The sequence below is a fragment of the Rhizobium phaseoli genome (assembly GCF_010668805.1).
Classification (GTDB): Bacteria; Pseudomonadota; Alphaproteobacteria; order Rhizobiales; family Rhizobiaceae; genus Rhizobium; species Rhizobium phaseoli_A.
In genome coordinates this window covers 229,194-285,818 of sequence record NZ_WUFT01000003.1, presented here as the reverse complement: position 1 = coordinate 285,818, position 56,625 = coordinate 229,194, and the positions used below count along the sequence as shown (strand labels likewise).

Here is a 56,625-nt window from a genome sequence, read left to right as displayed (position 1 = left end):
TCGTAGACGGCGCCGGCATGCTCGGCATCTTCGTTCTGCGCCGCACCGGTCGAAGCCGGAATGAGCTGCTGCGCCGTCGGGATCTGACTGATCACCGACTTGAACTCGGAATAGAACAGCGTGCAAACGTCGAATTCGCCGGCCTCGTACATCTCGGTGATGCGCTTGCCGAGCTGATCCGCATTCTCGAACCCGATGCGCTTGACGTCGCGCAATTCCTTGCGCTCGATGATCAACGAAGCATATTCACGGCGAAGGATGTCGTATCCCTTCTTGCCGACGGTGAAGATCTTCACCGTCTTGCCCTCGGCAAGCAGCTTGCGCACATGGTCACGCGCAAAGCGCGCGATCTGCGAGTTGAAGCCGCCGCAAAGACCGCGTTCGGCCGTGCAGACAACCAGCAGATGAACCTGGTCCTTGCCGGTGCCGGTCATCAGCATCGGCGCGCCATCCGCATCGGTGACGGCCTTGGCGATGTTCGCCAGAACCGCACCCATGCGCTGCGAATAGGGCCGGGCGGCCTCGGCCGCCTCCTGCGCACGCCGAAGCTTCGCCGCGGCGACCATTTTCATCGCCTTGGTGATCTTCTGCGTCGCCTTGACGGAGGCGATCCGGTTTTTCAGATCCTTAAGTGAAGGCATCCGTGATCCGTCCTAACTTAGGGCCTGATTACGCGAAAGACTTTGCGAAGGTATCGAGAGCAGCGGTGAGCTTGCCCCTGGTATCGTCGCTGATTGCCTTTTCCGTGCGGATCGCGTCGAGGATGGCGGAGCCTTCCGAACGCAGATAGGAGAGGAAGCCCTGCTCGAACTTACCGACCGATGCGACCGGCAGCTTGTCGAGATAGCCATTGACGCCGGCAAAAATCACCGCGACCTGTTCTTCCGTCTTCAGCGGCGAGAACTGCGGCTGCTTCAGGAGTTCGGTCAGGCGTGCACCGCGGTTCAACAGGCGCTGCGTCGAAGCGTCGAGGTCCGAACCGAACTGGGCAAAGGCAGCCATTTCGCGATACTGGGCGAGTTCACCCTTGATCGAGCCGGCAACCTGCTTCATCGCCTTGATCTGGGCTGCGGAACCAACGCGGGAAACCGACAGACCGACGTTCACCGCCGGGCGGATACCCTGGTAGAACAGGTCTGTTTCAAGGAAGATCTGGCCGTCGGTGATCGAGATCACGTTGGTCGGAATGAAGGCCGACACGTCGTTGCCCTGCGTTTCGATGACCGGAAGAGCGGTCAGCGAACCGGCGCCCTGGTCGTCGTTCATCTTCGCAGCGCGCTCGAGCAGGCGCGAATGCAGGTAGAAAACGTCGCCCGGATAGGCTTCGCGGCCCGGCGGGCGGCGCAGCAGCAGCGACATCTGGCGGTAGGAAACGGCCTGCTTGGACAGGTCATCGTAACCGATCAGCGCATGCATGCCGTTGTCGCGGAAATATTCGCCCATGGCGCAGCCGGCAAACGGAGCCAGATACTGCATCGGAGCCGGATCGGAAGCGGTCGCCGCGACGATGATCGAATACTTCAGCGCGCCGCGCTCTTCGAGCACCTTGACGAACTGAGCGACGGTCGAGCGCTTCTGGCCGATGGCAACGTAGACGCAGTAAAGCTTCTCGCCTTCCGGGCCGTTCTCGTGAATGGCCTTCTGGTTGAGGAAGGCGTCGAGAAGGATCGCGGTCTTGCCGGTCTGACGGTCGCCGATAACCAGCTCGCGCTGGCCGCGGCCGACCGGGATCAGCGCATCGATGGCCTTGAGGCCGGTCGACATCGGCTCATGAACCGACTTGCGCGGAATGATGCCGGGAGCCTTGATGTCGACGCGCGAGCGGCGCGTCGCATTGATCGGGCCCTTGCCGTCGATCGGGTTGCCGAGCGCGTCGACGACGCGGCCGAGCAATTCCGGACCGACCGGAACGTCGACGATGGCGCCAGTCCGCTTGACGGTGTCGCCTTCTTTGATGTCACGGTCGGAGCCGAAGATGACGACGCCGACATTGTCGGATTCGAGGTTCAAAGCCATGCCGCGGATGCCGCCGGGGAACTCGACCATTTCACCTGCCTGGACATTGTCCAGACCGTAGACGCGGGCGATACCGTCACCGACGGAGAGAACCTGGCCGACTTCCGAGACTTCTGCCTCTTTGCCGAAATTTTTGATCTGGTCTTTGAGAATTGCGGAAATTTCCGCGGCGCGGATATCCATCAGCCAACCTCTTTCAATGCGAGCTTAAGAGTGGAGAGTTTGGTACGAAGAGACGTATCAATCTGGCGGGACCCGACCTTGACGATCAGACCACCAAGAATTGACGGATCAACCGTGACGGCAATCGTCACGTCTTTGCCGGTAACGCTCTTGAGTGCCACCTTCAATTCAGTTTCCTGCGCTTGCGAAAGCGCATGTGCCGAGGTGACCTCGGCGGAGATTTCACCGCGATGGTTCGCGGCGATGATGCGGAAGGCTCTGATCATGCCCGGCAGGGCAAACAGGCGGCGGTTGCGCGCCACGACCTTCAGGAAATTGGCGAAGAAACCGCTGATTCCGGCCTTCTCGCTGATGGCGGCAATCGCCTTCAGCTGGTCTTCGGCAGAGAAAACCGGGCTTGCGACGAAACGCTTCAGGTCGGCGCTCTCATCCAGCATCGCCTGGAAACGGTCAAGATCGGCGGTGACGCCGTCGACGGCGCCCTGCTCAAGCGCCAGATCGAAAAGCGATGAGGCATAGCGTTCGGCAACACCAGATGTAAGCTGGGACGTGTCTGCCACTGGCACAAATTTCCCTGATTTCAACCCAAAATCCGGCTCTCGGCGGGCGCCGAACCTATGATCTTGAATTCGTTTTGATTTCCCCCAGAAATCACAAGAGAAGCCTCTTGCTTCTTCCGAAATTCGGGGTCCGTCTAACATAGGATGTTCGGACTCGCAACACGCGTAATGCCCGAATACGCCTTTCACATGAATTTCTGTCCGCAAAATCGCGCAACGGCCTGAGAGCTGGCCAGGAAAGCCGGCCGCCGGCCGCGAGATTCACGTCTGGGTGAAGCCGAAAACATAGAGCAGCGGCAGCGCGGCCAAGACAATCTGCACAACCAGGAGTAAATAGTTGACGAGATTACTCCCCTTATCGGACAGGATGGAGATGATACGGGCAAAGGCCGCCATCGCAAAGGAGGCGCCGAGCGCCATGTAAACCCAGTCCTGGGCGAGCATGATCGCCGACAGGCCGAAGCCGAGATAGAAACCGCCCATCGAGCGTCCCTCGCCATATCCTTCCGGCCGCCCCTCCTGCGCCTGCAGGCCGAGAAGACGGAAAGTTGGGCCTGGCGCAAACATCATGATGAAGCCGGCGAGCGCCGTGAAAGCGGCGGAGCAGAACGCCAGCTGCTCGCCGAGTTCGGTCGGAAAATAGAATTCCATGCGTCGCCCCAAATCACCCGGAAGAATCAGTGTTTTATGACATGGGCCGGAAAAGGAGGAAATGGCGGCGTTATGATTTATAGGAAACTCTGCGGATCGATGTCGAGCTGCACCTGTACCGATCCGCGCTCCTTCGGCGATTGCGACAGCATCGCCCGCAAAAAACCCTGCATGTCCGAGTTGCGCCGGCCGTGCACCAGCAGGCGAAAGCGGTGGCGGCCGCGCACCAGCGCCAGCGGCGCTTCGGCGGGGCCAAGCACCGAAATGCCTGAAACCTGCGGCGCTGCGTTGCGCATGCCGCGCGCATGGTTTTCGGCATCGTGGCGGGTCTCGGCCGAAACGATGATCGAGGCAAGCCTGCCGAAGGGCGGCAATATCGCGCGTTCGCGTTCGGTGATCTCGCGCTCATAGAAGGCGTCGGAATCACCTGAGACGATCGCCTGCATGACGGGGTGTTGCGGCTGATAAGTCTGCAGCAGCCCATGGCTCTTGAGGCCGGTGCGCCCGGCCCGGCCGGTCACCTGCGACAAAAGCTGAAAGGTGCGCTCGGCGGCGCGCGGGTCGCCATTGGCCAGGCCGAGATCGGCATCGATAATGCCGACCAGCGTCATCAGCGGAAAATTATGGCCCTTGGCGACGAGCTGGGTGCCGATGACGATATCGGCCTCCCCCTTGGCGATCGCCTCCAGCTCCAGCCGCAGCCGCTTTACCCCGCCCATGATATCCGAGGAGAGAACGATCGTTCGTGCCTGCGGGAAATGCCGTTCCACCTCCTCGGCAATGCGCTCGACGCCTGGCCCGCAGGCGACGAGATGGTCGAGCGTGCCGCATTCCGGGCACGCCTCCGGTGTGCGTTCGGCATGGCCGCATTGATGGCATTGCAGCTGCTTGCGGAAGCGATGCTCGACCAGCCAGCTCGAACATTGCGGGCATTGGAAGCGATGGCCGCAGACCCGGCAGAGCGTCAGCGGCGCATAACCGCGCCGATTGAGAAAGAGCAGCGCCTGCTCGCGTTTCTCCACCGTCTTGCCGATCGCCCGGATCAGCACCGGCGACAGGAAGCCGCCGCGTTCCGGCGCGTGCCGGCGCATGTCGACCAGATGCAGGTCCGGCAGCGCCGCATCGCCGAAACGCGTCGGCAGGTGAACGGTGCTGTAACGTCCGCTCTGCCCGTTGACCTGGCTTTCGACCGACGGCGTCGCCGACACCAGAATGACCGGAAAATCGCCGATGCGGCCGCGCACCACGGCCATATCACGGGCATTATAGAAGACGCGGTCCTCCTGTTTGTAGGCAGGATCGTGCTCCTCGTCGACGATGATCAGGCCGAGATCCTCGAACGGCAGGAACAGCGCCGAGCGGGCGCCGGCGACGACGCGGACCTCGCCGGTCACCGCCTGGCGCCAGACCTTTTCGCGCATGCGAGGTGCGAGATCGGAATGCCATTCGGCCGGTTTCGCCCCGAAGCGATCCTGAAAACGCTCCATGAAACTTGCCGTCAACGCGATCTCCGGCAGCAGGATCAGCACCTGTTTGCCGCGTTTCAGCGTCTCGGCAATCGCCTCGAAATAGACCTCGGTCTTGCCGGAGCCGGTCACCCCGTCGATCAGCGACACCGAGAACTCGCCCTTGCGGACGTCGGAAACGATCTCTTCGGCCGCCGCCTTCTGCGGCCCTTCGAGGCGTGCGGCGGCAAAATCCGGGTCCGGCATCGCCACCACCGGCGGCGGCGGCAGGAATATCGTCTCAAAAATGCCAAGCCTGATCAGCCCGTCGACGACGCTGGTCGACACACCCGCCGCATGCGCAAGGCCGCTGCGGGTCCAGGACAAGCAGTCGGAGGCCGTATCGAGCACCCGGGCGCGCGCGGGCGTCATCCGCTCCGGTTCGCCGCCGACGAGTTTCAGCCCCTCCACCATCGGCTCCGGCTCGAAGGCATTTGGCGCCCTGAGCGCCATGCGGGCGACGAGGCCAGGCGGCGAGAGCGTATAGGTAGCGACCCAATCGACGAATTCCCGCATCTCCCGGGAAAGCGGCGGGCAGTCGAAGACATGGCTGATCGGCCGGAGCTTCTTCGGATCGACCCCATCCTCGCCGCCGTCCCAGACGACGCCGATGACTTTCCGCGGCCCGAGCGGCACCTGCACGACCGAGCCGGGCTCGACCGCCATGCCATCCGGCACCGAATAGGAATAGGGTTTTGGCGCCGGCATCGGCACCAGCACGGGAACCGTTCGGTTCGCGGGCGGTGCCTCGAAAAGCGCGCCAAAAAGATCGGACGAATCTGTGCTCATCGGGCGGACCATGCCCGCAAATCGATGCAATTGGAACCGTAAAGACGGGACGCACATCGGGCGCGGAATCCGGCGCAGGAAGATTCCGCGAGATCGCCCATCCCATACGAACAGGTTGCCGGGCGAGCGATTGGCCGCATACATTGCCGAAAGATTTTTGTTCGAAATGCCGAAGCGCTGTTCTTCGGCCGCTGAATTGGAGAGCACCAATGGCCAGACTGACCGAAGATGCCAAGGGCGTCTACGTGATCGCCGTAACCCCGTTCACCGATGACGGCGCGCTCGATCTCGCCAGTATCGACAGCATGGTCGATTTCTACGAGGGCGCCGGCGTCACCGGCCTGACGCTGCTTGGGCAACTCGGCGAGGCCCCGAAGCTGACCGCCGAGGAATCGCGGACCGTCGTCGAGCGTGTGCTGAAGCGCCTCGACGGACGTCTGCCGGTGGTCGTCGGCGTGTCGGCGCCGGGGCTTGCGCCGATGCGCGAACTTGCCGAAACCGTCATGGGCGAGGGTACTGCCGGCGTCATGGTCGCGCCGCCCTGGACCGTCAAGACCGACGACCAGGCTTTCGCCTTCTACCAATCAGTCGGCGAAGCCTTGGGCGAGACACCCTTCGTGCTGCAGGATTATCCGCTCACCACCAATGTGACGATTGCGCCCAAGGTTATCGAGCGCATCGTCAACGAGGTGCAAAATTGCGTCATGCTCAAACATGAGGATTGGCCGGGCCTTGCAAAAATCACCGCGCTTCGCACTGCCAGCGACAAGGGCACCATGCGGCGCATCTCCATCCTTTGCGGCAATGGCGGGCTTTTCCTGCCCGAAGAGATGGGCCGGGGCGCCGATGGCGCCATGACCGGCTTTTGTTATCCTGAGATGATGGTCGGCGTCGTCGCGGCCCATGCAGCCGGAAATCCCGATCGCGCCCACGCGATCTTCGACGCCTATCTGCCGCTTGCCCGCTACGAACAGCAGCAGGGCATCGGGCTTGCCTCCCGCAAATACGTTCTTGCCAAGCGCGGCGTCATCAAATCCGCCACCCTGCGCAAGCCGGGCGCCAAGCTTTCGGCGCTCGATATTGCCGATGTCGAGCGGCTGCTGGCGCGTCAGGCCATTCGTCTCAAAGAGATCGGGGCCTGAAGCTTAAAACGTGGAGAGCGAGCCTGAAACAGCCCGACCAGAGGGAATGCGGGCAATTTCGAGACAAAGTGTATCGCCGTCCGGCGCGTGAGGTCGAAACCCGAGAGCCTCCCAGAATTTGGCTGCGCCGGGATTGCCCGGATGAACGGTGACGACACTGCAGAAATCCCGCGTATGATTGAGCAGCGCCAGAGCCAGCAGCCGGCCGATGCCGTGCCGGCGCATCTCGGGACTGACGTAGAAGCGCCGCATCCGCAATGCTTGGGATAGGGCGGGTTCGACGGTCACACCCCCGATGCCGGCGAGCGCCTCCCCGACATAGGCGCCGAGCAGAATTTCGCCATGACGCTCGAACCTGAGGTCGCCGGCCGACCATTCGTCGATAAGGCGGGTGATATGGAAATGGCCCTCCCGCCGGGCCTCGCTTTCGAGGTCGGCGATCTCCCGCGGCAATCGATCGCGGATCACGCGGATGTCGGCCAACATGGCAAAACCTATTTAGACCGCAGGAACGGCAAGCTCGCGTGGCATCGCCGCAGCTGGAAGGCTGACCGGCACGAAAGTCGCGTCGCCATTGGCTGCCATGTCGTGCACCGTATGTTTCTCCAGCGCCTTGGTCACGTCGTTGAGGTCGCCGTCCAGATGTTCGGCCGGAATGAGGTTTCCGATGACGAAATCGAAGCGGTCGCCGCGTTTGTTCAACAATTCGTGGAACACCGTCATGTCGCGGAGCTCGGTCGACCACTTCGCCAGCCAGTAGAACAGGCCGGAATTGCGCGCCGTCATATGGACGGGAAGGATCGGCAGATTGTATTTGCGCGCCAGCCCGACCGCCGACGTCTTCCATGGGCGTTCGTTCAGCCGGCCGTTCGCCCAATAAGCGATGCGGCCTGAGGGAAAGAGCACGGTCGCCTTGCCTTCCCTGACCGCATGGTTGGTCAATTGCAGCGTCTCGCGCGCCTTGAGCTTGCTCTTGTGTTCCTCCCGCCATTCAACGGGGATGATCATCTCGGCAAACCGCGGATTGACACGGATCGCATCGCGATTGGCGAAGAACATCATATCCGGCCGGCGCGTCTTCAGAAGATCGAATACGGCGACACCATCGGCGATTCCTGTGGGATGGTTGCTGACCAGAATGAAGCCGCCGGTATCGGGAATGCGTTCGCCGTTGGTGATGCCGATATCGAGTTTCAGCACGTCGCTCAGATATTCGAACGACTGGAAACCCGGCATCTTGGCGACGGCATTGGCGAATTCGATCGCCTTGTTGTAGCGCAGCAACGTATAGAGAAACGGCCGCATGACCGGCCAGAGCGGATTTTTCACGATCCTCTGGCCGCGTTCGGCGATCAGCGTATCGACGATATGACCGGGCTTTCCCTGTGAAACGAGAGCGATCGCTTCCGCGAGCTGTCCGAAAGCCGTCATGGAATCGCGCCGTGCCATGAAAGATCCTGTCTATGGGTATAAAGCTATCGCAGTAGAATATGATCTAGGGATGACAAAGGTTTGGCCGGCATTAGCAATTCCATAACCGTTCCTGCTCCAAATTGGCGGACTTGAAGGCAAATTCAAGGCCAGCGATGTGAATGAACTGCTTGTTATCGCCGATCCACGCCTGATGGCGGAACGGGCCGCGTGGCTTGAAAATCTCGCCGGCGAGCGCCGTCTTTCCGAGCACACGCTCGATGCCTATGAGCGCGACACCCGCCAGTTCCTGACCTTCCTGACCGGCCACCTCGCCGGCCCAGCGACGCTTGGCGATATCAGGGAATTGCGCCCTGCCGATTTCCGCGCCTTTCTCGCAGCCAGGCGCAAGCAGGGCTCCGGCGCCCGCTCGCTCGGCCGCAATCTCGCCGGCCTTCGTTCGCTGCTGCGCCACCTGGAAAAGAAAGGCCTGGTCAATGCCGCCGGCGCCGGCGCGATACGCTCGCCGAAACAGCCGAAATCGTTGCCCAAGCCGCTATCGGACACGCAGGCGATCACCGTCGTCAGCAACGAAGCCCAGCTCCATGACGAACCCTGGATCGCCGCCCGCGATGCGGCCGTCATGACGCTGCTCTACGGCTGCGGCCTGCGCATCTCCGAAGCGCTGGGTCTCGTTCCCTCAGACCTGCAAAAGGGCGCCACGGCGCTGCGCATCACCGGCAAGGGCAACAAGACGCGGCTGGTGCCACTGCTGTCGGTGGTTTTCGACTCCGTCGAGAAATACCGCACGCTCTGCCCCTATCACCTCGAACCCGGCGAGCCGCTTTTTCGCGGCGCCCGCGGCGGCAAGCTGCAGCCGGCGATCATCCAGCGCGCCATGCAGAAGCTGCGCAGTGCCTTCGGCCTGCCGGAGACCGCGACACCCCATGCGTTGCGCCACTCCTTCGCCACCCACCTGCTTGCCGGCGGCGGCGACCTGCGCACCATCCAGGAACTGCTTGGCCACGCCAGCCTTTCGACAACGCAGGTCTATACCGGCGTCGATGCGTCGCGGCTGCTCGAGGTGTATGATCGGGCGCACCCGCGCGCTTTGACCCTTTTCTGGTCAGATTGAACATTCTGCCGGAGCAAGAAAGACCCTAAGCTTTCGTTAACGCATTCTCTTAAAGGAATATGCGCAAGCCGGGCGTAGAGCATGAAGCCACTAGGCATGTGACCGGAACAATCATCATGACGACATCGATCGGCCGCCGGACTTTTCTCGCAGCACCCGGCAATCTGCTGCTCTGGCTGATTGCGGCCTTTCACATGCTGCTTCTTGCAGCCCTGTTTGTGGCCTTCCTGGCCGCAAGGTCGGCTGCCGCCGAGGACAGCACCTGCACGGGCCGCAACCTGATGGTCGAGCTGCAGCAGAACGACCCGGCCCGCTATGCCGAGGCACTGAAGGAAGCCGATGCAACGCCGAACGGCAAGGGCATCTTCTGGAAGATCGAAAAGCCCGGACTTGCACCCTCATGGCTGCTCGGCAGCATGCACGTCACCGACCCGCGTGTGCTGGCCCTGCCGCCACGCGCCCAGGCAGCCCACGACGCGGCCAATACGATCATCATCGAATCCGACGAAATCCTCGACGAGCGCAAGGCGACCGCCGCCCTGCTCGCAAAGCCGGAGTTGACGATGTTCACCGACGGCACGACGATCGACAAGCTGCTCTCCCCCGAAGACTACAAGCGCCTCGAGGCCGGCTTGAAGCAGCGCGGCATTCCGCTCAGTGCGGTTTCCCGCATGCGGCCCTGGATGATTTCCAGCGCGGTCGCCCTGCCGGCCTGCGAGATCGCCCGCAAGTCCAAAGGCGTACAATTTCTCGACCAGAAGATCGCCACCGACGCCGTTGCTCAGGGAAAGCAGGTCAAGGGGCTGGAAACCCTTGGTGAACAGATCCAGGCCATGGCCGACCTGCCGATCGAATTCCATCTGAAATCGCTGATCGAGACGCTGGAGCTCGGCGACAAAATGAGCGATGTCGTCGAGACGATGACCGACCTCTATCTCTCCGGCGATATCGGCCTGACCATGCCGATGCTGAAGACCGTGACGCCGCAGACGGAAGGCGAAGATAACGACTACGCCGCCTTCGAACAGCGCGTCATCCTCGACCGCAACAAGGTGATGGCCGAGCGCGCCGCCCCCATTCTCGACAGTGGCAACGTCTTCATGGCGGTCGGCGCCCTGCACCTGCCCGGCAAGGCCGGCGTCATCGAACTGCTGCGCCAGCAGGGTTTTACGGTGACGGCGGTGAACTGAACCGACCAGGCGCTCAGCCGAGCGTCATCCGCCGCAGCACATTGGTTTTCCAATAGAACTGATGGACGAGCGCGCCGGCGACATGCGCCGCGATCAGCGCCCAGAGAATGATCTTCAGGATATCCGCGTGGAACGACCCAGCGGGATTGATGCCGAAATAGTAAGCGGCGATGCCCGTAAGCGGCATGGCGAAGATCAGAATGTACAGACCGGCATGGGCAAGCTTCGCCGCAAGACGGAAGATCGCCGGCTCCTCCGCCACCTCGGCCGGCACGCCTTTGGTAAAACGCAGCCCGAGCCGGACGACCGCAAGCAACAGGATGGCGATGCCGACATAGGCATGGATATTCGCCGACGCAACCTGCTCCGGCGTCGGCACTTCGCCTCTACGCATCAGCCGATGCCAGACATTCATGCCGTCGGGAAACAGCAGATTGAAGAAGATCAGCAGCGCGATCGCCCAATGCAGGAAACGTTGGTTGAGACTGTAAGCCATGGTGGACGGCTGCTGCATTTTCTCGACCTTCGTCAAATGTGTATCTCTGCGATTTACAACACTAGACTAAGGGTAATCCATGGCTAAGTTCCCAAGTGGTTTGTTTTGCGCCACTCTTCGTACTCTCCGCGGGCGTCGTCATGCAGCGGATAGTAGCGCTGCAACGACCCGCCTTCCATAAGCTTCACTCGCGAGAACTCCTCCCAATCGTGATGCTTTTGCGATTCTTCGATGACCTTGGCGGCCATCGCGACTGGAAGCATCACCACCCCATCATCGTCGGCGACGATAATGTCCCCGGGGATGACCGTGACACCGCCGCAGGCAATCGGAACGTTGACGGCGTTGGGATAGATGCCGGTCTGCACATGATAGTTGGGCGTCCAGCCGCGCAGCCATAGAGGGAGATCCAGCTTTTCGACATTGGGCCGATCGCGCATGCACCCATCGATCACGATGCCGGCGCCGCCTTTGCCTTTGAAATAGGTCGACATCATATCGCCGAAGACGCCCGAGCTCATGTCGCCGCGCGCGTCGACTACGACCACATCGCCCTCCTGCACCTGATAAAGCACATGGCGGTGCAACTGCGTCTCCGGATCTGCATATTCTCCCTCGGTGAAAAGGTCCGGCCGCTGCGGCATGAATTGCAGCGTCAGGGCCGGCCCGACGATCGACTTCCCGCGATTCTGCGGCACGGGACCGACCATATGCGGATTGCGGAAGCCCATGTGGCCAAGCGTGCCGGCAACCGTCGCGGCGCCGATTTCCTTCAGGGCGTCGATCAGCTCTTTGGGCGGTCGCGGAATGTCATGCTTATCAGTCATTTTAGGCTCCGGTGGATGAAACTACCAGTTTGTGACAGAACCGTCGCGGCGCTTCAGATGCGGCGCTTCCCAGAAGCGAAAGCTCTCCGCCTTGACCGCTTCTTCGTTGACCTCAACGCCGAGCCCCGGCAGACCGCTGACGGGATAGTCGGTGCCGTCGAGCCGCGGCTGTACGGGGAAGAAGTCGGAATTATCGAAGCCGAGCTTTGCTTCGGGCGCCCTTGTCTCGAGCCAGGCGAAATTCGGTACCGCGGCGGCGAGATGGATGGTCGCGGCCGTGCAGACCGGGCCGAGCGGATTGTGCGGCATCAGGTCCACATAATGCGCTTCGCTCCAGCCCGCGACCTTCATCGCTTCGGTGAGACCGCCAACATTGCAGACATCGAGCCGGTTGAACTGATGGATGCCACGCTCGATGTAGGGCAGGAACTGCCACTTGCTGGCAAATTCCTCGCCGATGGCGAAGGGGATGTCGGTCATCGTGCGCAGGGATTCGTAGGCCTCGGGTGTCTCGTCTCGTATCGGCTCCTCGAGGAAATCAAGCACGCCACGGCCAAGCTTGTTACAGAAGCTTGCCGCCTCTGCCACCGACAGCCGATGATGATAATCGATGCCGAGGACGACGTCGTCGCCCAGCACCTCGCGCGCCTTGTTCAGCATAGCTGCGGTAGCGCCGATCGACTCCCGCGGCTCAAAAACGTCCTTGCTGCTTTGCCCGATGGGGAAGAAGCGGATCGCCTGCCACCCTTGTGCGCGTAGTTCGCGGGCTCGTTCGATTGCAACATCGCCCTCGGCCTCGTCACCGGTCGAGGCAAAGGTCGGAATGCGGTCGCGCTGCTTGCCGCCCAAAAATTCGTAAGCCGGCACCCCCAGCGCTTTGCCCTTGATGTCGTGAAGAGCAATGTCGATGGCTGAAATCGCAGCCTGCAAAACGCGTCCGCCTTCGAAGTATTGGCTGCGATAGACTTCTTGCCAGATCCGACCAATCTGCATCGGGTCGCGGCCGATGAGAAACTCGCGATAGTGCTCGATGGCGCCAGCCACGGCCTGCTCGCGACCGCTCAAACCGCTCTCGCCCCAGCCGAAGATGCCGTTGTCGGTCTCGACCTTGACCAGCATCTGGTTGCGCGTTCCGACCCATACTGGATAGGGTTTGATCGCCGTGATTTTAAGCTTCGTCGTCATCAACGCCCTCGTTTCACCCGCATCCGCTTGGTCTCAGTTGGCCTTCAGGGCCATTTCGGTTTCGCCGTCGAACAAATGCATCCGCTCCTGATCGAACTCGAGCCAAATCTGTTCGTCGGGCGCGACGGCAATGGTCGGCGGCACGCTGACATTGACGATGGCGCCGGACAGCAACGCCTGTACGAAGGTGACGTCTCCGGTCGGTTCCACGGTGTAGGCCTTTGCCGGGATGCTTCCAGGCAGCGCACTCTTGTGCAGCTTGATCGTGGAGTGACGTGCGCCGAGCACGACTTTCCTGGTTGTTGCCCTCTCGACCCTTCGGGCGTTGTTCGGCGAGAGCTCGAGGTGCCAGCCCTCCGCGCTGGTCAACACGGTGTTGCCGCCTGCCGTTGATGTCTCCAGCGGAACAAGGCTCATCGCCGGGCTGCCGACGAAGCTGGCGACGAACATGTTCACCGGATGAGCAAAGACCTGCGCCGGTGAATCGTATTGTTGCAGGTAGCCGCCATTCATCACCGCCATCCTGTCGGCCATGGTGACCGCTTCGAGCTGGTCGTGCGTCACGTAGATGATCGTCGCTTTGAGGTCCTGGTGGAAACGCTTGATCTCCGACCGCATCTGCACGCGCAGCTTTGCATCGAGGTTGGAGAGTGGCTCATCCATCAAAAATACCGCTGGATCGCGAACGAGGGCACGGCCGAGCGCCACGCGCTGCTGTTGCCCGCCCGAAAGTTCGCGTGGCTTGCGCTCGAGCAACTGCGTCATGTCGAGTACGCGTGCTGCTTCCCTGACCTTCTTGTCGATCTCGTCCCTTGGCAGTTTGCGCATCTGCAGCGGGAACGCCAGATTTTTGTAGACCGATTTCTGCGGATAGAGCGCGTAGTTCTGGAACACCATTGCGATGTCCCGGTCTTTGGGGTCCAGGTCGTTGACTCCCCGGTCGCCGATGACGATGTCGCCGGATGTGATGGGGATGAGCCCCGCTACGAGATTGAGCGTGGTGGTTTTGCCGCAGCCTGACGGGCCGACGAGCGCGACGAATTCGCCGTCGTTGACCGTCAGCGAAACATTGTTGACAGCTTTGAAGCTGCCGTAGGTCTTGACCAGATCTTGAAGGACCACGTGGGCCACCGGCAACTCCCCTAGAGCATGATGCCGAAAAGTGTCAGCGGTTTTCTCATGACATCATGCTCTAACTCTTTAATTTAGAACAGGATTCAGATTTTAGGCCACCGGCCTAAAATCATCCTGTTCTAGTGCTTGACTGCGCCTTCCGTAAGCGCCCGTACGAAGTATCGTTGCAGGACGAGGAACAGGACCACGACGGGCACGCTCATCATGAAGCTGGCCGCCATCAGGCCCGGAAAGTCCGTTGTATTTTCCGAGAAGAAACGCTGGATGCCGACCGGCAGCGTCAACTGATCGTTCTTGGAGAGGAAAGTGTAGGCGTAGATGTACTCGTTCCACGCGCCAATGAAGGAATAGATCGCCGTGGCGATGATCCCTGGCGCCGAGAGCGGCATCACGATCAGAAGAAACGCCTGGAACCGCGTTGCTCCGTCGATGCGCGCCGCCTGCTCGAGTTGCACCGGAATATTGTCGTAGAAGCCCTTGAGGAGCCAGATTGCCAGCGGCAGGCCGAATGTGAGGTAGGTGAGGACGAGCGACCCATGCGTGTTCACCAGCCCGATCGCGCGCATCAGGATGAAGAGCGGCACGAGAAAGATCACTGCCGGAAACATGTTGCGGAGCAAGACGGCGAAGAACAGAAAGTTCCGCCCCGGGAAGGTGAAGCGTGAAAACGCGTAGGCCGCAGGAACTGCCACGATCACAGAAAGGATGGTCGTGACGGTGGAGACGAAAAGGCTGTTCCAGAAGAAGCGCAGGAAGTCCTGGCCGACGCTGTTTTGCGGATCGAGCAGCTTCTGGTAGCTGGCGAGGGTAGGATGGTCCGGCCACCATTGCGGCGGGAACTGCATGGCCGCGAAGCCTGATTTGATCGAGGTGATCAGCATCCAGACCATCGGTAATGCCGTGTAAAGCAGCATGAACACAAGGAAGATGCGGCCGCCCCACCGCCATCCATCGATACGCATGCGGCGACGCGCCTGGCCTCGATGAACCGTCTCGGCAATCGTGCTCATTCGCTCCCGTCCTTCCGCTCGTTGCCGCTCAGCGCACGGACGTAGAAGTAGCCGAGCGACATCAGGATCAGGAACAGCAGCACCGAATAGGCCGATGCCACCCCCCAGCGCTGGCGGCCGAAGGCGAGTTCATAAATGTGGGTGATCCAGATATGCGATGCGTTCGACGGCCCGCCGCCGGTCATGATCCAGGGAATGATGAAAGAATTGAAGTTGGCCACTGCCAGCAGAAGGATCGTCACCGTCGAGACGTTTCTCAAGTGCGGAAAGGTGACGTGCCAGAACCGCTGCCATGCATTGGCTCCGTCGACTTTTGCGGCGCGCAGCAACTGGTCGGGAACCGTCTGCAGGCCAGCCATCATCATGATCATGGCAAAGGGAAACTCTCGCCAGATATTGACGACGATCAGCGAGGGCAGCACCGTGCTGACGCTGTCGATGAAATTCGGCGGCCGGTCGGCCCATCCGAGACCGACCAGCACCGCGCCAATGATCCCGAAGTCCGAATGATAGATCCACTTCCAGATATAGGACGCGGCGACCGCGCTGATGACCCAGGGAATGATCAGGACGGCGCGCAGGATGCCACGGCCGACAAAATCACGATGGAGCGCCAGGGCGCAGGCAAACCCCAGGACAAATGAGATGAACGTGGATCCCAGTGTCCAGATAAGCGTGTTCGAGGTGACCTTCCAGAACACCGGACTGGTGAGGATGGCGATGTAGTTGTCGAAGCCGATGAAAATCTTGTCCCGCAGCTGCAGGCCAGGCGGTGTGTTGAAGAACGACAGCTCGATCGTGTAGTAGATAGGGTAGGCGATGACGATGAGCATTACGGCGATCGCAGGAAGCACATAGGCGTAGTCGGCCCGATGCTCCCAAATCTTTCGCAGCACGCCCGACCTATCGGGTTTCGGTCTTCGGAGAGCCTCGGCCTTGCCAGTCAAGATCGTCACTATGCCGCGCCCTTGTTCTTCGGAACAGATCGGCTGCAGTCGGCAGCCGGTCAGATCGTCTGGCTTCGACTAGAGTCCGCCGTCCATCAGGTCTTTGACCTTCTTGGCTGCGTCGTCGGCTGCTTGGTCGACGGTCATGGCCCCGGTCAGGGCATTCTGCAGCATGTCCGGGACGATGATGTTCATGATCTCGGGGGACTGTGGCAGCGCCGGGAACGGAATGCCGTATGGCAGCATCGAGGTCGTGACATCGAGGAACTTGATACTATCAAGACGTTCCTTCATCCATTTGGTCTTGAAGCCGTTGAGGTTTCCCGGGTTCGAGCCGGCATAGGCCATCTTCAGCGACCATTCCGGGCTCGTCCACATGCAGATGATCGCCTTTGCAGCCGGCTCGTCCACCTTGCCGCCCTCGACATATTCGGGCTTCAGGATGTGAATGTTGGAGCCGCCGAACACGACGGCACGCTTGCCGTCGGGGCCAGTCGGAATCAGGCCGTAGCGCATATTGTCGATGACGGTCTGCGCCTTGTCCTTGTCGGTATCCGTCGCCTTTTTCTGCAGGTCGAGCATGACGTTGTAGTCGGACGGGTGCGAGATCATCATGCCGAGCTGGCCGGCGAGGAAGAGGGGCTGGTTGTCGGCCTGCTGGTTGGTGAGCGCCGAAACCGGAACCGACTTGTCGCGAACATACATATCGTAGGAGGCCTGCAGTGCCGCCTTGCTCTGCGAACTGTTGAGCTCGACCTCCTTATAGGTCGGGTTGGCGGTCGCTTCGTCGAAGACGCCGCCGCCATAGGCCCACAGCTGCGGCATGAAGCGATATGGCGTATTGCCGGCATTCTTGCGAGCCACGAGACCGTAACCGGCAATGCCGAGCTTGTCGTGAATCTGCTTGGAATCCTTGACGACGTCGTCCCAGGTTGCCGGAGCCTTGTCCGGATCGAGGCCTGCACGCTTGAAGATGTCGGCGTTCCAGATGAACGCCATCGTCTCGTTGTTGGTGGGAATGCCGTAGGTCACCCCCTCCCAGGTTACAGCCTTCATTGCGCCGGGCCAGAAATCGTCGGTCGAATACCCTACATCCTCGGGCTTGAGCGGCTGCAAATAGCCCTTTGAGGCGAACTCGGTGCCACCAAGGATCTGCAGGCGAACCGCCATGGGCGCTGCATTGCCAAGGAGCGCGGTCCGGAACTTATCCAGCAGGTCGTTATAGGTGAGGGCTTGCTCCTCAAGCTGGATGTTTGGATAGGTTTTGCGGAACGTCTCGAAGAACTCTTTATAATACTGGCGCAGGAGATCGGGGTCGCCCTCGAACACGCCCTGATACCAGAAAGTCAGTCGCCCCTTATAGTCGAGCGGGGTGACCTTGCCGCAATCGGCCGCCGTGTCGAAATCCTGCGTGCCGGCAATGGAGCGCACATATTCCGGCGACCACTTGCTCAAGTCGACCGACGCTCCCAGCGCCGACGTGGACATCAACGATACCATCAAAGCAGTAGAAACAGCGCCGCGCAGGACGGCACCACCGAGTGAAATCCTCGACATAGGTATCCTCCAGGTTCTCCCATGCCGCTCTGCGTCGAGGCGAGCGGTCTTTGCTCATTGGCTGCGGGACGTTTTCAGCCAATGTATCTCTTTGGACAGATCATACGTTTTCAGATCGAAGATTGCCTGTCAACTGAAGAAATCGTACATTGTTTAGATAGATCTCGCGTGATATCGAAGCAATATATGTATTGAACGGGAACAGCTTTGGCCGAAACAACTGATTTTAGAGCGCAACCACCCGAAGGGATCGACGCGATCGGGGCCTCCAGCGAGGGCGCCTCGCTTTATCAGCTGATCAGGGACGACATCATCGAAGGGCGGCTCGCTGCCAACGAACGGCTTGTGGTCACCGATCTCGCCCGACGCCACGGCACTTCGACCAACCCGGTGCGCGAGGCTCTGCAACTGTTGCGCGGGGAGGGCTTTGTCACCCTCGTTCCCAACCGCGGAGCGCGCGTCCGGCCCATAGATCAGGATTTTGTTCGGGACATCTACGAGATAGGAGTGTTGATCGAGCCGGCACTGACGCGATGGTTCGTGAATATGGCCACCGTCGAGGATATTGCTGAACTCGAACGCATCCAGGGCTTGATCGAAGAGAACAACTTCGCCGATACGTTCAGGCACAGCGAGCTGGACACCGCCTTTCATACCGTCATGTACCAAAGGCACTACAACCGCCATGCCGCCGAGCTTTGGTGGAAGCATCGCGAAGTGCTTCGAGCCGTGAGCCGGCGTTTCAACTTCACGCTCGCTCGGCGTGCCGCGATCCTGAGCGAGCATCGCGAGCTCATCGCGCATGTAAAAGCGGGAAATGCGAACGAGGCAGGCGAACTCATCGCACGCCATGTCGAAGGCTCCGGCCGGCACATCCTCGAGCACATGCGTGCGCGAAACGCCGCTCGGGCAGGGTAGAGGCCTCGAATTTATCCCGACCACTTCAGATAAAGGCAGTTGAGATGAAAATCACCAGCGTTCGGCCGTGGCTGATCAAGTCCGATGCTTCTTATTGGGGAGAGTATTTGTTCGTCGAAGTGACGACCGACGAGGGAGTGAGCGGCTGGGGAGAGATCACCACCACGACAAGGCTCGCCAATCGCGCCCTCTGCACGATCCTGCGGCAGATCGGTGCCGCTGTGACAGGCGAGGACCCGGCGCGCATCGAGTATCTGTGGCACAAGATATTCCGCAGCTTCACCTATATGGGCAGTCGCGGCGCCGCAGTCGAATGCGTGAGCGCCATTGACATAGCCCTCTGGGACATCCGGGGCAAAGTCCTGGATAAGCCGATTTACGAGCTGTTGGGCGGACCGGTACGCGATGAAATTGCGCTATACACTCATCCCAACCAGGCCAAGTTTACCAGCAAGGAGGCTGTGGTCCGCGAAATTCGAGACATCGTCGAATCCGGCCACATGGCGCTCAAGTTCGATCCTTTCCCCCACCAAGGCCGCACCGCCGATGGACAGTCTCGCGAACAGCGGGACGGCTACCTCGATGGCAGCATGACTCGCAAAGATGAGCGCGAAGCCGCCGAACTGACGGCCCTCATCCGCGAAACGGCAGGCCCTGATGTCGACATCCTCATCGATGCGCATGGCCGGTTCGACGTTCCCACCGCCATCCGCCTTTGCCGGAGCCTCGAGGAAGCTGGTCAGATCGACTGGTTCGAAGAGCCTTGTCCGCCGGAGAGCCTCAACGCTCTCAGACAGGTTCGTGAGAAGGTCAGCGCCGCTATTTCGTGGGGCGAGCGCGGTCACACGAAGTGGGATTTCGTGCCGGTGCTCGAAAATAGGCTCGCTGACTACATCATGCCTGATGTCACCTGGACCGGCGGCATTACCGAACTCAAAAAGATTTCCGCCCTATGCGAAGCCTACTACATCCCGGTCTCGCCGCATGACGCCGCAGGTCCGATCAACGTAGTTGCGGGCGCGCAGGTGATGATGACCGTTCCTAACTTCTACAAACTCGAAACGTCCGAGTGGAACCTGGGCAAATACGATCACCTCATCGACAGACCGCTCGATGTTTCGAACGGCAGCCTCAAGCTTACGTCCAAGCCTGGTCTCGGCGTCGAAATGAACCGCGACTACCTTCAAAACCACGAGATAGAGCTGGACTAGCAACGCTCTCCGCCGCCCCAGCTTGCACGGCGGCGAGCCCGCCCGACCAAAACGAGGATAAATCATGCCAGAGGCAGATGGAGCCGACGAGGCGCTCAATCGGGTGAACACGCATTCCAAGCCATCCGACCTTCGCATCACCGACATGCGGGTCGCCGAAATCGTCGGGGCGCCGTTCACCTCAGTGCTGCTTAAGATTTACACCAATCAGGGCATCGTCGGGCTTGGCGAGGTGCGCGACAGCGCCAGCGCCACCTACGCGCTGATGCTGAAGAGCCGGTTGCTGGGCGAGAACCCTTGCAACATCGACCGACTGTTTCGCCGGATCAAGCAGTTCGGCGGGCACGGCCGGCAAGGCGGCGGCGTCTCGGCGATTGAAATCGCGTTGTGGGATCTTGCCGGCAAGGCCTATGGCGTCCCCATCTACCAGATGCTCGGCGGCCGTTTTCGGGAGAAAGTGCGCGTCTACTGCGATACCGACGCCACCGTGCCGAGCGGCACCGAGACCGGCAAGCGCCTCAAGCAGCGCATGGATCTCGGCTTCACCTTTCTCAAGATGGATCTGGGACTGATGCAGATCGCAGATGTGCCCGGCGCGGTCGTCTTTCCTGCCGGCTCATTGGAAGGATACCGCGATTCTCCCAATCGCGGGCCGCTGAAAACCATAGAGGAGCGGCGTGTCCGCAACGCTGCCTACGATTTGCATAACGTCCAGCACCCGTTTACCGGCCTTCACTTTTCCGACAAGGGTCTCGACCTGCTTGAGCAGTACATCGCCGAGGTTCGTGAGGTCATCGGCATGGATGTGCCGCTCGCCATCGACCATATCGGCCATATCTCGATGCAGAATGGCATCCGCCTTGCCAGGCGAATTGAAAAATACGTGCCAGCCTGGCTCGAGGATGTGATCCCATGGCAGTATACCGAGCAATACCGACAACTGCAGGATGCCACCACGGTACCGATCTGCACCGGCGAGGATATCTACCTCAAGGAAGGCTTCGAGCCTCTGCTCGCCAGCGGCGGCGTCTCCGTTATCCACCCGGACCTGCTCACCAGTGGGGGCATCCTCGAGACCAAGAAGATCGGCGATATGGCACAGGACCGGGGTGTCGCCATGGCCATCCATATGGCGGAAAGTCCGATCGCAGCAATGGCCGCGGCACATGTCGCGACCGCGACCGAAAATTTCATGGCGCTCGAATACCATTCCGCCGATGTCGACTGGTGGGACGATATCGTCACTGGCCTTCCGAAGCCCCTGGTACAAAACGGCTTCATCACTGTTCCGGACAAGCCGGGCCTGGGCATTGACGACGTCGTCGACGAGGTGATCTCGCAGCATCTGCAGCCGGGTGTCACCGGCATTTGGCGTCCTACCAGCCACTGGGACGATGAGTACTCCTGGGATCGCACCTGGAGCTGAGGCGAAAGGAACGAAGATGAAGATCACCGATCTCCGCTGCGCCGTTATCGGCAAACACCCGATTGTCCGCATTGTGACGGACGATGGCCTCTATGGCTTGGGCGAAGTCGAATTCACCAAGTCCTATCTCAAGCCCTTTGTGCTGCATTTCCGCGACGCGCTGATCGGCGAGGACCCGACCGACGTCGAGCGAGTCATGCTGAAGATCCGCCAACGCGGCTCCTTCAAGCCGTATGGCGCGGCGGTGAGCGCGATTGAGCATGCGCTGTGGGATATTGCCGGCAAGGCCGCGGGTGTGCCCGCCTATAAACTGCTCGGCGGCAAGGTGCGGGACAAAGTGCGGGTCTATAACGGCTCTGTTCGCCGGAAACGCACGGGCGACCGGCCGGAGGATTATGCCGCTGACGTCAAGTGGATGATGGAGCAGCCGCAGAACTTCTTCATGGTCAAGCAAGGAATCTCGTTCCACTCCAACATGAAGGACACCATCGAGGACTTCCATTACGGCGTGACGCAGAACAAGGCCGGCTATCACGGCGCCATGGATCAGGGTGTGATCAGCGAGCGCGGTTTCAATCACATGCTCGACTGCGTGATCGCCATGAAGGAGGTGCTGGGCGACAAAGTCAGCCTGGCGCTGGACTGCGGGCCCGGCTGGATGTTGCCCGACGCGATCAAATTCGCCCGCGCGGTCGAGAAGTACAATTTGATGTGGCTCGAGGACATGCTGACTGGCGACTACGTGCCGTGGGTCAATCCGCAGGCGTATCGGGAACTGACAACCTCCACCTCGACGCCAATCCACACTGGTGAGCAGATCTACCTGCGGCACAATTTCAAGGAACTGATCGAGACGCAGGCGGTACGCGTCATCGGCCCCGATCCAGCCGATATTGGCGGCATTGCCGAGCTCAAATGGGTCGCCGAGCACGCCTACATGCACTCGATCCTGATGGCGCCGCACGGCACCGCTAACGGCCTGCTGGGCCTCGGCGCGTTGATCAATGTCTGCGCCACGTTACCGGCAAATTACGTCGCGTTCGAATATCCGACCGCTTCTGACCCCTGGTGGGAGGATCTTGTCATCGGCTTGCCGCCGCAAATCGTGAAGGACAGCATGGTGGACCTCCTGGAAGCGCCGGGGCTGGGCCTCGACATCGACGCTGAAGCGGCCAGGAAATATCTCAGGGAAGAGGATGCGGGCTTTTTCGACTGAACCCTCCCCCTGCCGTGGCCATCTTGTCGGGCGCCAGGTAATAGGGGTTGCCGAAATAAGTGGTATCGACCTGTAAACAGCGAATGGCAGTTCAATGCCGCCTTTGCGCGCCGCGTCGAAAGGCGCTGAAGGTTTAGTCTAAAACAGCCGCCCGCCTTCCCGGCAAGCGGCTGTATGCTTCGGTACGAATATGCAAGACTACATATGGATCGGCTTGAAGAAGGTCGCGAGTGCGGCTTCCTTCACCGCTTCCGACATGGTCGGATGCGCATGGCAGGTACGGCCGAGATCTTCCGATGAGCCGCCGAACTCCATCAGCACGGCGATCTCGTGGATCATCTCGCCGGCGCCGAAGCCGACGATATGGCCGCCGAGCACCCGGTCGGTTTCCTTGTCGGCAAGGATCTTGACGAAGCCGTCTGTCGCCAGCATTGCGCGTGCGCGGCCATTGGCCGTGAACGGGAACTTGCCGACCTTGAAGGCGATACCAGCGGCTTTCAGCTCTTCCTCGGTCTTGCCGACCGAGGCGATCTCCGGCTGCGTATAAACGACGCTTGGAATGACGTCATAATTGACGTGGCCATGCTGGCCGGCGAGAATTTCGGCGAGCGCCACGCCCTCGTCTTCCGCCTTGTGCGCCAGCATCGGACCCTTGACCACATCGCCGATCGCATAAATGCCGGCGACATTGGTCTTGAAGTGGCCGTCGATCTCGACGCGGCCGCGATTGTCGAGCGCAACTCCGGCCTCTTCCAGGCCGAGACCCGCCGTATAGGGCTTGCGGCCGGTGGCGATCAGCACGACGTCGGCGTCGAGCGTCACCTTTTCACCGCCTTTGGCCGGCTCGAACGTGACCTTGGCGCCCTTGTCGCCCTTTTCGACCCCGGTCACCTTGGCGCCGAGATGGAAATCGATGCCCTGCTTGGCGAGCATGCGCTGGAACTGCTTGGAGACTTCGCCGTCCATGCCGCCGAGGATGGTGTCGAGATATTCGACAACGGTGACCTTGGCGCCAAGCCGCGACCAGACCGAGCCGAGCTCGAGCCCGATGACGCCGCCGCCGACGACGATCAGCGTTTCCGGCACCTTTTCCAGCGCGATGCCGCCAGTGGACGAGATGATGGTCTTCTCATCGATCTCGACCTGCACGCCGGGAATGCCGGCGACGTCGGAGCCGGTGGCGATGACGATGTTCTTGCCTTCGATCTCCTTCACCGTGCCGTCTTCGGCTACGACGGCGACCTTGCCGGCCGAGACGATCTTGCCGCTGCCCTGGAACGCATCGATCTTGTTCTTCTTGAAGAGGAAGGCGACGCCGTCGACATTCGACTTCACCGTGGCGTCCTTGTGAGCCATCATATTGCCGAGATTGAGCGTCGGCGCCGCAATGTCGATCCCGAGAGCGCTCATGCCGTGGCCGGCCTGATGGAACATTTCGGAGGCATGCAGCAGCGCCTTCGACGGAATGCAGCCGACGTTCAGGCAGGTGCCGCCATAGGTCGCGCGCTTTTCGACGACGGCGACCTTGAGGCCGAGCTGGGCTGCTTTGACGGCGCAGACATAGCCGCCCGGGCCGGTGCCGATAATGATCACATCGTAGGACATTGCTTCTTTCCCTTTGGATTTTTCGTTTAGTCGGCCGCGCGCGACAGCGCGAGGCGGAAGCCGAAGCCGACGAGCGCCGCTCCGGTGATGCGGTTGAACCATTTGCCGCTGGCAATGAAGCGGTCACGGATCGCCTTGACCGTGAAGAAATAGGAGACGCCGGCAAACCAGGCGATCAGCGCCGTTGCCATGCCGATGCCGTAGGAGAACTGGATCAGCGCCGGCGTGTCGTGATGCACGAGCGTCGAAAACAGTGACAGGAAGAACAGCACCGGCTTCGGATTCAGCGCATTGGTGATGAAACCCATGCCGAGGCACTTGAACATCGAGACCGGCTTGCGATCCTCGGCCGTCACCTCGATGTCCTGCACCTTGAAGCCGGGGTCGCGAAACGACTTGATGCCGAGATAGACGAGATAGGCGACGCCAGCCCATTTGATGACCGCAAACAGCGTCAGCGATTTCGAGACGATCAGGCCGAGCCCGAGGATCGTGTAGCTGATATGAAAGAGCAGCGAGAAGCCCATGCCGAGCCCGGTCATGATGGCGGCGCGCCGCCCATGCACGATGCTCTGGCGCAAAATGACGGCGAAATCGGCCCCCGGCACGACGATGAAGATCGAGAAGACGGCCATCAGGCCGAGGAATTCGAGAATGTAAGGCATGCTGTTTTCGCCCTGTCTTTTAGCGGCCGCCGCTCACATTGAGGATCGCGCCGGTTATATAGGAAGCCGAAGGGGAAAGGAGATAGAGGATCGCATCAGCCACCTCCTCGGGCGTGCCGCTGCGCTGCATCGGGATCGATGGCGCCATTTCGCGGGCCCGGTCCGGTAGCCCGCCGGATGCATGGAGATCGGTTTCGATGACGCCGGGCCTGATAGCGTTCACGCGGATGCCCTCGGTAGCGACCTCGCGCGCCAGCCCGACGGTGAATGTGTCGATCGCCGCCTTCGAGGCGGCATAATCGACATACTGCGTCGGCGAACCGAGGATCGCCGCCATCGACGAGACGTTGACGATCGCGCCGCCCCGCCCACCATAGCGGCTCGACATGCGGCGCACGGCCTCTGCGGCGCAGAGCATGGAGCCGGTCACATTGATGCGCATCATGCGTTCGATCCGCTCCGCCGCCATCTCGTCGACGCGCTGCGGATAGTCGACGACGCCGGCATTGTTGACGAGCCCGTCGAGCCGGCCGAAATGCCGATCGACCGCTGCAAACATCGCGACGATATCCGCAGTCTTGCCGACATCACCCGCAATCGCCACGGCCTCGCCGCCGCCTTCGGCAATCGCCGCAACGACGGCATCCGCAGCTTTGCGGTTGGAAGCGTAGTTCACCGCGACACGCCAGCCCTGGCGCGCGGCGAGCCGCGAGACGGCGGCGCCGATGCCCCGGCTTCCGCCGGTCACGAGAACAACCGGTGCATCACTCATATCGCGCACTCCTTGAATGTCAGCACGTCCCAGGGCGCCACGGTAGCCTTGCCCTCGCCCCAGGCGCTGGATTGGCGGATGGCGGGACCAAGTCCGGGAAACACGAGCCTTTCGGCCGCCGCAGCCCCTTCCGGCTGCAGATTGTCCATCTCGCCCTTGGCATCCATGCCATAGACGGCTCCTTGCCAGACCGTGCAAGCATCGAGATCGGCGCCGGTCGCGTCACCCTCGGGGCAATTGAACATCAGGATGCCGATGGCGCGCACCGGATCTTCCGACGGCATGACATAACCTTCCATCACCACCGGCGTCTTGAGGGCGCTGACCTTGAACTGGTTGCTCGCCGCAGCCGACTGTGAATTCAGCGGGGCAAAGCGCAACTCGTATGCCCCGTCGCGATCGACGTAAATGGCCTGTTCCTGCTTGCAGGCAGCGCTGAGCGTCGATACCGGAACGGCGCAAAACGCAGCGGCTGCGATTGCAGCCACGCCTTTCCGTTTCGCCGTGATCCCGATCTTCCCGCTCATTGCAGCTTCGGCTCCTTCCGCCCGTCGGCATTCTCGACAACGCTGAAATCGGTCAGCAGCACCAGCGCCCGGCCATCCTTATCCAGCCCCCAAAAGACAGGATAGACACCGTCGCCCCAGCCGCTCCAGAATACCGCGACATTCCCCTTCTCGCCGGCAACCGGCCGGTGCAGCGCGTAACTGCCCTTGTTGACGTCGAGGTCGGATGCCAGCACGTCGTCGTAATAATTGATGTCGGCGTCAGGCTTTTGCGCCTGCACCTGCGCTTCACGTTCTCCGATCAGACCAAGCGTCTCGGCATCCATGTAGCAGCCGAGGCCGGCATCGACTGGGTAACCGAAGATCTCGCCGTCCTTCAGCGTCGCTACATCCTGCCCGGGCAGGACGGCAAGCTCCCAATGATCCGGCTTGCCCTCGGCAAACCGCAGGCCGGCGGCGGCAATGCGCCCAAAGGCCTGGTAGAGCGTCACCGGATATTCGCCCGGCGCAACCGTTCTTGCCAGCGCCGGACGATCGGGCTGAGCGAGCGGATCGGCCGCAACGATGCGCCCCGAGGTCAGCTCGACATTGCCCATATGGATCACGCCGATCGACCGGCCGGAGAGTTCGGCGTCGCTGAGCGTCACCAGCTCGAAATTGCTGCTTGCCTTGCTGATATCCCAGCCGGCCGCCGCTGCCGAGACCGGAACATGCGCGGCGGCAGCGCAGAGAAGAAGGCGCGCCGCTCGCATGATCCGGTTTCGCATCGAAAGCGCTCCTTTAGAGATCGAGAACCAGACGTTCCGGATCTTCCAGGCTTTCCTTGACGCGCACGAGGAAGGTGACTGCTTCCTTACCGTCGACGATGCGATGATCGTAGGACAGCGCCAGATACATCATCGGACGGATAACCACCTGGCCCCCGATCGCCACCGGCCGCTCCTGGATCTTGTGCATGCCGAGAATGCCGGACTGCGGCGCATTCAGGATCGGCGAGGACATCAGCGAGCCGTAGACGCCGCCATTGGTGATGGTGAAGGTGCCGCCCTGCATGTCGGCCATGGAGAGCGAGCCATCACGGGCTGCCTTGGCCAGACGGCCGAGTTCTTTTTCGATTTCGGCGATCGACATCTGGTCGGCGTCACGGATGACGGGAACGACGAGGCCCTTGTCGGTGCCGACGGCCATGCCGACATGGCAGTAGTTCTTGTAGATGAGGTCGGTGCCGTCGATCTCGGCGTTGACCGCCGGCAGTTCCTTCAGCGCATGCGTCACCGCCTTGGTGAAGAAGCCCATGAAGCCGAGCTTGACGCCGTGCTTCTTCTCGAAAATGTCCTTGTACTTGTTGCGCAGGTCCATGACCGCCTTCATGTCCACCTCATTATAGGTGGTGAGCATCGCGGCGGTGTTCTGCGCGTCCTTCAGGCGCTTGGCGATCGTCTGGCGCAGGCGCGTCATCTTCACGCGCTCTTCGCGCGAGGCATCCTCGACCGTCGACGGGCCGCGCGGGGCGGCAGGCGTTGCAGCCGGTGCTGCCGCCGGAGCCGAAATGCCCTTGGCGACGGCAGCGATGACATCGCCCTTCAGCACCTGGCCGCGCTTGCCGCTGCCATCGACCTGGTCGGCCGAAAGGTTGTTTTCAGCAAGCATCTTCGAAGCCGCCGGCGCCGGCGGCATGGTGGAGACGGAAGCGCTCGACGACGACGACGCGGCAGCAGCAGCAACCGGCGCCGGCTGAGCAGGAGCAGCCGCGGCTGGCTGGGCAGGAGCAGCGGCCGGTGCCGCAGCAGCGACAGCACCTTCGGCGATCTGGCCGAGCAGCGCGCCGAGGCCGACGGTCTCACCGGCGGCGACAACGATTTCCGAAAGCGTGCCGGAGGTCGGCGCTGGAACTTCGATGGTCACCTTGTCGGTTTCAAGCTCGAGAATCGGCTCGTCGGCCTTGATGGCGTCGCCGACCTTCTTGAACCAGGTGCCGACGGTTGCCTCGCTGACGGATTCACCGAGAGTTGGAACGCGGATTTCTGTGGCCATTGTTCAGATCCTGATTTCGTGTGTGTTCGTTTAATGCGTTTCAGACGGCCGGCGGCCGCAAGATGATCGAGGGCATCGGCAGGATATCGAAACGGAAACCGAAACCGGAAGCGATGATCGGATCACCGTCGGCAAGCACCTGTGCTGCCGCCTGATCCTCGACTTCGACGATTGCCATGCCGAAGGCACCTTCACCCTCGAACACGGGACCGACGACGATCGCCGATCCCGCAAGGGCGTGCCGGTGCCAGTATTCGACGTGGCGTTTCATCGCCGCCATTTCCTCTCCGGTCCCGTCATGCGGGAAAGTGGGGCGCGGCGGCAGCAATCTCAGAAAGAAATAAGCCATTGCGCCCCCCTTGTGTTAACCGCCCAATGCATCCTCGAGGAATGCGGCGAGCTGCGACAGATGCTTGGACATCAGGCCCGTCGCCGGCGAGGCGGCGGCCGGACGGCCGGTATAACGGACGCGCTGATACTTTGCATCGATATGGGCGAGCACCCATTCGAGGAAGGGGTCGATGAACGACCATGCGCCCATGTTCTTCGGCTCTTCCTGACACCAGACCATCTCGGCATTGCGGAAGCGCGACAGCTCGTTGATCAGCGCCTTTGCCGGGAACGGATAGAGCTGCTCGACGCGCAGGAGATAGACATCGTCGATGCCGCGCTTTTCACGCTCTTCGAGAAGATCGTAATAGACCTTGCCGGAGCACATGACGACGCGGCGGATCTTGTTGTCCTTTTGCAGCTTGATCGGGCCGTCCTTGATCACCTCGGCATCGTCCCAGAGCAGGCGATGGAAGGCGGATTCGCCGGCCATTTCGGCAAGCGTCGAGACTGCCCGCTTGTGGCGCAGCAGCGACTTCGGCGTCATCAGGATCAGCGGCTTGCGGAAGTCGCGCTTCAGCTGCCGGCGCAGGATGTGGAAGTAGTTCGCCGGCGTCGTAACGTTGGCGACCTGCATGTTATCCTCAGCGCAAAGCTGCAGGAAACGCTCGAGGCGGGCCGAGGAGTGTTCCGGACCCTGCCCTTCATAGCCATGCGGCAGCAGGCAGACGAGACCCGACATGCGCAGCCACTTGCGTTCGCCCGACGAGATGAACTGGTCGAAGACCACCTGCGCACCGTTGGCGAAATCGCCGAACTGCGCTTCCCAGAGCGTCAGCGCATTCGGGCGGGCAAGCGAATAGCCGTATTCGAAACCGAGCACCGCCTCTTCCGAAAGCATCGAATTGATGACTTCGTAGCGACCCTGCGTCGGCGAGAGATTGGCGAGCGGGATGTAGCGTTCCTCGGTTTCCTGATCGTAGAGAACCGAGTGGCGCTGCGAGAAGGTGCCGCGTTCGCAATCCTGGCCGGACAGGCGGATCTTGCTGCCTTCGACGCAAAGCGCGCCGAAGGACAGCGCTTCAGCCATCGCCCAGTCGATACCCTCGCCGGTGGCGATCATATTGGCGCGGTTTTCCATGAAGCGCTGGATCGTGCGGTGTGCAGTGAAGCCCGCCGGGATCTCCGACAGCTTGCGGCCGATATCCTTCAGCGTCTTCATCGGCACGGCGGTCTTGCCGCGGCGCTGCTCGTCGGCATTGTCGGCTGCGCGCAAGCCCGACCACTCGCCGTCCAGCCAGTCGGCCTTGTTCGGCTTATAGTGCTGGCCGGCCTCGAACTCCTGTTCGAGATGGGCGCGCCAGTCGGCCTTCATCTTTTCGACTTCACCTTCGGTGAGCAGGCCCTCGGCGACCAGGCGGGCCGCATAGATCTGCAGCACGGTCTTGTGGCCGCGGATAACCTTGTACATCTTCGGCTGCGTGAAGGACGGTTCATCGCCTTCATTGTGGCCGTAGCGGCGGTAGCAGAACAGGTCGAGCACCACCGGCTTGTGGAACTTCATGCGGAATTCGGTCGCGACCTTGGCCGCATAGACCACCGCTTCCGGATCGTCGCCGTTGACGTGGAAGATCGGCGCCTCGATCATCTTGGCGACGTCGGACGGATAGGGCGACGAACGCGAGAAGGCCGGGTTCGTGGTGAAGCCGATCTGGTTGTTGATGATGACATGCATGGTGCCGGCGACGCGGTGGCCGCGCAAGCCGGAAAGGCCGAGGATTTCGGCAATGACGCCCTGGCCGGCAAAGGCTGCGTCGCCATGGATCAACAGCGGCAGAACCTTGGCGCGTTCGGAAAGCGGAATGATGTCGCCGTCCCAGACGGTGGCATTCATGTCCTGCTTGGCGCGGACCTTGCCCATGACGACGGGATCGACGATTTCAAGATGCGACGGATTGGCCGTCAGTGAGACATGCACCTTGTTGCCGTCGAATTCGCGGTCGGAAGAGGCCCCGAGATGATATTTGACGTCGCCCGAGCCTTCGACTTCGTCGGGTGCGGCCGAGCCGCCCTTGAACTCGTGGAAGATCGCCCGGTGCGGCTTGCCCATAACCTGCGACAGCACGTTGAGGCGGCCGCGATGGGCCATGCCGAAGACGGCTTCCTTGAGGCCAAGATGACCGCCGCGCTTGAGGATCTGCTCCAAAGCCGGGATCAGCGATTCGCCGCCATCGAGGCCGAAACGCTTGGTGCCCTTGAATTTGACGTCGAGGAACTGTTCGTAGCCTTCGGCCTCGGCGAGCTTGGCAAGGATTGCCTTCTTGCCTTCAGCCGAGAAAGCGACGCCCTTGTCCGGCCCTTCGATACGCTCCTGGATCCAGGCTTTCTCTTCCGGATTGGAGATGTGCATGAATTCGACGCCGAGCGTCGAACAATAGGTGCGCTCGAGGATATCGATCATCTCGCGGATGGTCGCGTATTCCAGGCCGAGCACGTTGTCGATGAAGATCCTGCGGTCGTAATCGGCTGATGTGAAGCCGTAATTCTCCGGCGACAGCTCGCGATAGTCGTCGACGGGAGCAGCGATGCCTAGCGGGTCGAGCTTGGCATGCAGGTGACCGCGCATGCGGTAGGCGCGGATCATCATAATGGCGCGCACGGAATCGCGCGTCGCCTGCAGCACGTCGGTGCTGTCGGCAGGCTTGCCCTGAGCTTCGGCCTTCGCCTTGACCTTGGTCTCGATGACCTTCTCGACAATGCCCCAGTCGCCGTCGAGAGCAGACACCAGGTCGCCGCCGGCGGCCAGCGGCCAGTTTTTTCTGCGCCAGGAAGGCCCCTTGGCCGCCCTCTTCACATCGCTCGGATCTTCCTCAAGCGCCTTGAAAAAGGTCCGCCACTGATCGTCGACCGAGGCGGGGTCCTCTTCGTAGCGCGCATGGAGCTGCTCGATATAGGCAGCGTTGGCGCCATCCAGAAACGAGGTGACCTGAAACTGCTCGTTGGCTTCTTGCCGTGCCATGGTGATATGCGGACGCTTCCGCCCGCCTCCTGACTTTGATGAATTTGCCGGCTTGATCGCCGGCTGCCGCATTCCGATTGCCGCCTGTCCGCGGCGCATCTGCATGTCTCGTGCCGTCAAGACCGGGCGGAAGGCGCAGATGCCGCTCCTCCGCCCGGGTATAAGTTGGATTAGCCCTTGAGGACTTCAACCAGCGTCTTGCCGAGACGGGCTGGAGACGGCGACACCTTGATGCCTGCCGATTCCATCGCCGCGATCTTCGATTCCGCGTCGCCCTTGCCGCCGGAAACCACGGCGCCGGCATGGCCCATGGTGCGGCCCTTCGGCGCCGTGCGGCCTGCAATGAAGCCGGCCATCGGCTTGCTGCGGCCCTTCTTGGCTTCGTCCTTGAGGAACTGCGCCGCATCCTCCTCTGCCGAGCCGCCGATTTCGCCGATCATGATGATTGACTGGGTGGCTTCGTCGGCCAGGAACATTTCGAGCACGTCGATGAACTCGGTGCCCTTGACCGGGTCGCCGCCGATGCCGACGGCCGTGGTCTGGCCGAGGCCTTCGTTGGAGGTCTGGAACACGGCTTCATAGGTCAGCGTGCCCGAGCGCGAGACGATACCGACCGAACCCTTGCGGAAGATCGAGCCCGGCATGATGCCGATCTTGCATTCTTCCGGCGTCATGATGCCCGGGCAGTTCGGGCCGAGCAGGCGCGACTTGGAACGGTCGAGGCGAGCCTTGACGCGCACCATGTCCATGACCGGGATGCCTTCGGTGATGCAGGTGATGAACGGGATCTCGGCGTCAATCGCCTCGATGATCGCATCGGCAGCACCGGCCGGCGGAACATAGATGACGGTCGCGTCGGCGCCGGTCTTTTCCTTGCCCTCGGCAACGGTCGCGAAGATCGGCAGGCTTTCGCCCTTTGCGCCGGTCCAGGTTTCGCCGCCCTTCTTCGGGTGGATACCGCCGACCATCTGCGTGCCGTAATAGGCGAGCGCCTGTTCGGTGTGGAACGTACCGGTCTTGCCGGTCAGACCCTGAACGAGGATCTTGGTGTCTTTGTTGACGAGAATAGACATGCGAGGCCTTTGTCTAGGAGAGGTTGGAAGACGTGGGGGACGAGCGACGATAGATGCCGCTGACGACCTCCTGCCAAGTATCGCTGCCTGCAGGCGAAAAGCTGACGCCCATCCGGTAGCAGTCTTCATTTTCGAATGTGAAAGCGGTGCGCTGTCTGCCGCGCGGCGAAGTCTTCATCAGCACGAGTTCCTTGCCGTTCCATTCGCCGGAAGCTGGCGAGGGCGGCGCAAAACCCGCGCTGTCGAACTGGTAGAGCTTGTAGGTTTCATCCGAGGCGTCGAAGCCGAAGACATTGCGGGCCTCGAACGAAACAGCCCCATCGCGCATCTGCCGATAGCGCTGCTCGAAGAAGAAGCCACCGAACAGCGCCTCGCCGGAAAGTTTGGCACTGGCCTTACCTTCAGCCGTCCACGCCGACCCTGCGACGCGCTCCTCCCCTTCCCATACGCCGGCAAAGGCATTGAGACGGATATGAGCAGCAGATGGCGCGGACTGGGAGGTCATGATCGCTCTCAGCCGTTGATCGCCGCGACGATCTTCTTGGCCGCATCGTCCAAGTCGTCAGCCGCCGTGATCGCCAGACCCGACTCGTTCAGGATCTTCTTGCCGAGCTCGACATTGGTACCTTCAAGGCGCACGACGAGCGGAACCTTGAGGCCGACTTCCTTGACCGCGGCAATGACGCCCTCGGCAATGACATCGCACTTCATGATGCCGCCGAAGATGTTGACGAGAATGCCTTCGACCTTGGGGTCTGCGGTGATGATCTTGAAAGCCGCAGCAACCTTCTCCTTGCCGGCGCCGCCGCCGACGTCACAGAAGTTAGCCGGCTCCTTGCCGTAGAGCTTGATGATATCCATCGTCGCCATGGCAAGGCCCGCACCGTTGACCATGCAGCCGATATTGCCGTCGAGCGCAACGTAAGCGAGGTCCCACTTCGAGGCCTCGATTTCCTTGGCGTCTTCTTCGGTCTCGTCACGCAGCGTCTTGACGTCATCGTGACGGAAAAGCGCATTGCCGTCGAAGGACATCTTGGCGTCGAGGACGCGCAGGTGGCCATCCTTCATGACGATCAGCGGATTGACTTCGAGCAGCGCCATGTCCTTCTCGTTGAAGGCCTTGTAGAGCGCCGGGAAAAGCGCCTTGGCATCTTCGGCGGCGGCGCCATCGAGCGCGAGCGCCTTGGAGATCGCAGCAACGTCGGCAGCCGTTACGCCGGCTTCCGGGTCGATGGCGATCGTGTGGATCTTCTCCGGCGTATCATGAGCGACCGCTTCGATGTCCATGCCGCCTTCGGTCGATACGACGAAGGCAACGCGGCCGACCGAGCGGTCGACAAGGATCGAGCAATAGAGTTCGCGGGCAATGTCGGCGCCATCTTCGATGTAGAGGCGGTTGACCTGCTTGCCGGCGTCGCCGGTCTGCGCCGTCACCAGCGTGTTGCCGAGCATATCCTTGGCATGGGCGACCACTTCGTCGATCGACTTGGCGAGACGCACGCCGCCCTTGGCTTCCGGGCCCAGTTCCTTGAACTTGCCCTTGCCGCGGCCGCCGGCATGGATCTGGCTCTTGACCACGTAGAGCGGGCCGGGGAGCGACTTGGCGGCAGCCTCGGCCTCTTCGACCTTGAGAATAGCCACACCCTCGGCAACCGGCGCGCCATAACCCTTCAGCAGAGCCTTGGCCTGATATTCATGAATGTTCATGGGTTTATCCCTGTTTTATGACTTCAGCGCGTCGACTACTTCAGCGCAGGCGCGATATTGATGCAGGCTTCGCAGAGACCGGCGACGGCGCCGACAGACTTGTCGAAGGCTTCCTTCTCGGTCTTGTTGAGGTCGATCTCGATGATGCGCTCGACGCCGCCGGCGCCGATGACGGTGGGAACGCCGACATACATGTCCTTGACGCCGTACTGGCCGGTCAACTGGGCAGCGCAGGGCAGAACGCGCTTCTTGTCCTTGAGGTAGGATTCGGCCATCTCGATCGCCGAGGCGGCCGGCGCGTAGTAGGCCGAGCCGGTCTTCAGCAGGCCGACGATTTCGGCGCCGCCGTCACGGGTGCGCTGGATGATCTCTTCGAGGCGCTCCTTGGTGACCCAGCCCATGGTGACGAGGTCGGTGAGCGGAATGCCGCCGACCGTCGAGTAGCGGGCAAGCGGCACCATCGTGTCGCCGTGGCCGCCGAGCACGAAGGCGGTCACGTCCTGGACGGACACGTTGAATTCCTTCGAGAGGAAAAGCCGGAAACGCGACGAATCGAGAACGCCGGCCATGCCGACGACCTTGTTGGCCGGAAGGCCGGAAAACTTCTGCAGCGCCCAGACCATGGCGTCGAGCGGGTTGGTGATGCAGATCACGAAGGCGTTCGGCGCATACTTCTTGATGCCGGCGCCGACCTGCTCCATGACCTTGAGGTTGATGCCGAGAAGATCGTCGCGGCTCATGCCCGGCTTGCGGGCGACACCGGCGGTGACGATGCAGACGTCGGCGCCTTCGATCGCGGAATAGTCGCTGGCGCCCGTCAGGTTGACGTCGAAGCCTTCGACCGGAGAGGACTGTGCGATGTCGAGACCCTTGCCCTGGGGAATGCCGTCGGCGATGTCGAAGAGGACGATGTCGCCCAATTCCTTCAGGCCGGCGAGGTGCGCCAAGGTGCCACCAATCATGCCAGAACCAATGAGTGCGATCTTGTTACGCGCCATTTCGCTGTTTCCTTTGCGATCAAATTCGTCGAGCGATGCGCAGCAAGGCGCAGCCCAATGACGCAATCGCATAGACCCTAAGCCTAAAAATGGCAATCCATTAATTTTGATGCAGCAATTTCAATCGTTTAGATACTAAATATCTTACGTAAACGTAAGATATCATGTCACCGAATTGTTACTCGGCGGCGCGCTTCTCATGATGCAGTGCGAGATATTCGGCGCTGCGCATCTCGAACAGGCGCGATACGGTGCGGTCGAATTCAAAACCCTCGGTGCCCCGGCGCTGCACCAGCAGTTCCTCCGGCATCGCCGCTGCGGAAATGTAGAGCCGCACGGCATGATCGTAGAACGTATCGACCAGAATGATGAGGCGTTTGATCTGGTTCCGCTTTTCCGGCCCGAGCACGGGAATGTGATCGACGAAGACCGTATCGAAACGCTCGGCGATTGCCAGGAAATCGACCGCCCCGAGCGGCTTGTCGCAAAGATCGGCAAAGGCGAACCGCGCCATGCGGTCGACAGCAAGCGGCACGTGGATGGCGCGCCCCTTCATCGGAATATCCAGCGGCTGCGCCTTACGCCCGTGCAGCGCCTGCGTCCAGGACGCATCCATCGCCATATCGTTGTGATCGTTGATCGGCACCAGATAGACCGGCTGGCTGCTCAGCTTCTCCGTGCGGTAGTCGGTCGGCGAACCCAGGGTGACGACATCGACATGCTGCTTGAGAAGGGCGACGAAAGGCAGGAAGAGGCCGCGATTGAGACCATCCATGTAGAGATTATCGGGCTCGACGTTCGAGGTCGCAACCAGCACGCATCCGCGCGCGAAAAGTTCGGAGAACAGCCGCGACAGGATCATCGCATCGGCGATATCGGTGACCGTGAATTCGTCGAAGCAGAGCAGTTCTGCTTGGTCGTAAAGGGCTGCGGCAACCGGCGGCATCGGATCGGCCTGCTTCGTCTCGCCGTTCTTGAGCTTCAGCCGGTGCGCTGCGATGCGGTTGTGCACATCCGCCATGAATTCGTGGAAATGCGCCCGGCGTTTCTTCCTGCACGGTGCCAACGAGAAGAACATGTCCATCAGCATGGTCTTGCCGCGGCCGACGCTGCCGTGGATATAAAGCCCGTTGATGCCGTCGGCGGATTTCTTCTTGGCGGCAAACAGCCAGCCCAGGGCGCTCGATTTTGCCGCCGGCCGCCGCTGCTTCAGCCCGGCCAGCACCCGATCCAGGCTCTTTGCCACGTCCATCTGGGCGGAGTCGACCTGCAGAGCGCCCGATGCGGTCAGCGCTTTAAGCTGTTCGCAGACGCTGAGCGCATAATCGGGCATTGGCTGCATGAGGGCATATCCGCCTGTCAGACATCGGCGGAGGCCCGCCGGTGGTTTACCGCGCCGGTTCGTTTTACCGGCTGAGGCTGATCTGCTGGCCCGTGCTGGTCTGTCCCTGGAAGCGGTTGTCAGCCGTCTTGTAGACGCTGCCGAGCTGATTGCCCGAGCGATCCTTGAGCAGCACCTGCTTGCCGGCAACCTCCCAGGAGCCCATCGCCGTCAGCTCGCCGACGCAGCCGCGCGTACCGCCGCGCGAACCGCTGCCGAGATTGGTCAGCGTCAGGAACATGTCGCAGCTGCCATTGACGCGCCAGCTTCCAACCATCGATTCCTTGGTGACATCAAGCGCATTTGCGGCCATTGCGCCAGGCTGCGCACCCGGCATCGGCGCCGTCGTCGCCGGCGCGGCTGGAAACTGCGAGTTGTTGACCGGCGGAAGCTGCCCGCCTTGCACCGAGGGAACCGGCTGCGCCGTCAGCGGCGCAGGCCCGACATTCGAGCCGGAGTTGTAATCATATGCCGTACGCTGACAACCGGCTAGCGCGAGAGTAACCACCAGACCTGTCATCGCATATCGCAACTGCATCATCATACTCCTGAATTCGGCTAGCGCCGCAGAGAAACGGGCGTGAGAGAAGTCCGATTACCGTAATTCGCTTTGGTTAATCAAGTCGAGCCGCATAAATTGCCCGTGACAACAACTAACCAAAAAACGATACAGTTCAACTGCCCCGCTGCAAAACTTCCTGCACATAGAATTTGTCAGCAAGGTGTTGGGCGCGCTGATCTCTGTCCGGATCCCTGTCGAACCCCCGCAATATCTCGGAATAACACCCCAGCGCATCCGCGGGAGGATTACACCAGCACCGATACCGGACCCTGCTCGCGCACCGAAGCGAGCCGCGACCCGATCTCTGCGACGGCCTCGGGATCGAAGCCGTCACTTCCGCCATCGGCATGGATGCTGATCAGACCCGGCGCTCGACCATCATCTTCTTGATTTCGGCGATCGCTTTGGCCGGGTTAAGACCCTTCGGGCAGGTCTGAGCGCAATTCATGATCGTGTGGCAGCGATAAAGCCGGAAGGGATCCTCGAGATTGTCGAGACGTTCGCCGGTCGCCTCGTCTCTGGAGTCGATCAGCCAGCGATAGGCCTGCAGCAGAACGGCCGGACCGAGATAGCGGTCGCCGTTCCACCAGTAGCTCGGACAGGAGGTCGAGCAGCAGGCGCAGAGGATGCATTCATAGAGACCGTCGAGCTTCTGCCGGTCCTCGTGGCTCTGCTTCCATTCCTTGGCGGGCGCCGGCGACACCGTCTTCAACCACGGCTCGATCGAGCGATGCTGGGCGTAGAAGTTGGTGAGATCGGGCACCAGATCCTTGACGACGGGCAAATGCGGCAGCGGATAGATCTTCACCGAGCCCTTGATATCGTCGAGGCCCTTGGTGCAGGCGAGCGTGTTGGTGCCGTCGATATTCATCGCGCAGGATCCGCAGATGCCCTCGCGACAGGAGCGGCGCAAGGTCAGCGTCGGATCGATCTTGTTCTTGATATAGAGCAGGCCATCGAGCACCATCGGCCCGCAATCGTCGACATCGATGTAGAAAGTGTCGATCGACGGGTTCTGGCCGTCATCCGGGCTCCAGCGGTAGACGCGGAATTCGCGGGTGTTCGTGGCACCGGCTGGCTTCGGCCAGACCTTGCCTTCGCGCATCTGAGAGTTCTTGGGGAGAGCGAGTTCAACCATGTCCGGTTCCTCCTGAGATCAGTACACGCGAGCCTTCGGCTCGATCTTGTGCGGATCGATGCCTTCGGCGATAAGCTCGGTGTGAACCGGCCGGTAGTCGAGTTTCACGGCGCCTGCCTCGTTCACCCAGGCAAGCGTATGCTTGCGCCAGTTGACGTCGTCGCGGCCGGCGAAGGCACCCTCGGTATAGTCCTCGCGCGCATGTGAACCTCGGCTTTCCTTGCGGGCCTCGGCGCCATAGATCGTCGTGATGGCGTTGGCCATCAGGTTCTGCAGCTCCAGCGTCTCCACAAGATCCGAGTTCCAGATCATCGAGCGGTCGGTAACCTTGATATCACGCATTTCCTGCCAGATCGCAGAGATGCGCCGGCAACCGGATTCCAGCGATTCCTGCGTACGGAAGACCGCCGCGTCTTCCTGCATGGCGCGCTGCATCTTCTCGCGCAGTTCCGCCGTCGGCGTGCCGCCGCTGGCGTGACGCAGACCGTCGAAGCGGTCGATGATCTTGTCGCAGGCTGCGACGTTGAGATGGGGGATCTGCGCGGCGCGATCAATCACCTCGCCGGCGCGGATCGCAGCGGCGCGGCCGAAGACCACGAGGTCGATCAGCGAGTTGGAACCGAGACGGTTGGCGCCGTGCACCGAGGCGCAGCCGGCTTCACCGACAGCCATCAGCCCGGGGATGATCCGCTCTGGATTGGCGCTGTCGGCATTCAGCACTTCGCCCCAGTAGTTCGTGGGAATGCCGCCCATATTGTAGTGAACGGTCGGCAGAACCGGGATCGGCTCGCGTGTGACGTCGACGCCGGCAAAGATCTTGGCGCTCTCGGAAATGCCCGGCAGCCTTTCATGCAGAACGGCCGGATCGAGATGGTCGAGATGCAGGAAGATGTGGTCCTTGTTCTTGCCGACACCGCGGCCTTCGCGGATTTCCAACGTCATGCAGCGCGAAACGACGTCGCGCGAGGCGAGGTCCTTGGCCGATGGTGCGTAACGCTCCATGAAGCGCTCGCCCTCGGAATTGACCAGGTAGCCGCCCTCGCCGCGCGCACCTTCGGTGATCAGACAGCCCGAACCGTAGATGCCGGTCGGGTGGAACTGAACGAATTCCATGTCCTGCAGCGGCAGGCCGGCACGCGCCACCATGCCGCCGCCGTCGCCGGTGCAGGTATGGGCAGAGGTTGCCGAGAAATAGGCGCGGCCGTAGCCGCCGGTCGCCAGCACCACCATCTTGGCGGCGAAGCGATGGATCGTGCCGTCATCGAGGCACCAGGCGACGACGCCGGTGCAGCGGCTGCCATCTTCCGACATGATCAGGTCGAGCGCGAAATACTCGATGAAGAATTCGGCATTGTGGCGCAGCGACTGGCCATAGAGCGTATGCAGGATGGCATGGCCGGTCCGGTCGGCAACGGCGCAGGTGCGCTGCACCGGCGGGCCTTCGCCGTAATTCTGCATGTGGCCGCCGAACGGGCGCTGATAGATCTTGCCTTCCTCGTTGCGCGAGAACGGCACGCCGTAATGCTCGAGCTCATAGACCGCCTTCGGCGCTTCCATGGTCAGATATTGCATGGCGTCGACATCGCCGAGCCAGTCGGAACCCTTGACGGTGTCATAGAGGTGCCACTGCCAGCTATCCGGCGTCATATTGCGCAGCGAGGCGGCGATGCCGCCCTGGGCCGCGACCGTATGCGAGCGGGTCGGGAATACCTTGGTGATGCAGGCCGTGCGGAATCCCTGCTCGGCCATCCCCAGCGTGGCGCGCAAGCCAGCGCCGCCGGCGCCGACGACGATCACGTCGTAGGAGTGATCGATATATTTGTAGGCCTTGCCGTTCTGGGCGGGTGAGGTCGGTGCCATATCGAGCTTATCCTACGAATGCGATTTTCAGGATGGCGAACAGACAGAGGCCGGCGATCACGATCGCAAAGAACGTGTTCAGCATCACCAGCGCGATCTTGCCGAACTCGGCATGCACGTAATCCTCGATGATGACCTGCATGCCGAGCTTCATATGGATGACGCCGGAGATCACCATCAACCCCATGATGACCGCGACGAAAGGGTTCGACAGTGCACGAACCACGTCCGCATAGGGCGCGCCGGCATAGGTGAGCAGGAAGATGAGGAAAAACAGGATCAGCGGAACATTGGCGACGGCCGTCAGTCGCTGGCGCCAGAAATGGTCCGTGCCGTCCTTAGCGGAGCCGAGCCCGCGAACCTTGCCGAGGGGGGTGCGCATATCCATGAGAGGACCTTCAGAAGCGAATGAGGAAGCCGATCACCCAGACCAGCACGGTCAGACAGAGCGACCCGATGATGTTGGCGATGGCGAGCTTGGTCGAGAATTCCTTCCCGAAGCCGTAGCCGAGATCCCACATGAAGTGGCGGAAACCGCCGAGCATGTGGTGCAGCAGCGCCCAGGTATAGCCGAGCAGCACCAGCTTGCCGAGAAGGCTGCCGAGCACCCAGTTGGCCCAGTCATAGGAACCCTGGCCGCTTGCCGCTGCGATCAGCCACCAGGCGACCAGCAGCGTGCCGACGTAGAGCGCGCCACCGGTAATGCGGTGGACGATGGACATGACCATGGTGGGAATAGGTTTGTAAATTTGCAGATGCGGCGATAGGGGCCGGTTATTTGTCACGTTCGCCATCAGAACCTCGCGGCGGCTTCTCTGCGCTCCCGGATTTCGGAGCATGCTCAGTCAACCACACGAATGACAAATTCTCTGTGTGCGTTGCATCAATTGCGACGTTTAATCACCGGGAACGCCGACGACAAGCACAATCGCTGTCGGCTTTTAATTTAATCGATTCGCGTTACCGGGAAGTTTGCAGGCTAAAGAAACTGGTCTTTTCCGCTCAATATTTGTGCCGAATCTCCAGCCCGAATGGACAAGCTTCGGCTTTTGGCGCAATCTGGCGTTAACGATTTGTTAACGATCGGAATTCCGGAGGCCGGCATCCATGTTTCGCAACCTGTCCGCAGTCACTCTGCTTGCCCTGTCTGCGCTTGCCGCATTCCCGGCCGCGGCCGGCGACCGGCATAACGATCATCGCTTTCCCGGCCAGCGTCACGCTTTCCACGGCGGATCGTTTCTCGGCGAACGCGTGAACTGGCGCGATCGCGGTATCCGTTTCGATCATGCCTATGGCCGTCGGGCCGGCAGAGACAGGATGCCGTTCCTGAAGCAGTTTTCATCGGCGGCGACCAATCGCGTCGGGCGCAGCAATCTCGTCATCGTCTCACCCGAGCCCCGGGGTTATGACGGCGGCGACACTTATGCCGGCTCTTCCTATGTCTATCAGGCTGATGGCGGAACCTATGTCGGCGGCTATAGTTTCTATCCGCCCAGACGGCCTGAACCTTTGGCACCGAAAGCAAAGGTCATCGACGTCGCCGTCCAGGACGACCCTTGCGCCTATGAGGCCAATGTCTGCGTCATCCGGCCTTAGAGGCAGGATAAGCCGGAAGCGAAACGCCACACCGTCGTCTTCTTGATTTCGCTATCTTCCAGCGCCCGCGTCACCGGCACCTCATAGGCCGCGCAGAATTCCAGCCGATCCCGAGGCAGGTAACTGCGTCCGGGATCGCCGACCAGCACCGGCTTTCCCTGGTCCGCCAGCTTCGCGAACCAGGGAACGAGCGCATCGGCAAAAGCGCTGTCGTAGAAGACGTCGCCGGCAAGCACGATATCCGCCTCGACGGCCTGCCCGATCAGATCGGCGCCGCTAAAGCCGAGCGAAACATCATTGGCCCCGCCATTCAGCCGGACTGCCGCCTCCGCCCAGGGATCGATATCGTTGGCGGTAACCTCCAGGGCACCGGCCATCGCCGCTGCAATGCCGACAAGGCCGGAGCCGCTGGCGAAATCCAGCACCCGCTTGCCGCGCACCACCTCCGGATGATCGAGGATGTAGCGCGCCAGTCCCTGACCGCCCGCCCAGGCGAAAGCCCAGAAGGGCGGCGGCAGGCCGATCGCCTCCAGCTCCTCCTCCGTCTTCAACCACAGCTCATGCGCCTCGCTCGCCAGATAGAGTGAAATCTCCGGCACATGCGGCGGCGCCATCTGGCTGGTATTGGCGCGGATGAAGGCTTCCGGATCGGTCTTCACCGCGGCGGATTGTCCAATCCGCCCATGCGGCAGACTTCGTCCCATTCGTCATCCGTCACCGGCTGTACCGAAAGCCGCATCGAGGTGACGAGCGCCATCTTGGCGAGCTTCTCGCTCGCCTTGACGTCCTTCAGCGTCACCGGCTTCGGCATGTCCATGACGGCGCGGATGTGGACGCAATCCCACTTCGGATCGCCCTTGGCGGTGGAATCGGGTTGCGACAGTGCTGAGACTTCCACGATCCCGACGACTTCGAGCCCGTCATTGGAATGGTAGAAAAACCCTTTGTCGCCGATCTGCATCGCCCGCATGTTGTTGCGCGCCAGATAGTTGCGAACGCCCGTCCATTCCGTGCCCTTTTCGCCGGCGGCCTTCTGCTGCTCCCAGGACCAGGAGGCGGGTTCGGATTTGTAAAGCCAGTGCGCCATGCTCACGCCTCCGGCTTGTTGAAGACCCAGTTGTAGGCCTTGACGTCAACGCTTTCGAACAGTCCGGCCCTGGCATAAGGATCGGCATCGGCAAGCGCCCGCGCCGCCTCCTTCGTCTCAGCTTCGACGATGATCAGGCTGCCGCAGGCTTTGCCCTCGTCATCGAGAAACGGGCCGGCGATCTTCAATGTGCCCTCGGCGTTCAGCCCGTTCAGATACTCGACATGTGTCGGACGCGTCTCCATGCGCACGTTCAGATGTCCCGGCTTGTCCTTGCAGAGAAGGGCGAAAAGCATGTCTGTCTCCTATTCGGTGGTGATCGGACGCGTCATCAGCTGCTCGATCGCTTCTGATATATCGAGCCTGCCGTCGATGATGGCGGAAACGGCGTCGGTGATCGGCATGCTGACCGCAAGCTCTGCGGCAAGCCGCGAGGCGACGGAGGCGGCAAGCGCACCTTCCACCAGCGCGCCCTGCAGCGGATCGGCCTTTTCGCCGCGCCCGAGCGCGATGCCGAAGCGCAGGTTGCGCGATTGATGGCTGGTTGCCGTCAGCACCAGATCGCCAAGGCCGGAAAGCCCGCGCACCGTATCGGCCTGGCCGCCCTTGGCGACGACGAAACGCGACATTTCCGCAAGCCCGCGGGCAATCAGCGCCGCACGGGCGGAATCGCCGATGCCGCCGCCTTCGACGATGCCGCAGGCAATCGCCAGCACGTTCTTCAGCGCGCCGCCAAGCTGCACGCCGATGCGGTCGCTGGAAGCGTAGAGCCGAAAGGTCCGGCCGGAAATCGCCTGGGCGAGCCGCTCCGCGATCTCCATATCCTCGGCCGCAATCGCCATCGCCGTCGGCAGGCCCTTGGCGATATCGGCGGCAAAACCCGGGCCGGAAAGCACGGCAACGGAATGGTCCGGCAATTCCCGTTCCAGCATGTCGGTCAAAAGATTGCCGGTTGCCCGCTCGATGCCCTTGGCGCAGGTGACGACAACGGCATCCTTTGAAAGATAGGGGCCGTATTGGCGCGCCGCATCGGCCTGCGCCTGCGACGGCATGGCAAAAAGCACGATGGAGGCGTCGGCAATCGCTTCCGCCTCGGCGGCAAATTCCAGCGTATCGGGCAGGAGAATACCGGGCAGCACCGCATCATGCAGCCGTTCGGCCTTCAGATCTGAAATCAGTGACGGATTGCGCCCGACGAGCGTCACCGCGCTGCGGCCGGCAAGGGCAATGACGGCAGCAAGCGCCGTGCCGAAAGCCCCCGATCCGACGACGGCGATGTTTTCGCTCATGCCTTGGCCCCTCTCTTGCCGAAACCGATCAGCGTTTGCGCATGGGAATCGAGCGGCCAGCGCGAGCGCGGCTGGACGTCGAGCGGATCGGGCGCAGCCCCTGTCGCCATCCGCTCCAGTCCTGCCCAGGCGATCATCACCGCATTGTCGGTGCAAAGGTGCAGCGGCGGCGCGACGAAGCGGAAGCCGTTTTTGTCGCAGAGCGCCTGCAGCGTGCCGCGCAGTTCGAGATTGGCGGCGACACCGCCGGCAACGACGAGCGCCGGCTTCTCGCTAGTCGCTGAGCCAGTTGCTGAGAATGTCGCCGCAAATTCCGTCTTGAACCGCTGCAGGCCGCGGCCGATGCGATCCTTCAGCGTGCGCGAAACCGCCTTCTGGAACGAGGCGCAAATATCCGCGACGTCCTGATCGCTGAGCGGCGCGATCTCCTGTGCCGCCTGCCGCACCGCCGTCTTCAGGCCGGAGAAGGAGAAATCGAGCCGTGCCTCGCCGACCAGCGGTCGCGGAAATGCGAAGCGATCGGGATTGCCGTCCCGCGCCATCCGTTCCACCGCCGGGCCGCCAGGATAGGGCAGGCCGAGCAGCTTTGCCGTCTTGTCGAAAGCCTCGCCGAGCGCATCGTCGATCGTCGTGCCCCAGCGCTCATACTCTCCGACGCCGCGCACCAGGATGAGCTGGGTATGGCCGCCAGAGACGAGCAGCATCAGATAGGGAAAAGAGAGCCCGTCCGTCAGCCGCGCCGTCAGCGCATGACCTTCGAGATGGTTGACCGCATAAAGCGGTTTGCCGGCGGCCCTGGCGATCGCCTTGCCGGTCATCAACCCCACAAGCAGCCCGCCGATCAGCCCAGGTCCCGACGTCGCGGCAATGGCGTCGATATCGGCCAGCGACACATTGGCGCGCTTCAACGCTTCTTCGATCAGCTCGTCCAGCGCCTCGACATGGGCGCGGGCGGCGATTTCCGGCACCACGCCGCCATAGGCGCTATGCTCGTCGAGCTGGGAAAGCACGACGTCCGACAACACGTTGGAATGCCCTTCCGCATCGCGCTCGACGACGGCGGCTGCGGTTTCGTCGCAGCTCGTTTCGATGCCAAGGATGCGCAGAAAGGGAACCATGAAGCTTGTTCGTTGATTGCGATGGGATGGAAACCCGTTTACGAGAACTCCGGTAACAACGGAATAGAGCGGATGCAAACAAAACCTTTCCGGATCGGCACGCGAGGCAGCCCGCTGGCGCTTGCCCAGGCGCATGAGGCCCGCGACAGGTTGATGGCGGCGCATCATCTGCCCGAGGAGATGTTCGAGATCGTCGTGCTGACGACCAAGGGCGACCGCATCACCGACCGCTCGCTGGCCGAGATCGGCGGCAAGGGCCTCTTCACCGAGGAAATTGAGCAGAAGCTCGTTGCCGGTGAGCTGGATTTTGCCGTGCACTCCGCCAAGGATATTGCCACGAAGCTGCCCGAGGGGCTTTATCTCTCCGCCTATCTGCCGCGCGAAGATATCCGCGACGCCGTCATCGGCCGCACCGCCCGCAAACTGATCGACCTGCCACATGGCGCCACCGTCGGCTCCTCGTCGCTCCGCCGTCAGGCGCTGATCCGCCGCATGCGACCGGATATCAATGTCATCACCTTCCGCGGCCTGGTGGAAACGCGCCTGCGCAAGCTCGACGAGGGTCAGGTCGATGCGACCCTGCTGGCGCTTGCCGGCCTGAAGCGCCTGGGGAAGGTCGAGGTTCTCACAGATATCCTCGATCCCGACAGCTTCCCGCCGGCCCCCGCGCAGGGAGCGATCTGCATCGAAAGCCGCATCGGTGATACCAGGATCGACGATCTGCTGGCCCCGGTCAACGATATCCCGACCTTCGACACCGTCTCCTGCGAACGTGCCTTTCTCGCCGCGCTCGACGGCTCCTGCCGCACGCCGATCGGCGGATATGCCGTCTGCGAAGGCGACCTGATCCGCTTCTCCGGCCTTATCATCACGCCTGACGGCCGCAGCCAGCATGCGGTAACGACCGACGGCCACCGCCGCGATGCGGCAGCCCTCGGCACCCGCGCCGGCCAGGACGTGCGCGCAAGGGCCGGCAGCGCCTTTTTCGACGACTGGCACTGAAGCGGCCATGCGCGTGCTCGTCACCCGCCCCGCGCAGTCGGCGACGAAAACCGCACAACGTCTGCGCGTTATGGGCCACGAGCCGCTGCTGCTGCCGCTGCGTCGGCCGCTACACGACAGCGCCACAGCCGCAGCCGCGCTGGCGACAACCAGCGGCGCAATCGCAGTGACCAGCGCCGAAGCCATCAGGGTTATCTCCGCTCTCGAAGAGCAGCTTCGCCCGCATCTTGCCCGCCCCCTTTTCGCCGTCGGCGAGACGACGGCGGAAGAAGCGCGCAAGCTCGGCTTCCGATCAGTCGCTTCATCCAACGGCAACGGCCGCGATCTCGCCGACCTCGTCGGCATTTTCGCCGATCTCGTCGCGGCGCAGGGAACCGACCGCCTGCTCTATCTTGCCGGCGTGCCGCGCGCCGAAACTTTCGAAGCAGGATTGCGGCAAAGAGGCATCCACTTTTCCGTCGCCGAATGTTATCGCATGCAGCCGGCAGCCCCCAGCCCGGCAGAGATCGAAGCGATTTTCTCAGGCCGGAAGCCGGAGGTCATTCTCTTCTATTCCCGGCAGACGGCCGAGGATTTCTTTGGCGCCCCTGAACTGCGATCGGCCCTGCCGGAAGACAGCGGAATCCGTCTTCTCTGCCTCAGCGAAGCGGTGGCGCAAGCCATCCCGGCCGCTCTGAAAAAAAACGTAATGATTTCGCCAATGGCGGATGAGAAAAGCCTTTTGTCGCTGCTTTGAAGGCTTTAGCCGCCCAAATTTGATCTAACCTCTTCCCTTAACTGGCATCACTGTCTAGTTTCGTTGCAATGCAGGATAAAGAGGACCTCATGGTATCGGGAAACCCGCCACGCCATTCGAAGAGCGCCGACGAGCCGGTCACGATCGACCTCGATGCACAGGAATTCGCCTCCGCAGCCGATACCGAAAAACCGGTGGACCATGAAGCCGGCGATGCCGACAGCACCGCCGCCGCCGATGTCGGCCTGCCACCCGAAACCGACACTGCGTCGCATGCCGAATATGAAGAGAAACCGGCGATGGATGCGCCTGAGGAGGAACCGGCAGCCCCGGCACCTTCTTTCATGCCTGCCGAACAGCCCGCGCCGAAAAGCGCTGCCACCTCCGGTCTCATTGCCGCCGGCATCGTCGGCGGCCTCGTGGCGCTGCTTGGCGCCGGCGCCATCCAATATGCCGGTTACCTCCCGGGCGGCTCTTCCGCGCCGCAGACGACTTCGCCGCAAATTGCCGATCTTTCCGGCGATATCGACGGCCTGAAACAGGCCGTCGCCAACCTTGCCGCCAATCCGGCGAGCGTAGGTGACGGTGCGCTTGAGCAGCGCGTCGCCGCGCTGGAAACGGCTGCGAAGGCCCCCATAGCCGCCGCACCGGCCGATTCGGCAAATGTCGAGGCACTCAACCAGAAGATTGCGGAACTGACCGGTCAGGTCGACCAGCTACGCACCACACTTTCGCAGTCTTCCGAGCAGCAGACGACGAGCGGCGCCGATATCACCAAGCGCCTCGAAGAGGCAGAAAAGAAGCTGAACGCGCCGCGCGAGGATGTCGCCGTTGCCCGGGCGATCGCAGCTGCCGCCCTCAAGGCGGCGATCGATCGCGGTGGGCCGTTCCTGGCCGAACTCGACACCTTCGCCGGTGTCGCACCTGACGATCCCGCCGTCGCCGACCTGCGCGCCTTTGCCGAGACCGGCATTCCCTCGCGCGCCGAACTCGTGCGCCAGGTTGCCGATGTCGCCACCGCGATCGTCGAAGCCGTCAACCAGCCGGATCCGAACGAGAGCTGGTCGGACCGGTTGATGTCGAGCGCCAAATCGCTGGTATCAGTCCGTCCCGTCGGCAATATCGAGGGCGAAAGCGTCGAAGCCATCGCCGCCCGCCTGGAGGATAAGGTGAAGAGCGGCGACCTGCCGGGTGCTTCCGCCGAATGGAATAGTCTGCCCGCTCCCGGCAAACAGGCTTCCGCCGCCTTCAAGCAATCGCTCGAAGCGCGTATCCGCGTCGAGCAACTGGTCGGCGGGGCGCTGTCGAAAGCGGTTTCCGGCACCGGCAAGGAGGGATGAGACCATGCTGATCCGCCTTGTCGCCTTCGCCCTCTTCGTGCTGTTTCTCGCCTATGGCTTCTCCTGGCTCGCCGATCGTCCGGGTGACCTCTCGCTGATCTGGGAGGGCCAGATCTACCAGACGAAGCTGATCGTCGCCGCCAGTGCGATCATCGCTCTGATCGCCGCCGTGATGATCGGCTGGTGGTTCGTCCGCCTGGTCTGGACGTCGCCGCATTCGGTGACCCGGTATTTCCGCGCCCGCAAGCGCGACCGCGGTTATCAGGCGCTGTCGACCGGCCTGATTGCTGCCGGCGCCGGCAATGCGGCTCTCGCCCGCAAGATGGCCGCCCGCTCACGCGGCCTCATCCGCGCCGATCAGGAGCCGCTGATCAACCTGCTCGAAGCCCAGGCCGCCCTGATCGAGGGCCGCCATGATGAGGCACGCGCCAAGTTCGAGGCGATGGCCAACGATCCCGAGACACGCGAGCTCGGCCTGCGCGGCCTTTATCTGGAGGCTCGCCGTCTCGGCGCCAACGAGGCCGCCCGCCAATATGCCGAAAAGGCTGCCGACAACGCGCCTTACCTGCCTTGGGCCGCACAGGCGACTCTCGAGTATCGCAGCCAGGCCGGCCACTGGGACGATGCCATCCGCCTGCTCGAGCAACAGAAGGCCGCCCGCGTCGTCGAAAAGGCCGATGCCAACCGTCTGCACGCCGTGCTGCTGACGGCGCGCGCCGGCGAGAAGCTGGAAAGCAATCCGACCGGTGCCCGCGACGACGCGTTGCAGGCGCTGAAGCTCGCCGCCGATTTCATTCCGGCAGCCCTGATAGCCGCCAAGGCGTTGTTTCGCGAAGGCGGTGTGCGCAAGGCCGCCTCGATTCTCGAACAGTCATGGAAATCGGCACCGCATCCTGAGATCGGCCAGGCCTATGTCAGAGCCCGCAGTGGTGATTCCACCCTCGACCGGCTGAAGCGCGCCGAACGGTTGGAAGGGCTGCGCCCGAACAACGTCGAATCCCTTCTCGTCGTCGCCCAGGCAGCGCTCGACGCGCAGGAATTCGCCAAGGCCCGCGCCAAGGCGGAAGCGGCAGCGCGCATGCAGCCGCGTGAGAGCGCCTTCCTGCTGTTGGCCGACATCGAAGAAGCCGAGACCGGAGACCAGGGGCGGGTGCGCCATTGGCTGGCCCAGGCGCTGAAAGCCCCACGCGATTCAGCCTGGGTGGCGGATGGTTTCGTGTCCGACAAATGGCTGCCGGTATCGCCGGTCACCGGCCGCCTGGACGCTTTCGAATGGAAGGCGCCGTTCGGCCAGGTCGAAGGGCGGCTCGAAGATGGTTCGGTGCCTGCCTCAATCGAAACCGCCTTGAAGACACTGCCGCCGCTGCGCGACGTCAGGCCGGAAAGCCCGGTCAACGACCATCGCATCATCGAGCTGGAACGCGCCGCGACGATTGCCGAGGCGGTACGCCCGACGCCGGCATCAGTATCGGCATCGGCATCGGCATCGGCAAAACCGAAGCCCGTCGAACCCGTCAGCGATAAAGCGCCCGCATCGGGCGAGGCAAAACCTTTCTTTGGCGGGCGGCCGGATGATCCCGGCGTCCGCGATCCCAGGGTGGAGCAGGAACCCAAGACCCGGCTCCGCCTTTTCTGAAATGGAACGAAAACCGCATGTTCGAACGCTTTCAGGCATTCTTCCAGAATCTTACCGCCGACCACCCCAGGAAAGGTTTTGCCCCTGACGATCCGCGAATCGCAGTGGCGGCGCTCTGCATGCAGGTCATGGAGGCCGACGGTCAGATCAAAGCCAGCGAGAAGAAGCGGCTGCGCAAGCTGCTGAAGGAGCAGTATGCCCTCGACGGCAAGCAGCTCGATGCGCTGATCGCCGCCGGCCTTGAGGCCGAAAGCACCGCCGTCGACTATTATCGCTTCACCGCCGACTTGAAACGCCATCTCAATACCGAGCAACGGCTGGAGCTGATCGGCATTCTCTGGGACATCGTCTATGCCGATGGCGAACGCAGCGAAATGGAAGACCATGTGATCTGGCGTATCGCCGATCTGCTCGGCGTTTCCTCGCGCGAGCGCATCCAGAAGCGGCAGGAGGCCGCCGCCAGGGTCACGGATGTCCGGGTTGCGCAAGATGATACCGACTGAGCAAAACCCCAACCGCGACCGGCGCCCGATCCTCATCGTCCTGCATCAGGAGCGGTCGAGCCCCGGCCGCGTCGGCCAACTGCTTGTCGAAAAGGGCTACCGCCTGGATATCCGTCGCCCGGTTCTCGACGAGCCGCTTCCAGCGACGCTTGAGGACCATGCCGGCGCCGTCGTCTTCGGCGGGCCGATGAGCGCCAATGATCCCGATGACTTCGTCAAGAAGGAAATCGGCTGGATCGACGTGCCGCTGCGAGAAAAACGCCCCTATCTCGGCATCTGCCTCGGCGCCCAGATGCTGGTGCGTCATCTCGGCGGCAAGGTGCAGCCGAATGCCGACGGCTCGACGGAAATCGGCTGGTATCCGCTGCGCCCGACCGAGAAGGGCCGCCTGCTGATGCATTGGCCGAAGATGGTCTATCATTTCCACCGCGAAGGCTTCGAGCTGCCGCACGGCGCCGATCTGCTCGCAGAAGGCGATGCCTATCCGAACCAGGCCTTCCGCTATGAAGGCAACGCCTGGGGCCTGCAGTTCCATGCCGAACTGACCCGGGTGATGATGCATCGCTGGGTGGTGCACGGCGCGCACCGCTTCATCCTGCCGAACGCCCAGCAGGGCCGCGAACACCTCGAAGGCCGTATGCTGTTCGACGCGCCGCTGAAAGCCTGGCTGAGCGAATTCCTCGATATCGTCTTCGAAGGCAAGACGGCAAAGGCCGCCGCCCCGATCACGCTTCCTGCGTAGAGAGCTGCGTATAGGACAGCATGCCCTATCTCAGGTGCTCGGCGCGTCGAGCGTATCGATCCGCCGCAATTTCGGGAAACTCGAAGCCCAGATCGCCGCCACCGCCAAAGTTCCGATCCCGCCGATGACGACCGCCGGCACAGCGCCGAAGATCGATGCCATCGTGCCCGCCCGGAATTCTCCGAGTTCGTTCGAAGCGCCGACGAAGACCATGTTGACCGCATTGACGCGGCCGCGTAGCTGATCCGGCGTCCAGAGCGCAATCAGGCTCTCGCGCACATAGACCGACACCATGTCGGCCGCCCCCATCAACGCCAGCGCAGCGATCGAGACTTCGGTATTGGTCGACATGCCGAAGACGATGGTTCCCAGACCGAACAGGGCGACGCCGATGAACATGTAGATGCCGGCGCGATGTTTGAGCGGATAGGCGGCGAGGAAGATCGCCATGACGATGGCGCCGAGCCCCGGCGCCGAGCGCAGCAGCCCGAGGCCCCAGGGGCCGAGGGTCAGGATATCGCGTGCGAAGATCGGCATCAGTGCGGTTGCGCCGCCGAGCAGTACGGCGAAGAGATCGAGCGAGATCGCCCCGAGCACCACTTTTTCGGCGCGGATGAAACTGAAGCCACCAAGGATCATCGCCCAACTCTTGGTCTCGCCCGTCGTCTTCTGCACCGGTTTCGGGATCATGTAGAGAAGAGCCGCACCGAGCGCGGAAAAGATCACCGCCACCGTATAGGCGGTCGGTGCGCTGACGCCGTAGAGCAAGCCGCCGAGCACCGGCCCGGTGATTGCTGCGAGCTGCCAGGACGACGAATTCCAGGCGATCGCATTGGAGAGATCCTGCTCCGGCACGAGATTGGGAGCCAGCGACTGTACCGCCGGCGACATGAAAGCGCGTTCGATGCCAAAGATCAGAAGCACCGCGAAAACAGGCAGGGGCGTGAAGGTCCCCATCGCCGTCATGACAAGCAGCGCCAGCGTGCACAGCGCGCTCACCAGCGAGCAGAGGGCCGCGATCGCCCGGCGATTGTACCGGTCGGCCACCGAACCGGTGACGAGCATCAGCAGCAGCGACGGCAGGAACTGCACGAGACCGATCAGGCCGAGATAGATGGCGCTGCCCGTCTGGTCATACATCTGCCACCCGACGGCGACGCTGACGATCTGCTGCGAGAAGGACAGCAGGAAACGCGCTAGGAAGAACCGCGTGTAGGACGAATGCCGGAACGCGGCAAATCGGTCTCCGGTGGGCGAAAACGACATGGGTGTTTTCCGAGGAGACGGGCGCCGAAATAGCGGCATGGCCGCCCGTTAAACATGATTCACCGCGTGTTTCCACACGGCACTTGCTCGTTTAGTCGCCAATGTCTACATGTCTGTCAACAACGAATTGGAGACGACGATGTTTGCGCTGTTTCAAACCATTGATTTGGCTTTGAATATTTACACCTGGATCCTGATTGGCAGTGCCGTTTTTTCCTGGCTCTATGCCTTCAACGTCATCAACTCCAGCAATCAGTTCGTCAATTCGGTCGGCACATTCCTCTATAATGTCACCGAACCGGTGCTGAAGCCGATCCGTCGCTTTTTGCCGAACCTTGGCGGCATCGACATTTCGCCGATCATCCTGCTCTTGATCATCTTCTTCCTGCGCACCTTGCTTTGGACCACGGTCTACCCGCTGGTCGCTTGAGCCGTCCCTGGAGCGTTTTCGATGATCATTTGCGCCTCGCCGTCCGGCTGACGCCGAATGGCGGGCGTAATGCGATCGATGGCATCGAGGCGGATGGCGAGGGCGAAACCCATCTGAAGGCGCGCGTCACTGCCGTGCCGGAAAAGGGCCAAGCCAACAAGGCCTTGGTCCTTCTCATCGCCCAATCGCTGCGCATCCCCAAATCCAGCATCAGCCTCATCTCCGGCGACACCGCACGCAAAAAAATCCTCCGGATCGACGGCGACCCGGAGGATTTGGCAAAAAAACTAGAAGTGCTTTTCGGTTAGAGCGTAGCGCGTCCGCTGGACGCGCTGAGCGATCAGCCCTTCTTCTTGGCGCGCTCGACGGCTTCGAGGATGAGTTCGCCGGCTTCCTTGGAATCGCCCCAGCCGAAGATCTTCACCCACTTGCCGGGCTCCAGATCCTTGTAGTGCTCGAAGAAGTGCTCGATCTGCTTCAGCGTGATCTCGGGAAGATCGGTGTAGTCCTTCACCTTCTCATAACGCAGCGTCAGCTTCGGCGACGGCACGGCGATGATCTTCTCGTCCTTGCCGGAATTGTCTTCCATCTTCAGGACGCCGATCGGGCGCACATTGATGACGCAGCCCGGAACCAGCGGGCGGGTGCTGGCGATCAGCACGTCGATCGGGTCGCCGTCCTCAGACAGCGTGTGCGGCACGAAACCATAATTGCCCGGATAGGTCATCGGCGTGTAGAGGAAACGATCGACGACCAGCGTGCCGGCTTCCTTGTCCATCTCATACTTGATGGGATGGCCACCGACCGGAACCTCGACGATAACGTTGACGTCCTCTGGTGGATTATTACCGATGGAAATGGCGTCGATGCGCATAGGAAACTCCCGCGAGATTGAATTGATCGCAGCCAGATAATCAGTTTCATGTGGCAACGCAACATTTGAGATCACCGATGCGTGATGGCACCGGCGTAAAAAGCTTAAACTTTCGAATGGGAAACAGCGGTCGCAACCAACCCGGTCAGCTCCAGATGAAGCCGATCTTCTTCAACTGCTTGTGGTCGAAATTTTCCATGCCTTCGCAGAAATCGACACCGCCGTGATGACGGTAGAAGCGACCGGCGGTCTCGTTTTCCTCGAGGCACCAGACGACCAGCCCGTTGCAGCCGAGCGACTTCAGCAGCCGGCGTGCCTCGCCGAACAGCATCCGGCCGAGACCGATGCCCTGATATTCCGGCCGAAGGTAAAGCTCGTAAATCTCGCCTTCCTGCGGCAGTGCCCGGGCGCGGTTGAGGCCGAGCGTCGCGTAGCCGGCAACGGTTCCGGCGACATCGAGAACCAGCAGCGTCGCCGGTCCGCGCGTTGCTTTGCGCCACCAGTTTTCACCGCGCCGCTCGATCATCTGCGTCAGTGCTCGATGCGGAATAATGCCTGCATAAGTGTGTTGCCAGGCGAGCCTGTGCGTTTCCGATATGGCTCGGGCATCGTTGGGTTCGGCCCGCCGAACATCGATCGACAACGTCTTCATAACGTTTACTCTGGTCCCGCCAAGGGCAATTAACCATATGCGGCCAGCGCATCGTGATCGATTGCCCACAGACTTGATATGTGGACGACAGATAAAATTTAACGCTTTTTTAACGATTGTCACAAGTCGGAATCAGCGCAGCGCACAATAAAAAACCCCGGCACGAAGGCCGGGGTTTCAAACGTTGTTTTTAAAGCTCTTTGTTTATGCATGTCGTTATCCCGCGACATGCAACTCTTTCAGAGAGCCGCTTTGGACTTTTCGAAGCGCTTGCGGTCGTTTGCGTCGAGATAAATCTTGCGCAGACGAATATTCTTCGGCGTCACTTCCATCAGTTCGTCTTCCTGGATCCAGGAAAGAGCCCGATCAAGCGTCATGCGGATCGGCGGCGTCAGCTTGACGGCTTCGTCCTTGCCGGCGGCGCGGATGTTGGTGAGCTGCTTGCCCTTCAGGACGTTCACTTCAAGGTCGTTATCGCGTGTGTGAATGCCGATGATCATGCCGGCATAGACCTTTTCGCCCGGATCGATGATCATCGGGCCGCGGTCTTCCAGGTTGAACATCGCATAAGCGACGGCTTCGCCGGGAGCGTTGGCGAGCAGCACGCCGTTGACGCGGCCGCCGATCACGCCCTTGTAGGGCTGGTAGTCGTGGAACAGGCGGTTCATGATCGCCGTTCCGCGTGTATCCGTCAGCAGTTCCGACTGGTAGCCGATCAAGCCACGGGTCGGTGCGTAGAAACGCAGGCGGAGACGGTTGCCACCCGAAGGACGCAGCTCGACCATTTCGGCCTTGCGCTCGGACATCTTCTGCACGACGACACCGGAATGTTCCTCGTCGACGTCGACGACGACCTCCTCGATCGGCTCCAGAAGCTGGCCGTTTTCATCCTTGTGCATCACGACGCGCGGACGCGACACGGCGAGCTCGAAGCCTTCGCGTCGCATGGTTTCGATGAGAACGGCGAGCTGAAGTTCGCCGCGGCCGGACACGTAGAACGAATCCTTGCCTTCGGCTTCTTCGATCTTCAGGGCGACGTTGCCTTCGGCTTCCTTAAGCAGACGGTCGCGGATAACGCGGGAGGTAACCTTGTCGCCCTCGGTGCCCGCCAGCGGGCTATCGTTGACGATGAAGGACATGGTGACGGTCGGCGGATCGATCGGCTGCGCCTGCAGCGGCACGGTGATCGAGGGATCGCAGAAAGTGTCGGCGACCGTGCCCTTGGAAAGGCCGGCGATCGCAACGATATCGCCTTGATGCGCTTCGTCGATCGCCGTGCGCTCGATACCGCGGAAGGCGAGGATCTTGGAAATTCGGCCGGTTTCGATCGTCTTGCCGTCGGCGTGAAGAACCTTCACCGCCTGGTTCGGCTTGATGGAACCGGAATTGATGCGGCCGGTGATGATGCGGCCGAGGAAGGGGTTGGCTTCGAGGATCGTGCCGATCATCGTGAACGGGCCTTCATGAACGGTCGGCTCCGGCACATGCTTGAGCACGAGGTCGAGCAGAGGTGCGAGACCCTGGTCCTTCGGGCCTTCCGGATTGACGTTCATCCAGCCGTCGCGGCCCGAACCGTAGAGGATCGGGAAGTCGAGCTGCTCGTCGGTGGCGTCGAGATTGGCGAAAAGGTCGAAGACTTCATTGATGACTTCTTCGTGGCGGCCATCCGGACGGTCGATCTTGTTGATCGCGACGATCGGGCGAAGGCCGACCTTCAGCGCCTTGCCGACGACGAACTTGGTCTGCGGCATCGGGCCTTCGGAAGCATCGACGAGAACGATCGCGCCATCCACCATCGAGAGAATGCGCTCGACTTCACCGCCAAAGTCGGCGTGGCCGGGGGTGTCGACGATGTTGATGCGGACACCCTTCCACTCGACCGAGGTCGCCTTGGCGAGAATGGTGATGCCACGTTCTTTTTCGAGATCGTTCGAGTCCATCACGCGTTCAGCGACACGCTGATTTTCGCGGAACGAGCCGGACTGCTTGAGAAGCTCATCCACTAGGGTCGTCTTGCCATGGTCAACGTGCGCGATGATCGCGATATTGCGAAGTGCCATATGTGAAATCTCTGAGGCTGCGGCGCACGCTCTTGAGGACGCGCCTATTGGTTTGGGGCGTCCATACAGTTTTTTTTGCGTTTGCGAAAGAGGGGAACACGCAAAACTGCGGCATGGCTGTCGCCCTGCCGCATCA

At 61.7% G+C, this 56,625-nt stretch carries 57 protein-coding genes (1 of these 57 cut by a window edge); 16 read left to right on the top strand and 41 right to left on the bottom strand.

Annotation, left to right across the window (positions count from 1 at the left end; translation table 11 throughout):
* The 5 genes from GR197_RS06480 to GR197_RS06460 all read right to left on the bottom strand — a co-directional run.
* Window positions 1-641, bottom strand: partial view of a F0F1 ATP synthase subunit gamma gene (locus GR197_RS06480; protein ID WP_164007730.1) — the 5' portion only. The gene continues 244 nt to the left of window position 1, outside the view; the window shows 641 of its 885 coding nt (coding positions 1-641); it begins with the start codon at window positions 639-641; the stop codon falls past the left edge of the window.
* 28 nt (window positions 642-669) lie between these two features.
* Window positions 670-2,199, bottom strand: coding sequence for a F0F1 ATP synthase subunit alpha (gene atpA, locus GR197_RS06475; RefSeq protein ID WP_164007728.1), 1,530 nt, complete (start codon window positions 2,197-2,199; stop codon window positions 670-672).
* Entirely contained in the window at window positions 2,199-2,765 is a 567-nt protein-coding gene (locus GR197_RS06470) for a F0F1 ATP synthase subunit delta (protein ID WP_348643248.1), read from the bottom strand. Before GR197_RS06470 ends, atpA begins: the two co-directional genes overlap by 1 nt.
* A gap of 255 nt (window positions 2,766-3,020) precedes the next feature.
* The gene (locus GR197_RS06465) at window positions 3,021-3,410 is read right to left on the bottom strand and encodes a DUF4345 family protein (protein WP_164007726.1); all 390 of its coding nucleotides are present in this window, start codon (window positions 3,408-3,410) and stop codon (window positions 3,021-3,023) included.
* Between the two features lie 77 nt (window positions 3,411-3,487).
* Window positions 3,488-5,704, bottom strand: coding sequence for a primosomal protein N' (locus GR197_RS06460; protein WP_164007724.1), 2,217 nt, complete (start codon window positions 5,702-5,704; stop codon window positions 3,488-3,490).
* 209 nt (window positions 5,705-5,913) lie between these two features.
* Here GR197_RS06460 and GR197_RS06455 point away from each other — a divergent pair, with 209 nt between their 5' ends.
* Window positions 5,914-6,846 carry a dihydrodipicolinate synthase family protein gene (locus tag GR197_RS06455; RefSeq protein WP_164007720.1) on the top strand — a complete coding sequence of 311 codons (933 nt, stop codon included), beginning with the start codon at window positions 5,914-5,916 and terminating at the stop codon, window positions 6,844-6,846.
* 3 nt (window positions 6,847-6,849) lie between these two features.
* Here the strand turns inward: GR197_RS06455 and GR197_RS06450 are convergent, their stop codons facing one another.
* Both GR197_RS06450 and GR197_RS06445 read right to left on the bottom strand, forming a co-directional pair.
* Window positions 6,850-7,332, bottom strand: a complete 483-nt coding sequence (locus GR197_RS06450) for a GNAT family N-acetyltransferase (RefSeq protein WP_164007718.1) — start codon at window positions 7,330-7,332, stop codon at window positions 6,850-6,852.
* Between the two features lie 12 nt (window positions 7,333-7,344).
* Entirely contained in the window at window positions 7,345-8,295 is a 951-nt protein-coding gene (locus GR197_RS06445) for a GNAT family N-acetyltransferase (protein ID WP_164007717.1), read from the bottom strand.
* A gap of 139 nt (window positions 8,296-8,434) precedes the next feature.
* On the opposite strand from GR197_RS06445, the gene GR197_RS06440 reads away from it, so the two are divergent.
* Complete coding sequence (locus tag GR197_RS06440) at window positions 8,435-9,391, top strand: tyrosine-type recombinase/integrase (RefSeq protein ID WP_164007716.1); 957 nt, start codon at window positions 8,435-8,437, stop codon at window positions 9,389-9,391.
* A 116-nt stretch (window positions 9,392-9,507) separates the two neighbouring features.
* Entirely contained in the window at window positions 9,508-10,581 is a 1,074-nt protein-coding gene (locus tag GR197_RS06435; RefSeq protein WP_164007713.1) for a TraB/GumN family protein, read from the top strand.
* Window positions 10,582-10,594: 13 nt separating this feature from the next.
* On the opposite strand, the gene GR197_RS06430 is transcribed toward GR197_RS06435, so the two are convergent.
* The 7 genes from GR197_RS06430 to GR197_RS06400 all read right to left on the bottom strand — a co-directional run bounded on the left by GR197_RS06430 (window position 10,595) and on the right by GR197_RS06400 (window position 17,737).
* Window positions 10,595-11,095 (bottom strand): cytochrome b, encoded by a 501-nt coding sequence (locus tag GR197_RS06430; protein ID WP_164007976.1) that lies wholly within the window; start codon window positions 11,093-11,095, stop codon window positions 10,595-10,597.
* Between the two features lie 65 nt (window positions 11,096-11,160).
* Window positions 11,161-11,904, bottom strand: a complete 744-nt coding sequence (locus tag GR197_RS06425) for a ribonuclease activity regulator RraA (RefSeq protein ID WP_164007712.1) — start codon at window positions 11,902-11,904, stop codon at window positions 11,161-11,163.
* Window positions 11,905-11,925: 21 nt separating this feature from the next.
* On the bottom strand, window positions 11,926-13,089 hold the full coding sequence (locus GR197_RS06420; RefSeq protein WP_164007710.1) for a mandelate racemase/muconate lactonizing enzyme family protein: 1,164 nt from the start codon (window positions 13,087-13,089) through the stop codon (window positions 11,926-11,928).
* Window positions 13,090-13,122: 33 nt separating this feature from the next.
* Complete coding sequence (locus GR197_RS06415) at window positions 13,123-14,220, bottom strand: sn-glycerol-3-phosphate ABC transporter ATP-binding protein UgpC (RefSeq protein ID WP_164007708.1); 1,098 nt, start codon at window positions 14,218-14,220, stop codon at window positions 13,123-13,125.
* A 122-nt stretch (window positions 14,221-14,342) separates the two neighbouring features.
* Complete coding sequence (locus GR197_RS06410) at window positions 14,343-15,233, bottom strand: carbohydrate ABC transporter permease (RefSeq protein ID WP_164007705.1); 891 nt, start codon at window positions 15,231-15,233, stop codon at window positions 14,343-14,345.
* Complete coding sequence (locus GR197_RS06405; RefSeq protein WP_164007703.1) at window positions 15,230-16,189, bottom strand: ABC transporter permease subunit; 960 nt, start codon at window positions 16,187-16,189, stop codon at window positions 15,230-15,232. Before GR197_RS06405 ends, GR197_RS06410 begins: the two co-directional genes overlap by 4 nt.
* A gap of 69 nt (window positions 16,190-16,258) precedes the next feature.
* Window positions 16,259-17,737 (bottom strand): ABC transporter substrate-binding protein, encoded by a 1,479-nt coding sequence (locus tag GR197_RS06400; protein ID WP_164007701.1) that lies wholly within the window; start codon window positions 17,735-17,737, stop codon window positions 16,259-16,261.
* A gap of 207 nt (window positions 17,738-17,944) precedes the next feature.
* Between GR197_RS06400 and GR197_RS06395 the strand changes: the two genes are divergently transcribed.
* The 4 genes from GR197_RS06395 to GR197_RS06380 all read left to right on the top strand — a co-directional run bounded on the left by GR197_RS06395 (window position 17,945) and on the right by GR197_RS06380 (window position 22,508).
* On the top strand, window positions 17,945-18,655 hold the full coding sequence (locus GR197_RS06395; RefSeq protein ID WP_164007699.1) for a GntR family transcriptional regulator: 711 nt from the start codon (window positions 17,945-17,947) through the stop codon (window positions 18,653-18,655).
* A 44-nt stretch (window positions 18,656-18,699) separates the two neighbouring features.
* Window positions 18,700-19,866: a mandelate racemase/muconate lactonizing enzyme family protein gene (locus GR197_RS06390; RefSeq protein WP_164007697.1), complete on the top strand. Its 1,167-nt coding sequence runs from the start codon at window positions 18,700-18,702 to the stop codon at window positions 19,864-19,866.
* Window positions 19,867-19,930: 64 nt separating this feature from the next.
* Window positions 19,931-21,292, top strand: a complete 1,362-nt coding sequence (locus tag GR197_RS06385; RefSeq protein WP_164007696.1) for a mandelate racemase/muconate lactonizing enzyme family protein — start codon at window positions 19,931-19,933, stop codon at window positions 21,290-21,292.
* A gap of 16 nt (window positions 21,293-21,308) precedes the next feature.
* Complete coding sequence (locus tag GR197_RS06380; protein WP_164007694.1) at window positions 21,309-22,508, top strand: mandelate racemase/muconate lactonizing enzyme family protein; 1,200 nt, start codon at window positions 21,309-21,311, stop codon at window positions 22,506-22,508.
* Window positions 22,509-22,706: 198 nt separating this feature from the next.
* Here the strand turns inward: GR197_RS06380 and lpdA are convergent, their stop codons facing one another.
* From lpdA to sdhC, 18 genes are all read right to left on the bottom strand, one after another.
* Entirely contained in the window at window positions 22,707-24,113 is a 1,407-nt protein-coding gene (gene lpdA, locus GR197_RS06375; protein WP_164007692.1) for a dihydrolipoyl dehydrogenase, read from the bottom strand.
* Between the two features lie 26 nt (window positions 24,114-24,139).
* Window positions 24,140-24,778: a LysE family translocator gene (locus GR197_RS06370; protein WP_164007689.1), complete on the bottom strand. Its 639-nt coding sequence runs from the start codon at window positions 24,776-24,778 to the stop codon at window positions 24,140-24,142.
* A gap of 19 nt (window positions 24,779-24,797) precedes the next feature.
* The gene (locus GR197_RS06365) at window positions 24,798-25,550 is read right to left on the bottom strand and encodes an SDR family oxidoreductase (protein ID WP_164007687.1); all 753 of its coding nucleotides are present in this window, start codon (window positions 25,548-25,550) and stop codon (window positions 24,798-24,800) included.
* Window positions 25,547-26,077, bottom strand: a complete 531-nt coding sequence (locus tag GR197_RS06360) for a hypothetical protein (RefSeq protein ID WP_164007685.1) — start codon at window positions 26,075-26,077, stop codon at window positions 25,547-25,549. Before GR197_RS06360 ends, GR197_RS06365 begins: the two co-directional genes overlap by 4 nt.
* The gene (locus tag GR197_RS06355; protein ID WP_164007683.1) at window positions 26,074-26,823 is read right to left on the bottom strand and encodes a DUF4241 domain-containing protein; all 750 of its coding nucleotides are present in this window, start codon (window positions 26,821-26,823) and stop codon (window positions 26,074-26,076) included. The genes GR197_RS06360 and GR197_RS06355 overlap by 4 nt, the downstream gene beginning before the upstream one ends.
* A gap of 13 nt (window positions 26,824-26,836) precedes the next feature.
* On the bottom strand, window positions 26,837-28,090 hold the full coding sequence (gene odhB / locus GR197_RS06350; protein ID WP_164007681.1) for a 2-oxoglutarate dehydrogenase complex dihydrolipoyllysine-residue succinyltransferase: 1,254 nt from the start codon (window positions 28,088-28,090) through the stop codon (window positions 26,837-26,839).
* Between the two features lie 40 nt (window positions 28,091-28,130).
* The gene (locus tag GR197_RS06345; protein ID WP_164007678.1) at window positions 28,131-28,439 is read right to left on the bottom strand and encodes a YciI family protein; all 309 of its coding nucleotides are present in this window, start codon (window positions 28,437-28,439) and stop codon (window positions 28,131-28,133) included.
* A gap of 15 nt (window positions 28,440-28,454) precedes the next feature.
* The gene (locus GR197_RS06340) at window positions 28,455-31,439 is read right to left on the bottom strand and encodes a 2-oxoglutarate dehydrogenase E1 component (protein WP_164007676.1); all 2,985 of its coding nucleotides are present in this window, start codon (window positions 31,437-31,439) and stop codon (window positions 28,455-28,457) included.
* Window positions 31,440-31,609: 170 nt separating this feature from the next.
* Window positions 31,610-32,512, bottom strand: coding sequence for a succinate--CoA ligase subunit alpha (gene sucD, locus GR197_RS06335; protein WP_164007674.1), 903 nt, complete (start codon window positions 32,510-32,512; stop codon window positions 31,610-31,612).
* Window positions 32,513-32,525: 13 nt separating this feature from the next.
* Window positions 32,526-33,017, bottom strand: coding sequence for a DUF1579 family protein (locus GR197_RS06330; RefSeq protein WP_164007672.1), 492 nt, complete (start codon window positions 33,015-33,017; stop codon window positions 32,526-32,528).
* Between the two features lie 8 nt (window positions 33,018-33,025).
* Window positions 33,026-34,219, bottom strand: a complete 1,194-nt coding sequence (gene sucC / locus GR197_RS06325) for an ADP-forming succinate--CoA ligase subunit beta (protein ID WP_164007670.1) — start codon at window positions 34,217-34,219, stop codon at window positions 33,026-33,028.
* A 35-nt stretch (window positions 34,220-34,254) separates the two neighbouring features.
* Complete coding sequence (mdh, locus tag GR197_RS06320; RefSeq protein ID WP_164007668.1) at window positions 34,255-35,217, bottom strand: malate dehydrogenase; 963 nt, start codon at window positions 35,215-35,217, stop codon at window positions 34,255-34,257.
* A gap of 178 nt (window positions 35,218-35,395) precedes the next feature.
* Window positions 35,396-36,559, bottom strand: a complete 1,164-nt coding sequence (gene zapE / locus GR197_RS06315) for a cell division protein ZapE (protein ID WP_164007666.1) — start codon at window positions 36,557-36,559, stop codon at window positions 35,396-35,398.
* Window positions 36,560-36,623: 64 nt separating this feature from the next.
* A complete protein-coding gene (locus GR197_RS06310) occupies window positions 36,624-37,136 on the bottom strand; it encodes a protease inhibitor Inh/omp19 family protein (protein WP_164007664.1) in 513 nt (170 codons plus the stop codon).
* Window positions 37,137-37,518: 382 nt separating this feature from the next.
* Window positions 37,519-38,298 (bottom strand): succinate dehydrogenase iron-sulfur subunit, encoded by a 780-nt coding sequence (locus GR197_RS06305; protein WP_164007662.1) that lies wholly within the window; start codon window positions 38,296-38,298, stop codon window positions 37,519-37,521.
* Window positions 38,299-38,316: 18 nt separating this feature from the next.
* A complete protein-coding gene (gene sdhA / locus GR197_RS06300) occupies window positions 38,317-40,158 on the bottom strand; it encodes a succinate dehydrogenase flavoprotein subunit (protein WP_164007659.1) in 1,842 nt (613 codons plus the stop codon).
* 7 nt (window positions 40,159-40,165) lie between these two features.
* Window positions 40,166-40,546, bottom strand: a complete 381-nt coding sequence (gene sdhD, locus GR197_RS06295; RefSeq protein ID WP_164007657.1) for a succinate dehydrogenase, hydrophobic membrane anchor protein — start codon at window positions 40,544-40,546, stop codon at window positions 40,166-40,168.
* A 10-nt stretch (window positions 40,547-40,556) separates the two neighbouring features.
* Window positions 40,557-40,952, bottom strand: a complete 396-nt coding sequence (sdhC, locus tag GR197_RS06290) for a succinate dehydrogenase, cytochrome b556 subunit (RefSeq protein WP_012559217.1) — start codon at window positions 40,950-40,952, stop codon at window positions 40,557-40,559.
* Window positions 40,953-41,265: 313 nt separating this feature from the next.
* Here sdhC and GR197_RS06285 point away from each other — a divergent pair, with 313 nt between their 5' ends.
* Window positions 41,266-41,754: a hypothetical protein gene (locus GR197_RS06285; protein WP_164007656.1), complete on the top strand. Its 489-nt coding sequence runs from the start codon at window positions 41,266-41,268 to the stop codon at window positions 41,752-41,754.
* Here GR197_RS06285 and GR197_RS06280 read toward each other — a convergent pair.
* From GR197_RS06280 to tsaD, 5 genes are read right to left on the bottom strand one after another with little or no spacing between them, the layout of a single operon-like run.
* Window positions 41,751-42,413 carry a 50S ribosomal protein L11 methyltransferase gene (locus GR197_RS06280; RefSeq protein WP_164007974.1) on the bottom strand — a complete coding sequence of 221 codons (663 nt, stop codon included), beginning with the start codon at window positions 42,411-42,413 and terminating at the stop codon, window positions 41,751-41,753. The two genes, GR197_RS06285 and GR197_RS06280, sit on opposite strands and share 4 nt — an antisense overlap.
* The gene (locus GR197_RS06275; RefSeq protein WP_164007654.1) at window positions 42,410-42,841 is read right to left on the bottom strand and encodes an EVE domain-containing protein; all 432 of its coding nucleotides are present in this window, start codon (window positions 42,839-42,841) and stop codon (window positions 42,410-42,412) included. Before GR197_RS06275 ends, GR197_RS06280 begins: the two co-directional genes overlap by 4 nt.
* Before the next feature lie 2 nt (window positions 42,842-42,843).
* Window positions 42,844-43,137, bottom strand: coding sequence for a YciI-like protein (locus GR197_RS06270; protein ID WP_164007651.1), 294 nt, complete (start codon window positions 43,135-43,137; stop codon window positions 42,844-42,846).
* Between the two features lie 9 nt (window positions 43,138-43,146).
* On the bottom strand, window positions 43,147-44,130 hold the full coding sequence (locus GR197_RS06265) for an NAD(P)H-dependent glycerol-3-phosphate dehydrogenase (RefSeq protein WP_164007648.1): 984 nt from the start codon (window positions 44,128-44,130) through the stop codon (window positions 43,147-43,149).
* Window positions 44,127-45,248: a tRNA (adenosine(37)-N6)-threonylcarbamoyltransferase complex transferase subunit TsaD gene (gene tsaD / locus GR197_RS06260; RefSeq protein WP_164007647.1), complete on the bottom strand. Its 1,122-nt coding sequence runs from the start codon at window positions 45,246-45,248 to the stop codon at window positions 44,127-44,129. The genes GR197_RS06265 and tsaD overlap by 4 nt, the downstream gene beginning before the upstream one ends.
* Window positions 45,249-45,320: 72 nt before the next feature.
* Here tsaD and hemC point away from each other — a divergent pair, with 72 nt between their 5' ends.
* The 6 genes from hemC to GR197_RS06230 all read left to right on the top strand — a co-directional run bounded on the left by hemC (window position 45,321) and on the right by GR197_RS06230 (window position 51,207).
* Window positions 45,321-46,250 (top strand): hydroxymethylbilane synthase, encoded by a 930-nt coding sequence (gene hemC / locus GR197_RS06255; RefSeq protein ID WP_164007645.1) that lies wholly within the window; start codon window positions 45,321-45,323, stop codon window positions 46,248-46,250.
* A 7-nt stretch (window positions 46,251-46,257) separates the two neighbouring features.
* Window positions 46,258-46,986, top strand: a complete 729-nt coding sequence (locus tag GR197_RS06250) for a uroporphyrinogen-III synthase (RefSeq protein ID WP_164007642.1) — start codon at window positions 46,258-46,260, stop codon at window positions 46,984-46,986.
* 68 nt (window positions 46,987-47,054) lie between these two features.
* Entirely contained in the window at window positions 47,055-48,326 is a 1,272-nt protein-coding gene (locus GR197_RS06245; protein ID WP_204330082.1) for a COG4223 family protein, read from the top strand.
* A gap of 4 nt (window positions 48,327-48,330) precedes the next feature.
* Window positions 48,331-49,962, top strand: coding sequence for a heme biosynthesis protein HemY (locus GR197_RS06240; RefSeq protein WP_164007639.1), 1,632 nt, complete (start codon window positions 48,331-48,333; stop codon window positions 49,960-49,962).
* A 17-nt stretch (window positions 49,963-49,979) separates the two neighbouring features.
* Window positions 49,980-50,465, top strand: a complete 486-nt coding sequence (locus GR197_RS06235) for a TerB family tellurite resistance protein (RefSeq protein ID WP_164007637.1) — start codon at window positions 49,980-49,982, stop codon at window positions 50,463-50,465.
* A complete protein-coding gene (locus tag GR197_RS06230; protein ID WP_164007635.1) occupies window positions 50,434-51,207 on the top strand; it encodes a glutamine amidotransferase in 774 nt (257 codons plus the stop codon). Before GR197_RS06235 ends, GR197_RS06230 begins: the two co-directional genes overlap by 32 nt.
* 30 nt (window positions 51,208-51,237) lie before the next feature.
* Here the strand turns inward: GR197_RS06230 and GR197_RS06225 are convergent, their stop codons facing one another.
* Window positions 51,238-52,473, bottom strand: coding sequence for an MFS transporter (locus GR197_RS06225; protein WP_164007633.1), 1,236 nt, complete (start codon window positions 52,471-52,473; stop codon window positions 51,238-51,240).
* Between the two features lie 109 nt (window positions 52,474-52,582).
* On the opposite strand from GR197_RS06225, the gene GR197_RS06220 reads away from it, so the two are divergent.
* Both GR197_RS06220 and GR197_RS06215 read left to right on the top strand, forming a co-directional pair.
* Complete coding sequence (locus tag GR197_RS06220) at window positions 52,583-52,903, top strand: YggT family protein (protein WP_164007631.1); 321 nt, start codon at window positions 52,583-52,585, stop codon at window positions 52,901-52,903.
* Entirely contained in the window at window positions 52,900-53,211 is a 312-nt protein-coding gene (locus GR197_RS06215) for a DUF167 domain-containing protein (protein ID WP_164007629.1), read from the top strand. The genes GR197_RS06220 and GR197_RS06215 overlap by 4 nt, the downstream gene beginning before the upstream one ends.
* Before the next feature lie 32 nt (window positions 53,212-53,243).
* Here GR197_RS06215 and ppa read toward each other — a convergent pair whose 3' ends face one another.
* The 3 genes from ppa to typA all read right to left on the bottom strand — a co-directional run bounded on the left by ppa (window position 53,244) and on the right by typA (window position 56,489).
* Entirely contained in the window at window positions 53,244-53,777 is a 534-nt protein-coding gene (gene ppa / locus GR197_RS06210) for an inorganic diphosphatase (RefSeq protein ID WP_011653868.1), read from the bottom strand.
* Window positions 53,778-53,922: 145 nt separating this feature from the next.
* Window positions 53,923-54,429 carry a GNAT family N-acetyltransferase gene (locus GR197_RS06205; RefSeq protein WP_164007627.1) on the bottom strand — a complete coding sequence of 169 codons (507 nt, stop codon included), beginning with the start codon at window positions 54,427-54,429 and terminating at the stop codon, window positions 53,923-53,925.
* A gap of 239 nt (window positions 54,430-54,668) precedes the next feature.
* Complete coding sequence (typA, locus tag GR197_RS06200; protein WP_164007624.1) at window positions 54,669-56,489, bottom strand: translational GTPase TypA; 1,821 nt, start codon at window positions 56,487-56,489, stop codon at window positions 54,669-54,671.
* Window positions 56,490-56,625 lie beyond the last annotated feature (136 nt).

Coding starts and splice junctions, on each gene's coding strand:
- lpdA (WP_164007692.1), bottom strand. CDS start 24,113: ATGTCCTACGATGTGATCATTATCGGCACCGGCCCGGGCGGCTATGTC.
- ppa (WP_011653868.1), bottom strand. CDS start 53,777: ATGCGCATCGACGCCATTTCCATCGGTAATAATCCACCAGAGGACGTC.
- odhB (WP_164007681.1), bottom strand. CDS start 28,090: ATGGCCACAGAAATCCGCGTTCCAACTCTCGGTGAATCCGTCAGCGAG.
- GR197_RS06225 (WP_164007633.1), bottom strand. CDS start 52,473: ATGTCGTTTTCGCCCACCGGAGACCGATTTGCCGCGTTCCGGCATTCG.
- GR197_RS06360 (WP_164007685.1), bottom strand. CDS start 26,077: ATGAGCGGGAAGATCGGGATCACGGCGAAACGGAAAGGCGTGGCTGCA.
- GR197_RS06400 (WP_164007701.1), bottom strand. CDS start 17,737: ATGTCGAGGATTTCACTCGGTGGTGCCGTCCTGCGCGGCGCTGTTTCT.
- GR197_RS06355 (WP_164007683.1), bottom strand. CDS start 26,823: ATGCGAAACCGGATCATGCGAGCGGCGCGCCTTCTTCTCTGCGCTGCC.
- GR197_RS06250 (WP_164007642.1), top strand. CDS start 46,258: ATGCGCGTGCTCGTCACCCGCCCCGCGCAGTCGGCGACGAAAACCGCA.
- GR197_RS06275 (WP_164007654.1), bottom strand. CDS start 42,841: ATGGCGCACTGGCTTTACAAATCCGAACCCGCCTCCTGGTCCTGGGAG.
- GR197_RS06450 (WP_164007718.1), bottom strand. CDS start 7,332: ATGTTGGCCGACATCCGCGTGATCCGCGATCGATTGCCGCGGGAGATC.
- GR197_RS06445 (WP_164007717.1), bottom strand. CDS start 8,295: ATGGCACGGCGCGATTCCATGACGGCTTTCGGACAGCTCGCGGAAGCG.
- sucD (WP_164007674.1), bottom strand. CDS start 32,512: ATGTCTATTCTCGTCAACAAAGACACCAAGATCCTCGTTCAGGGTCTG.
- GR197_RS06430 (WP_164007976.1), bottom strand. CDS start 11,095: ATGCAGCAGCCGTCCACCATGGCTTACAGTCTCAACCAACGTTTCCTG.
- hemC (WP_164007645.1), top strand. CDS start 45,321: ATGCAAACAAAACCTTTCCGGATCGGCACGCGAGGCAGCCCGCTGGCG.
- GR197_RS06465 (WP_164007726.1), bottom strand. CDS start 3,410: ATGGAATTCTATTTTCCGACCGAACTCGGCGAGCAGCTGGCGTTCTGC.
- GR197_RS06460 (WP_164007724.1), bottom strand. CDS start 5,704: ATGAGCACAGATTCGTCCGATCTTTTTGGCGCGCTTTTCGAGGCACCG.
- GR197_RS06230 (WP_164007635.1), top strand. CDS start 50,434: ATGTCCGGGTTGCGCAAGATGATACCGACTGAGCAAAACCCCAACCGC.
- atpA (WP_164007728.1), bottom strand. CDS start 2,199: ATGGATATCCGCGCCGCGGAAATTTCCGCAATTCTCAAAGACCAGATC.
- GR197_RS06220 (WP_164007631.1), top strand. CDS start 52,583: ATGTCTGTCAACAACGAATTGGAGACGACGATGTTTGCGCTGTTTCAA.
- GR197_RS06270 (WP_164007651.1), bottom strand. CDS start 43,137: ATGCTTTTCGCCCTTCTCTGCAAGGACAAGCCGGGACATCTGAACGTG.
- GR197_RS06240 (WP_164007639.1), top strand. CDS start 48,331: ATGCTGATCCGCCTTGTCGCCTTCGCCCTCTTCGTGCTGTTTCTCGCC.
- typA (WP_164007624.1), bottom strand. CDS start 56,489: ATGGCACTTCGCAATATCGCGATCATCGCGCACGTTGACCATGGCAAG.
- sucC (WP_164007670.1), bottom strand. CDS start 34,219: ATGAACATTCATGAATATCAGGCCAAGGCTCTGCTGAAGGGTTATGGC.
- GR197_RS06340 (WP_164007676.1), bottom strand. CDS start 31,439: ATGGCACGGCAAGAAGCCAACGAGCAGTTTCAGGTCACCTCGTTTCTG.
- sdhD (WP_164007657.1), bottom strand. CDS start 40,546: ATGGATATGCGCACCCCCCTCGGCAAGGTTCGCGGGCTCGGCTCCGCT.
- GR197_RS06385 (WP_164007696.1), top strand. CDS start 19,931: ATGCCAGAGGCAGATGGAGCCGACGAGGCGCTCAATCGGGTGAACACG.
- GR197_RS06455 (WP_164007720.1), top strand. CDS start 5,914: ATGGCCAGACTGACCGAAGATGCCAAGGGCGTCTACGTGATCGCCGTA.
- GR197_RS06245 (WP_204330082.1), top strand. CDS start 47,055: ATGCAGGATAAAGAGGACCTCATGGTATCGGGAAACCCGCCACGCCAT.
- sdhC (WP_012559217.1), bottom strand. CDS start 40,952: ATGGCGAACGTGACAAATAACCGGCCCCTATCGCCGCATCTGCAAATT.
- GR197_RS06425 (WP_164007712.1), bottom strand. CDS start 11,904: ATGACTGATAAGCATGACATTCCGCGACCGCCCAAAGAGCTGATCGAC.
- GR197_RS06420 (WP_164007710.1), bottom strand. CDS start 13,089: ATGACGACGAAGCTTAAAATCACGGCGATCAAACCCTATCCAGTATGG.
- mdh (WP_164007668.1), bottom strand. CDS start 35,217: ATGGCGCGTAACAAGATCGCACTCATTGGTTCTGGCATGATTGGTGGC.
- GR197_RS06410 (WP_164007705.1), bottom strand. CDS start 15,233: ATGAGCACGATTGCCGAGACGGTTCATCGAGGCCAGGCGCGTCGCCGC.
- GR197_RS06235 (WP_164007637.1), top strand. CDS start 49,980: ATGTTCGAACGCTTTCAGGCATTCTTCCAGAATCTTACCGCCGACCAC.
- GR197_RS06365 (WP_164007687.1), bottom strand. CDS start 25,550: ATGAGTGATGCACCGGTTGTTCTCGTGACCGGCGGAAGCCGGGGCATC.
- GR197_RS06370 (WP_164007689.1), bottom strand. CDS start 24,778: ATGCCTTACATTCTCGAATTCCTCGGCCTGATGGCCGTCTTCTCGATC.
- GR197_RS06435 (WP_164007713.1), top strand. CDS start 9,508: ATGACGACATCGATCGGCCGCCGGACTTTTCTCGCAGCACCCGGCAAT.
- GR197_RS06345 (WP_164007678.1), bottom strand. CDS start 28,439: ATGGCTTATTTCTTTCTGAGATTGCTGCCGCCGCGCCCCACTTTCCCG.
- GR197_RS06390 (WP_164007697.1), top strand. CDS start 18,700: ATGAAAATCACCAGCGTTCGGCCGTGGCTGATCAAGTCCGATGCTTCT.
- GR197_RS06310 (WP_164007664.1), bottom strand. CDS start 37,136: ATGCAGTTGCGATATGCGATGACAGGTCTGGTGGTTACTCTCGCGCTA.
- zapE (WP_164007666.1), bottom strand. CDS start 36,559: ATGCAGCCAATGCCCGATTATGCGCTCAGCGTCTGCGAACAGCTTAAA.
- GR197_RS06285 (WP_164007656.1), top strand. CDS start 41,266: ATGTTTCGCAACCTGTCCGCAGTCACTCTGCTTGCCCTGTCTGCGCTT.
- GR197_RS06380 (WP_164007694.1), top strand. CDS start 21,309: ATGAAGATCACCGATCTCCGCTGCGCCGTTATCGGCAAACACCCGATT.
- sdhA (WP_164007659.1), bottom strand. CDS start 40,158: ATGGCACCGACCTCACCCGCCCAGAACGGCAAGGCCTACAAATATATC.
- GR197_RS06330 (WP_164007672.1), bottom strand. CDS start 33,017: ATGACCTCCCAGTCCGCGCCATCTGCTGCTCATATCCGTCTCAATGCC.
- GR197_RS06305 (WP_164007662.1), bottom strand. CDS start 38,298: ATGGTTGAACTCGCTCTCCCCAAGAACTCTCAGATGCGCGAAGGCAAG.
- GR197_RS06265 (WP_164007648.1), bottom strand. CDS start 44,130: ATGAGCGAAAACATCGCCGTCGTCGGATCGGGGGCTTTCGGCACGGCG.
- GR197_RS06205 (WP_164007627.1), bottom strand. CDS start 54,429: ATGAAGACGTTGTCGATCGATGTTCGGCGGGCCGAACCCAACGATGCC.
- tsaD (WP_164007647.1), bottom strand. CDS start 45,248: ATGGTTCCCTTTCTGCGCATCCTTGGCATCGAAACGAGCTGCGACGAA.